Origin of the sequence: Neolewinella maritima, assembly GCF_923081025.1 — a bacterium.
GTDB lineage: Bacteria > Bacteroidota > Bacteroidia > Chitinophagales > Saprospiraceae > Neolewinella > Neolewinella maritima.
The window spans coordinates 461374-519044 of the sequence record NZ_CAKLPZ010000001.1 but is presented as its reverse complement, the minus strand read 5'-3'; the positions used below and the strand labels follow the sequence as shown (position 1 = coordinate 519044).

Annotated in this window: 41 protein-coding genes, 1 pseudogene and 1 riboswitch (1 of these 43 running past the window's edge); of the genes and pseudogenes, 25 read left to right on the top strand and 17 right to left on the bottom strand. The window is 61.2% G+C overall.

What is annotated here, in order from left to right; translation table 11 throughout:
* Positions 1–98 precede the first annotated feature (98 nt).
* The 11 genes from MJQ68_RS02130 to MJQ68_RS02080 all read left to right on the top strand — a co-directional run bounded on the left by MJQ68_RS02130 (position 99) and on the right by MJQ68_RS02080 (position 13817).
* Entirely contained in the window at positions 99–419 is a 321-nt protein-coding gene (locus MJQ68_RS02130; RefSeq protein ID WP_238749330.1) for a hypothetical protein, read from the top strand.
* Between the two features lie 39 nt (positions 420–458).
* A complete protein-coding gene (gene mutL, locus MJQ68_RS02125; protein WP_238749329.1) occupies positions 459–2330 on the top strand; it encodes a DNA mismatch repair endonuclease MutL in 1872 nt (623 codons plus the stop codon).
* Positions 2331–2375: 45 nt separating this feature from the next.
* Positions 2376–3242, top strand: coding sequence for a rhomboid family intramembrane serine protease (locus MJQ68_RS02120; RefSeq protein WP_238749328.1), 867 nt, complete (start codon positions 2376–2378; stop codon positions 3240–3242).
* Between the two features lie 83 nt (positions 3243–3325).
* Positions 3326–4336, top strand: coding sequence for a rhomboid family protein (locus MJQ68_RS02115; RefSeq protein ID WP_238749327.1), 1011 nt, complete (start codon positions 3326–3328; stop codon positions 4334–4336).
* Positions 4337–4345: 9 nt separating this feature from the next.
* The gene (locus MJQ68_RS02110) at positions 4346–5386 is read left to right on the top strand and encodes an endonuclease/exonuclease/phosphatase family protein (protein WP_238749326.1); all 1041 of its coding nucleotides are present in this window, start codon (positions 4346–4348) and stop codon (positions 5384–5386) included.
* Between the two features lie 48 nt (positions 5387–5434).
* Positions 5435–6631, top strand: coding sequence for a CHASE2 domain-containing protein (locus tag MJQ68_RS02105; protein ID WP_238749325.1), 1197 nt, complete (start codon positions 5435–5437; stop codon positions 6629–6631).
* Positions 6624–7616, top strand: coding sequence for a hypothetical protein (locus MJQ68_RS02100; protein WP_238749324.1), 993 nt, complete (start codon positions 6624–6626; stop codon positions 7614–7616). Before MJQ68_RS02105 ends, MJQ68_RS02100 begins: the two co-directional genes overlap by 8 nt.
* 100 nt (positions 7617–7716) lie before the next feature.
* Complete coding sequence (locus MJQ68_RS02095; RefSeq protein ID WP_238749323.1) at positions 7717–10128, top strand: tetratricopeptide repeat protein; 2412 nt, start codon at positions 7717–7719, stop codon at positions 10126–10128.
* Positions 10129–10177: 49 nt separating this feature from the next.
* Complete coding sequence (locus MJQ68_RS02090; protein ID WP_238749322.1) at positions 10178–11389, top strand: caspase family protein; 1212 nt, start codon at positions 10178–10180, stop codon at positions 11387–11389.
* 33 nt (positions 11390–11422) lie between these two features.
* The gene (locus MJQ68_RS02085) at positions 11423–12238 is read left to right on the top strand and encodes a TPR end-of-group domain-containing protein (protein ID WP_238749321.1); all 816 of its coding nucleotides are present in this window, start codon (positions 11423–11425) and stop codon (positions 12236–12238) included.
* A gap of 13 nt (positions 12239–12251) precedes the next feature.
* Positions 12252–13817, top strand: a complete 1566-nt coding sequence (locus MJQ68_RS02080) for a M48 family metalloprotease (RefSeq protein ID WP_238749320.1) — start codon at positions 12252–12254, stop codon at positions 13815–13817.
* Positions 13818–13929: 112 nt separating this feature from the next.
* Here MJQ68_RS02080 and lpdA read toward each other — a convergent pair whose 3' ends face one another.
* The 3 genes from lpdA to MJQ68_RS02065 all read right to left on the bottom strand — a co-directional run bounded on the left by lpdA (position 13930) and on the right by MJQ68_RS02065 (position 17860).
* Positions 13930–15333, bottom strand: a complete 1404-nt coding sequence (gene lpdA, locus MJQ68_RS02075; RefSeq protein ID WP_238749319.1) for a dihydrolipoyl dehydrogenase — start codon at positions 15331–15333, stop codon at positions 13930–13932.
* Positions 15334–15419: 86 nt separating this feature from the next.
* Positions 15420–16598, bottom strand: coding sequence for a PSP1 domain-containing protein (locus MJQ68_RS02070; RefSeq protein WP_238749318.1), 1179 nt, complete (start codon positions 16596–16598; stop codon positions 15420–15422).
* Positions 16599–16693: 95 nt separating this feature from the next.
* Positions 16694–17860, bottom strand: a complete 1167-nt coding sequence (locus MJQ68_RS02065; RefSeq protein WP_238749317.1) for a DNA polymerase III subunit — start codon at positions 17858–17860, stop codon at positions 16694–16696.
* Between the two features lie 87 nt (positions 17861–17947).
* Between MJQ68_RS02065 and MJQ68_RS02060 the strand changes: the two genes are divergently transcribed.
* Together MJQ68_RS02060 and MJQ68_RS02055 are read left to right on the top strand one after the other, a co-directional pair.
* Positions 17948–18760, top strand: a complete 813-nt coding sequence (locus MJQ68_RS02060) for a universal stress protein (RefSeq protein WP_238749316.1) — start codon at positions 17948–17950, stop codon at positions 18758–18760.
* 206 nt (positions 18761–18966) lie between these two features.
* Positions 18967–20058, top strand: coding sequence for a quinone-dependent dihydroorotate dehydrogenase (locus MJQ68_RS02055; RefSeq protein ID WP_238749315.1), 1092 nt, complete (start codon positions 18967–18969; stop codon positions 20056–20058).
* Positions 20059–20129: 71 nt separating this feature from the next.
* Here MJQ68_RS02055 and MJQ68_RS02050 read toward each other — a convergent pair whose 3' ends face one another.
* From MJQ68_RS02050 to MJQ68_RS02040, 3 genes are all read right to left on the bottom strand, one after another.
* Positions 20130–20507, bottom strand: coding sequence for a GxxExxY protein (locus tag MJQ68_RS02050; RefSeq protein ID WP_238749314.1), 378 nt, complete (start codon positions 20505–20507; stop codon positions 20130–20132).
* Positions 20508–20632: 125 nt separating this feature from the next.
* Positions 20633–21550: a type IX secretion system protein PorG gene (porG, locus tag MJQ68_RS02045; RefSeq protein ID WP_238749313.1), complete on the bottom strand. Its 918-nt coding sequence runs from the start codon at positions 21548–21550 to the stop codon at positions 20633–20635.
* A gap of 90 nt (positions 21551–21640) precedes the next feature.
* The gene (locus MJQ68_RS02040) at positions 21641–23872 is read right to left on the bottom strand and encodes a DUF5916 domain-containing protein (protein WP_238749312.1); all 2232 of its coding nucleotides are present in this window, start codon (positions 23870–23872) and stop codon (positions 21641–21643) included.
* Positions 23873–24012: 140 nt separating this feature from the next.
* Between MJQ68_RS02040 and MJQ68_RS02035 the strand changes: the two genes are divergently transcribed.
* From MJQ68_RS02035 to MJQ68_RS02025, 3 genes are all read left to right on the top strand, one after another.
* On the top strand, positions 24013–25047 hold the full coding sequence (locus tag MJQ68_RS02035) for a Fic family protein (protein WP_238749311.1): 1035 nt from the start codon (positions 24013–24015) through the stop codon (positions 25045–25047).
* A gap of 334 nt (positions 25048–25381) precedes the next feature.
* Positions 25382–26041 (top strand): DUF2064 domain-containing protein, encoded by a 660-nt coding sequence (locus MJQ68_RS02030; RefSeq protein WP_238749310.1) that lies wholly within the window; start codon positions 25382–25384, stop codon positions 26039–26041.
* Between the two features lie 67 nt (positions 26042–26108).
* On the top strand, positions 26109–29099 hold the full coding sequence (locus MJQ68_RS02025; protein WP_238749309.1) for a TonB-dependent receptor: 2991 nt from the start codon (positions 26109–26111) through the stop codon (positions 29097–29099).
* A gap of 46 nt (positions 29100–29145) precedes the next feature.
* Here MJQ68_RS02025 and MJQ68_RS02020 read toward each other — a convergent pair whose 3' ends face one another.
* Entirely contained in the window at positions 29146–29751 is a 606-nt protein-coding gene (locus MJQ68_RS02020; protein ID WP_238749308.1) for an HdeD family acid-resistance protein, read from the bottom strand.
* Between the two features lie 94 nt (positions 29752–29845).
* Between MJQ68_RS02020 and MJQ68_RS02015 the strand changes: the two genes are divergently transcribed.
* Positions 29846–30829, top strand: coding sequence for a helix-turn-helix transcriptional regulator (locus MJQ68_RS02015; protein ID WP_238749307.1), 984 nt, complete (start codon positions 29846–29848; stop codon positions 30827–30829).
* A 69-nt stretch (positions 30830–30898) separates the two neighbouring features.
* Positions 30899–31660, top strand: a complete 762-nt coding sequence (locus tag MJQ68_RS02010) for a hypothetical protein (protein WP_238749306.1) — start codon at positions 30899–30901, stop codon at positions 31658–31660.
* A gap of 5 nt (positions 31661–31665) precedes the next feature.
* Here MJQ68_RS02010 and MJQ68_RS02005 read toward each other — a convergent pair whose 3' ends face one another.
* The 6 genes from MJQ68_RS02005 to MJQ68_RS01980 all read right to left on the bottom strand — a co-directional run bounded on the left by MJQ68_RS02005 (position 31666) and on the right by MJQ68_RS01980 (position 41015).
* Positions 31666–32226 carry a 3-keto-disaccharide hydrolase gene (locus MJQ68_RS02005; RefSeq protein ID WP_238749305.1) on the bottom strand — a complete coding sequence of 187 codons (561 nt, stop codon included), beginning with the start codon at positions 32224–32226 and terminating at the stop codon, positions 31666–31668.
* A 10-nt stretch (positions 32227–32236) separates the two neighbouring features.
* Positions 32237–33259, bottom strand: a complete 1023-nt coding sequence (locus MJQ68_RS02000; protein ID WP_238749304.1) for a LamG-like jellyroll fold domain-containing protein — start codon at positions 33257–33259, stop codon at positions 32237–32239.
* 105 nt (positions 33260–33364) lie between these two features.
* Positions 33365–34855 carry a sulfatase family protein gene (locus MJQ68_RS01995; protein ID WP_238749303.1) on the bottom strand — a complete coding sequence of 497 codons (1491 nt, stop codon included), beginning with the start codon at positions 34853–34855 and terminating at the stop codon, positions 33365–33367.
* Between the two features lie 10 nt (positions 34856–34865).
* On the bottom strand, positions 34866–36413 hold the full coding sequence (locus MJQ68_RS01990; protein WP_238749302.1) for a glycerophosphodiester phosphodiesterase family protein: 1548 nt from the start codon (positions 36411–36413) through the stop codon (positions 34866–34868).
* A complete protein-coding gene (locus MJQ68_RS01985; protein WP_238749301.1) occupies positions 36413–37999 on the bottom strand; it encodes a RagB/SusD family nutrient uptake outer membrane protein in 1587 nt (528 codons plus the stop codon). Before MJQ68_RS01985 ends, MJQ68_RS01990 begins: the two co-directional genes overlap by 1 nt.
* A gap of 28 nt (positions 38000–38027) precedes the next feature.
* Positions 38028–41015, bottom strand: a complete 2988-nt coding sequence (locus MJQ68_RS01980) for a SusC/RagA family TonB-linked outer membrane protein (protein WP_238749300.1) — start codon at positions 41013–41015, stop codon at positions 38028–38030.
* 122 nt (positions 41016–41137) lie between these two features.
* Positions 41138–41343: riboswitch (cobalamin riboswitch) on the top strand.
* Positions 41344–41463: 120 nt separating this feature from the next.
* Between MJQ68_RS01980 and MJQ68_RS01975 the strand changes: the two genes are divergently transcribed.
* Positions 41464–43371 carry a TonB-dependent receptor plug domain-containing protein gene (locus tag MJQ68_RS01975; protein WP_238749299.1) on the top strand — a complete coding sequence of 636 codons (1908 nt, stop codon included), beginning with the start codon at positions 41464–41466 and terminating at the stop codon, positions 43369–43371.
* A gap of 16 nt (positions 43372–43387) precedes the next feature.
* Here MJQ68_RS01975 and MJQ68_RS01970 read toward each other — a convergent pair whose 3' ends face one another.
* Positions 43388–44038 (bottom strand): metal-dependent transcriptional regulator, encoded by a 651-nt coding sequence (locus MJQ68_RS01970; RefSeq protein WP_238749298.1) that lies wholly within the window; start codon positions 44036–44038, stop codon positions 43388–43390.
* A gap of 139 nt (positions 44039–44177) precedes the next feature.
* On the opposite strand from MJQ68_RS01970, the gene MJQ68_RS01965 reads away from it, so the two are divergent.
* Positions 44178–46424: a TonB-dependent receptor gene (locus MJQ68_RS01965; protein ID WP_238749297.1), complete on the top strand. Its 2247-nt coding sequence runs from the start codon at positions 44178–44180 to the stop codon at positions 46422–46424.
* Here the strand turns inward: MJQ68_RS01965 and MJQ68_RS01960 are convergent, their stop codons facing one another.
* Entirely contained in the window at positions 46425–47180 is a 756-nt protein-coding gene (locus MJQ68_RS01960) for an SDR family oxidoreductase (RefSeq protein ID WP_238749296.1), read from the bottom strand.
* Positions 47181–47361: 181 nt separating this feature from the next.
* Positions 47362–49656 carry a DUF5682 family protein gene (locus MJQ68_RS01955; protein WP_238749295.1) on the bottom strand — a complete coding sequence of 765 codons (2295 nt, stop codon included), beginning with the start codon at positions 49654–49656 and terminating at the stop codon, positions 47362–47364.
* Positions 49657–49686: 30 nt separating this feature from the next.
* On the opposite strand from MJQ68_RS01955, the gene MJQ68_RS01950 reads away from it, so the two are divergent.
* The 5 genes and pseudogenes from MJQ68_RS01950 to MJQ68_RS17980 form a co-directional block, all read left to right on the top strand.
* Positions 49687–51213 carry a serine hydrolase domain-containing protein gene (locus tag MJQ68_RS01950; protein WP_238749294.1) on the top strand — a complete coding sequence of 509 codons (1527 nt, stop codon included), beginning with the start codon at positions 49687–49689 and terminating at the stop codon, positions 51211–51213.
* On the top strand, positions 51213–52313 hold the full coding sequence (locus tag MJQ68_RS01945) for a VWA domain-containing protein (protein ID WP_238749293.1): 1101 nt from the start codon (positions 51213–51215) through the stop codon (positions 52311–52313). Before MJQ68_RS01950 ends, MJQ68_RS01945 begins: the two co-directional genes overlap by 1 nt.
* A gap of 1364 nt (positions 52314–53677) precedes the next feature.
* Positions 53678–54076 (top strand): hypothetical protein, encoded by a 399-nt coding sequence (locus MJQ68_RS01940; RefSeq protein ID WP_238749292.1) that lies wholly within the window; start codon positions 53678–53680, stop codon positions 54074–54076.
* 334 nt (positions 54077–54410) lie between these two features.
* Positions 54411–54875 carry a hypothetical protein gene (locus MJQ68_RS01935; protein WP_238749291.1) on the top strand — a complete coding sequence of 155 codons (465 nt, stop codon included), beginning with the start codon at positions 54411–54413 and terminating at the stop codon, positions 54873–54875.
* Between the two features lie 1179 nt (positions 54876–56054).
* Positions 56055–56156, top strand: a pseudogene (locus MJQ68_RS17980) (VOC family protein); the annotation flags it as partial.
* 265 nt (positions 56157–56421) lie between these two features.
* Here MJQ68_RS17980 and MJQ68_RS01930 read toward each other — a convergent pair.
* Positions 56422–57671, bottom strand: partial view of an FAD-binding oxidoreductase gene (locus tag MJQ68_RS01930; protein ID WP_238749290.1) — the 3' portion only. 130 nt of this gene lie beyond the right edge of the window; the window shows 1250 of its 1380 coding nt (coding positions 131–1380); its start codon lies beyond the right edge, outside the window — the gene reads right to left on this strand; the stop codon is at positions 56422–56424.

Genomic DNA, 57671 nt, shown 5'->3' with positions numbered 1-57671 from the left:
CTCCGCACCCGCGCAGTCCCCGCCAGAATGCGCCGGGCATGCATCTATTTGATGCTAAACGTGTTATCTACACTCCAACTTCCAAAACGTACCGCGCCATGGCCTTCATCCGCCTCTTCAAAACGCCTAAGAATCAGCAGTTTTCGTACAAGCCCCGCTACTGGGACCCCAAGAAGGAGGAAGCCGAGGAGCGGCGCCTGCGCATCGAGACGCTGCAGAACGGCGGCGTAGACGGCATGAAGCAGCGCCTGCGGGGAGGATTCCGCAAGGGCGCGGGTGGAGAGGCCGCCGGCCGCTACCGCAACGAGCGGGTCGCCAAATCCAACTACTCGCTGGTGATCATCATGGTGGTCCTGATCGTGCTCAGCTACCTGCTCATCCAGGTGTATTTCCCCGATCTGGAGCAGCTTCTCGGCTAGATAGTCCGTAGCTTGGGCCGTGAACCCCTAGCCGTACCTATGACGGACAACCTCGTCCACCTCCTACCCGATGCCATTGCTAACCAAATCGCCGCCGGAGAGGTCATCCAGCGGCCCGCCAGTGTAGTCAAGGAACTGGTCGAGAACGCCGTAGATGCCGGCGCCGACGAGATCACCCTCATCATCAAGGATGCCGGTAAGACCCTCATTCAGGTCATCGACAACGGCTGCGGCATGTCCGAGACCGACGCCCGCATGTCGCTCGAACGCCACGCCACCAGCAAGCTCCGCACGGCCGAAGACCTGTTTACCCTGCACACGATGGGCTTCCGCGGGGAAGCCCTGGCCAGCATCGTCGCCATCGCCCAACTGGAACTCAAAACCCGCCGCGCCCCCGACGAGCTCGGCACCCGCCTGGTCGTAGAGGGTACGGAGGTGATCACCCAGGAGCCCGTCGCCGCCCCGCCCGGCAGCAGCATGGCGGTGCGCAACCTGTTCTACAACGTACCGGCGCGGCGCAACTTCCTTAAGTCCGACTCCGTAGAGCTCCGCCACGTACGCGAGGAGTACATCCGTATCGCCCTGGCCCACCCCTCGGTACGCTTCGAATTGTACGTAGACGACCGGCTCGACCTCAGTCTGCCCGCCGGCAAGCTGCGCCAGCGCATCATCGCCGTATTCGGCAAGAAGTACCGCGACCTGCTGGTGCCCATCGAGGAGGCCACCGACGTGCTGCGTATCGGCGGCTACGTCGGCAAGCCCGAAGCGGCCCGCAAGACCAAGGTGGGGCAGTTCTTTTTCATCAACGACCGCTACATCCGGTCCAGCTACCTGCACCACGCCGTCATGATGGCCTACGACGAGCTGCTGGGCAAGGACGCCTACCCCTTCTACGTCATCTTCCTACAGATCGACCCGGCGCGTATCGACGTCAACGTACACCCCACCAAGCAGGAGATCAAGTTTGAAGACGAACGCCTGATCTACAACTACCTCAAGGCCACCATCCGCCACGGCCTCGGGCGGGCGAGCATCATGCCCACCATCGACTTCGAGTCCGACAACCCCTTCTCGCCGAGCCGCACCAGCATCCGCTCCAACCCCGGTCAGCCGGACGACGATGAGGCCCTGCCTAGCAAGATGAATAGCGATACGCCCCGTAGCGGCGGCGGCGGTAGTAGTGGCGGTATCCACCTACCCCCCTCCGAGGCACAGCGCCACGCCAATAACCTGCGGCACTGGGAAACCATGTACCAGGACCTGGGCGGCGAGCAGGTAGACACCGATACCGGCGAGATCCTTCAGAGCCGGATGGGGCAGGAGGAAGACGACAATGCCCCGCCCACCCAGGGACGCGCTCCCTACCAGCTACACCACCGCTACATCGTCAGTGCCATCAAGAACGGCTGGATCTTGGTGGACCAGCAGGCCGCCCACGAGCGCATCCTCTACGAGGGCTTCCTGGCCAATCTGCGCGAAAAGCCGGCGGCCACCCAGCAGTCGCTTTTCCCCCAGACCATCAACCTGGCCCACGCCGATGCCGAGCTCATGCAGTCGCTACTGCCCGAGCTTAACCAGCTCGGCTTCGACCTGGAGGCCTTCGGGGGGGGCAGCTTCATCGTGCGCGGCATCCCGGCCGAGCTGGCCGGTCGCAACAGCGAGCTGGACCTCCTGGAGCGGCTCCTGGAGCAGTACAAGACCAACGTAGACCTGCAGAGCGAGGGCCACGAGCGGCTGGCCCGCATCCTGGGCCGGGCCGCGGCCATCAAACGGGGCACCAAGCTGGACGAGGCCGAGATGCGCAGCCTCATCGACCGGCTCTTCGCCTGCACCCAGCCCCGGGTAGCACCCAACGGACACAAGTGCTACGTGCGCTACGAGCTGTCGGAGGTCGAGCGGCTCTTTCAGTAAAACCGTCGCCTTGTTGAGGGGTTACTACCTAAATCCTCCCGCTGCATGCCGCCGCTGACTCCCATCGTAAAGAACCTGCTCATCATCAATGTAGCCGTCTTTGCGATCCTCTTCTTTCTGCCCAATCTGGGTGTTTCTACCGGGGAGTGGTCCGATTTCCTGGCCCTGCACTACCCCAGCAGCGAGCGCTTCCACCCCATCCAGCTGGTGACGCACTTTTTCATGCACGGCGGGCTCACGCACATCTTTTTCAATATGTTCGGCCTGTTCATGTTCGGCCCCCTGCTGGAGATGCGCTACGGCCCCAAGCGCTTCCTGATCCTGTACCTGGCCGCCGCCGCCGGTGCCGTAGCCCTGCACTTCGGCTTCACCTGGTTCCAGTTGGAGCAGCTGCAGGATCAGCTGGCGGCCTTCCAGCAGTCCCCCACCCTGGCCCACTTCAACGACTTCTTCGGTCACCTCAATACCAGGGACCTAAGCATGGACAACGGGCAGCGCGTCAGCACCGTAGTGGCCAACATCCAGAACGAGCTGGTGCTACAGACCAGCGATCCCGAGCAGACCTACCGCAACGCCCTGGGCATGATGCAGGAGTACATCGACTGGCAGCAGAGCGTGCCCATGGTGGGTGCCTCGGGGGCCATCTACGGCATTGTCGGGGCCTTTGCTATTCTTTATCCCGACTTCAAACTGGCGCTCATCTTCCTGCCCATCCCCATCAAGGCGCGCTACTTCGTGCCCGTCATCCTGGCCGTGGAGGTGTTCCTGGGCGTGATGCAGTATAGCTGGGACCCCATCGCCCACTGGGCCCACATCGGCGGGGCCCTCACGGGTGGTCTGCTGGCCTACTTCTGGTACCGCTCCGAGCCGCCGGCGGGTGCACAGCGGTGGGACCGCGGCGTACCGCGCTAAATTCGTAGTTTGTAGGGCTTTATCCGGTAGCTGGTAAATCTTTTTAGCCGCCAAACGTTTTTAAGGGCGAACCCGCCACTGTCATGCTACAATCCATCTGGGACGATATTCGCCGCGAGTTTGACTATGGGAACATGGTCAACCGTATCATCATCGTGAACGTGGCCGTGTACCTGGTCATCAACCTGACCTGGGCGGGCCTGAGCCTGTTCAACGGGCAGTCTACCCCGGATCTGTACTACGACATCGTCCACTTCCTGTCGATCTCGAATTCGGGCTGGCACATGCTCACCCACCCCTGGTCGATCCTCACCCACATGTTCCTCCACGAGGGCTTCTGGCATATTCTGTTCAATATGCTCTGGCTGTTCTGGTTCGGCCGCATCTTCGGTGACCTGCTGGGCGACCGCCGCGTACTGCCGCTCTATATTCTGGGCGGGCTCGCAGGTGCGGTGTTCTTCTTCCTGGGCGCTACCCTGACCGGCTTTGCGGGCGACGGCGGCATCAACCATTACGCCCTGGGCGCCAGTGCCGCGGTCATGTGCATTGTGGTCGCTACCGGCGTATTCGCCCCCGATTACAGTATCCGCCTGCTCTTTCTCGGCAACGTGCGCATCAAGTACATCGTCGCCTTCGTGGTGCTGATGAATATCATCAGCCTGGGTAGTAACGTCAACACCGGGGGCACCTTCGGTCACCTGGGCGGTATCGCCATGGGCTTCCTGTTCACCTGGTACCTCAAGCGGGGTACGGACCTGACCACGCCGGTACAGTCCGTCCTCACCGGTGTACAAAACCTGTACGCCAGCGTCCTGAGCCCGAGCAAGGACCACTCCAAGCGCGGCCCCCACGCCGCCTTCCGCGGTGGTCGCTCCGTCAAGGAGACGGCCGCGACCAAGGAGCGTCCCGGCTTCATGCGCCGGGCGGGCGGTGCGGCCAAGTCCGCGGGCGGCAAGAAATCGGATATTCTGGACGGGCAGGCCAGTCACCAGGAGCAGCTCGACGCCATCCTCGACAAGATCAAGGAGCGGGGGTACAAGAGCCTGAGCAAGGAGGAAAAGGACTTTCTCTTCCAGGCCAGCAACCGCGGCTAGCGTCTGGGGATGGGCCGCTTAATCACCTTCTCGGGTCATGCGATCGCGCTCGTCACGGCCTTCGGGCTACTGGCGCGCTACGTGTCACCGCATACCTTCTGGCCACCGTCCGTGGTCGCCCTGCTGCTGCCGATTCTGCTGTTGCTTACGTTTCTGTTCGTGCTGCTACAGCTGTTCCGCGGCCACTGGCGCACGGCGGTCTTTCCGCTGCTGGTCCTGCTAGGGGCCTACCCCATTCTCGGCAGATTATTTGCCTGGCCGGAGTCCGCCCCGACCCTCACCGACGATTCGCCGGTCGTGACGCTAGTGACGGGCAACCAACGCTTCTTTCGCTCCGCTGACGGAGCGGATGTAGACACCACCCGCGTGGCGCGCACCTTCCGCTCGTACGGCGCCCATATCGCGCTGCTGCAGGAAATCCGCACCGTCACCTACCGCATCAACTACATCCCCCAGGTACAGTCTGCCGAACACCTCAGGGAGCGGGACCAGAAGAAGGGCACGCTGGTAGCTACCTACGGTACGTCGCCCGAGCACATCACGTCCAGCTTTTCCGAGCCCAACGAGTACAACGGCTTTGTGGTGACGGACATGATGACCAGTCTGGGCAAGCTGCGTATCATCAACGCCCACCTGGAAACCAATCGCATCAGCAACCTGGCCCAGAATATGGGGGGCAAGGACTCCTTCGGCGACCGGCTGGAAACCTTCGGGCGCATGCTTACCGGCTACGGCCGCGCAACCCGCGTCCGCGCCCAACAGGCCGACACGATCCGTGCCCTGGTGGAGGCGAGCCCCTACCCCGTCATCGTAGGCGGTGACTTCAACGACGTGCCGTCTTCCTATACCTACAACCAGCTGCTCACCCCCCGGCTACGCGATGCCTGGGCGGCCCGGGGCTCTGGCCTGGGCACCACCTTCACTGGGCCGCTGCCGGGCCTGCGCATCGACTACTTCCTGGTGGATACCAGCCTGACCATTGTAGACATCGAGCGACTGTCCCCCCAGTGGTCGGACCACCGGCCGCTGCGCCTGACGGTTACGAAGTAAGTTGTAACTTTCAGTCCCCGCGGCCTCCCAGGCCGGCGGACTTACACTATGGCTCGCCCCTCCGCTTACCTACACGCCGCGATCATCACGGGGCTCGTCTTTGCGCTCATCGGTGCACTGCGTCTGGTGACGTTCAACGTCCACTACTTCGACCCCTTCAATAAGGGGATCAAGGACTACGAGGTGACCGATATCTTGTTCTCCCAGCTCCGCGACGCCGAGCGGGTGCGGCGGGAAGACCGGGTGGTGCTGGTCCACGTGGCGCGGGCCGACCGGGCGGAGGTCGCCCGACTCATCGACCGGATCGCCGCGGCCAGCCCCGCGGTTATCGGCGTAGATATCCTCTTCCCGGGCCGGAAGGAGCCAGCTAAGGACTCCCTGCTGGCCGCCAGCCTGCGCGCGCACCCCGGGGTCGTACTGGCCGCCAACCTGGGCGCGTACGACGAGGAGCGGCGGGGCATCCGCTCGATGGTCGTGTCCGATACCCTGTTCTCCGCCCACGCCGTGAATGCCTACACCAACTTCCTGGCCGGTACCGACCGCACGGTGCGGCTCTTCAATCCCTTCCTCACCACCCTGGACAGCGTGGAGCGCACCGCCTTTTCGATCGCGCTGGTGGAGCGGTACGCCCCCGACCGGGTGGGCAGCCTGCGGTGGCACAAGGGGGACGCGGCGGTACGCATCAACTACTCGGGGGACTACCGCAGCTTTTTGCGCATCGACGGGCAGGTTGTACTGCAGGCGGATGACGAGGAGCTCAGCGTATTCCGCGACCGGATCGTGATCGTCGGCTTTATCGATAGTCAGGCCCGCGACGCGCCCATCGAAGACCGCTACTTCACGCCGCTTAACCCGGTGTATACCGGGCGGAGTCTGCCGGATATGTACGGGGCGGTCATCCACGCCAACATCATCACGATGCTACTCGACGGCAACTACATCTTCGAGCTGCCCGGCTGGCTGGAGGGGCTGCTGGTATTAGCCTTCGTGTACGTCAACGTACTGATCATCTACCACCTCTACCACCGGCTGCCGGATTCATACCACGGGGTCACTCGCGTGATGCAATTGGTCGAACTCTTTTGCTTCTTCTTTCTGGTAGCCCTACTTTTTTACCATTTCCGACTCAAGATCGACTTTACGGTCGGCTTCCTGGGCCTCATTCTGGCGTACGATATCGTGATGATCTACGAGAGCTTCGTCCGCAAGCGCATTCCTTACCTCAACCGCACCGAGCATGTATAAACTGACCCTCCTCTCCCTGCTACTGCCCCTACTGCTGTGCGGTCAGCAGGCGGACGTCCCCCTGGTCATGTACGCCAATGGATCGATCGCCTACGACAGTCCCGCCAGTAGCCGACCCGTCCGCGTGCATACCGGTACCTACCTGACCGGCGCGGGCACGCTTTCGCTGCAGGAGGCGGCCGTACTCGAAGTAGCCCGCGGCAACCAGTTCGTACGGTTGGACAGTGCCGGTAGCTACGTGCTCGACGAGCTCTTCATCGCCGAGCCGGAGTCCGATGGTTTCATCAGTCGCTTTCTCCAGTTCGTGCGGCGTGGACTCCAGCAGTCGGCCAGTAGCGGCAACCTCGAAAAGGCCTACCTTGAAAATCAGGGCAACGCACAGGGCAACATCCAGGGCTTCGGCGATGGCGGTCTGGCGGGTCTGCTCCCCTTCGGCGGCACGCTGGGGCCGGAACTGACCCACTTCAACTGGCCGGGCGACGGAAGCACCGGTGGCACCTACCGGCTGCGCATCGTGGATAGCCTCACGGAGGCGGTACTGCTCGGCGCTACGGCGCGGGATACCAGCCTGCGGATCGACCTGGCGGGCCTGAGTCTGCAGGACGGGCAGACCTACTACTGGGAAGTGTTCCCCAACCAACCGGCCGGCACGGGAGGGCCTAAGCGCCTGGGGGTACGGCCACCTACCGTCGTGGGGTCGCGCATCTACTTTACCTACCGCGATCGCTCGGTGGATGAGCTGGTTACCCACCTACGGGTCAACGGAGTGTACCAAGCTACCCAAAGCGAGGCCCAGCGGATGCTGATGGAGGCCATGACCTACGAAGCGGACGGCTACCTCTACGCCGCCGACCGGGCCTACCGCAGGGGACTGGCCGAAGACGCTGGCAACGAGCTGTTGATCCGTAGCTACGCCGCCTTTCTCAGCCGCTGGAACCAGCGCGGACTCGCCAAGCAAGTGCTCCATATGCAGCGACTGGAGTAGAGTTTATTCCGCACAGATCTTGTAGGAAAGCCATACCGGCCGCTTGGAAAGTTCTTTTTCCTGCGCCAGTGTATATGTCGTAACTTGATAGCTCACCGTGATGACCGCACTTGCCCCCATACGCCTGCTCTGCTGGGTCTTCGCACTCGCCTGCCTGACGCTACCGCTCCGGTCGCAACCCAGCGCCGTAGTGATCGGCATCGCCGACTTTCAAGACCCCCACATCACGGACCTGGCCTACGCGGACGACGATGCGCGGGCCTTCGCCGACTACCTGCAAGACCCGACCGAAGGCCAGGTGCCCGCCGACCGGGTACGTCTGCTCACCGATAGCAGTGCCACGCTGGCGGCGATCCAGTCGGCCCTGGCCTGGCAGCTCACCGTCGCGGCAGCCGACGAGCCCACCTACCTCTACGTTGCTACCCACGGAGACGTGGAGGCTAGCCAGGCCAGTCAGAGCGGCTACCTGCTGGCCCACGATACGCCCCGCAACAACTACGATCTGCTGGCGCTGAGCGTCGACTACCTGAACGCCCACCTGGCGGCCCTCTCGGCCCGGGGCGCGCTGCCCGTGCTGGTGACTGACGCCTGCCACGCCGGCACCCTGGCCGGCAATGCCGTAGCCGGTAAGGAACTCACGACCACCCTGCTCATGCAGCGGCAGCAGGACGAGGTCCGCATCCTCTCCTGCCAGCCCTACGAGCTTTCCCGGGAGGGGCCGCAGTGGGGCGGCGGGCGCGGGGCCTTTTCCTACTACCTCGTCAGCGGCATGCAGGGCGCGGCCGATGAGGACCGCGACCGACAGATCGACCTGTACGAACTGGAACGCTTCGTGCAGGAGCGCGTCAGCGCCGATACCGACCGCGAGCAGCACCCCGAGCTGTCCGGTGGCCGCAAGGACCTGGTCCTGCTCCACCTCCCAGCCGGTGACCAGCAGCAGTACATCGAAGCGCGTACCGTAGCCCTGGAGCAGCGTCTGGAGGAGGCCGTGCTGGCCCTCGCTCCTCCCGAAGCCCAGCGCGATTACGTCCGGTTCCGGCGGGCGGTAGACGCCGGTGCGCTGCTGGAGCCCGGAGAGCGATCCGCCCTGACGTACTACCGCCGGCTCCGTAGCGAACCCGCCCTGCTAGCCCTGCGCGGTCTGCTCGACGACCGGATGACCGTACCCCTGCTCGACTCCGTACAGCAAGCTCTGGTGGCCTACCTCGACTCCGACCCCCAGGAGCTCGCCGCCCGCGAACGCATCGACGACAAGTACCGCATATTCCCCCGCTACCTGGCCGCGGCTGCCGGTATTCTGGGTCCGGACGATCCCCGCATCCCGGGCATTCGGGCCAAGGAGGCCTACTTTCAGGGGCTCATCCTGCGACTGGAGACCGACCGGCTGGGCGGCGTAGATACCAGCTACCGGCGGGCACTCACCTACCTCACCGAGGCCACGGACCTGGAGCCCGAGGCGGCCTACCACCATAATGAGCTCGGCCTACTACACCTTCGGCTGGGCGGAATGAGGGACGCTTACGGAAGTTTCTACCGGGCCACCCAACTGGCGCCCACCTGGGCCCTCCCCTACAGCAACCTCGGCATCCTGCTCAAGCAGCTCAATCCGAAGACCAACTTCCAGCAGGCGGCGCAGTACTTCGATCGGGCCACCACCCTGAAGCCCGACCTGGCGAGCGCGTACATGAACTTCGGCAATCTGCTGCTGGTGAGCGGACGTCGCGACAGTGCGGAACTGCTCCTGCGGCAGGCGCTTGCCCTGCATCCGGATGACACCTACATCCGCTACAACCTGGCTTACCTGCTCGGTCAGGATAGCAGCCGGCTCGACACCGCCCTAGCGCTATTCGCCGCCGTGATCCAGGACGATCGCGACGCACCCACTCAGCTAGCTAAGAACCACTACGAAAGCGGCCGGATCCACGCGCTGCGGGGAGATATCGAAGCCGCAGAGGATCAACTACGCCAGGCCATAGCGCTCGACCCCGCCGACCCACGCGCCTACGCCCGCCTGCGCGAAGCCCTTGTGGCAGCTGATGAAGCGCAGCGGGCCACTATATACTATACGGAGCTTATCACCACTCGCCCCGATCAACCGCACGGCTACCTGCACTTGGCCTTGCTGGATACTACTGCTACAGAGTGGCTACGTCGGCTACGTACAGCTAGTCTGCCCGACTCCGTAGCTACCGACCTGGCCACCCGGCTGGGCTTTTCCTTCTACTGGTCCGGCCACTACTCCCAGGCCGAAGCCGCCCTGCGGCTGGCCATCAGCGACAAAGATTCCTACACCGCCCGCTTTAACCTCAGTGCGTTCCTGGCTGCTACCGGACAACAAAAAAAGGCCCTGGCGGCGGTCAGGGATACCCTACGGGTCAGTTCGGATGGGCCGATGCTAACAACTTACTGTGAGCGGTACGCCAGCGACGTGGACTTTGCGCAACTACGCGCTACCGAAGGCTTCCGCAAACTCACGGAAAAGTACTGCGGTCAGGTACCGGCCCCGGATTAACCCAGCACCCGCGACGCCCGCCCGAATTTTCTCACCCTATGCCTACCCGATGATGAACTCACTACTCCTCCTGTTTTGCGGCCTACTGATCGGTCCGCTCGCTGCCCAGTCGACGCTGCACGTCATCTCCACCATCCACCCCCACGAGGGGGAGATCGCCGAGGGGTGCCGCAAGGATCGGGAGAACGTGGACAAGCTCTTTGCCTTCGTGCAACAATCGTTTCAGGAGCAGGGGGTGGCCATGGCGGTGCGTACCTACACGCCTGATTTCAGTGCGGGAGCCGTATACGAGCTGCTGGAGCAACTGCCCATCGAAGCGGATGACGCCGTCGTGTTCCTGTACTCCGGTCACGGCCTGGAGGACCCCGAGGCCCGGCGGTGGCCCCTGCTGTACTACTGCCCGGAAACCGACGGGGAGGCGGACCACCTCAACTGCGGCTACTCCCTGGACGATATTCACCAGCAGCTGCGGACCTCCGGAGCTCGGATGTCACTGGCCATCGGCAGCAGCTGCAACGCCGAGCAGGAAACCGAACCCAGCGCCCAGATCGAGCGGCACGCGGACGACTTCCTGGACGAGCTGAACCGGGAGAACGAACAGCAGCAGTACAGCCTCGGCCTCTTTACCGACTACAGGGGGCACATCATGGCCTCCTCGGCCAAACCCGGACAGCTGGCCTACCTCAACGACCGGATCGGCTCGTACTACGTGGATGCGCTGGTCAATACCGTAGTGCGGGGGCTGCGGGCCGAGCGGCCGGTCTCCTGGGCCAGCATCCTGCGGCATACCGACAAGACCGTGCAGACTAAGTGGAAGAAGCCGCAGGAAGCACAATTCCTGATCTGCGTCGACGACGTGCCCCGCTACTCCGATACCGAGCAGACCTACGCCGGCGACGACCAGCGGCTGCTCACCATCGAGGAGGACGATTACAGCGAAGAATGGGAAGAAGCCCTGGAACAGGAAGAGGCCCTGGAGCTACTCCCCTATCTGCTCATCAGTGAGCTCTGGGAGAATAGCTCGGACGAGGATACCTTCCTGGACCAGCTCCCTTACGTCCAGGCTTTTTACGGCGACCTGCTCGCCGCCCACTACCCCTACGAACCCGATGAAGACTACCTGAACTACGCCCTGGTCGACCTGATCGACGACGAGGAGTGGTTCGAGGAGGAACTGCTGAACCTCGAAGACCTCTATCCCTCCCTATCAGACGAGATCCAGCAATCCATCGAAGACTTTTTGAGCACTATGGGCCAGTAGGGCCTTCATTTGTACATACACACATATACTACCATGAAATACATCTTACTCCTTCTCCTTTTCTCTACGGGTATCCTATTCGCCCAGGGCGGCATGCCGGACTTCGGTGACGGCGACTCAGACGCGGGCACCTTCACCGGATCGGGCTCCTCGAGTGACGGCACAAGCGATAAATCCATGGGCTTTGGCAAAAAGGCCAAGCAGAACGCCGAGGCTAACGAGCGCCTACAGGAAGCTAAGGAAAAAGCCGCCGAGAAAATGGAGTCCTCCACCCCCACCGAGCCCGACGAGCTCAACTTCGAAGATGCCGAGGGACTGGGATACTACTACCTCGAACAGGGCGATACCGACGCGGCCGCTATGTACCTGGATCTGGCCGGTGAGCGGATCGATGCGGCTGACTACGAAGCCGTCCTGGGCCTGTTCACACTCTACGAGCTACTCGCCCAGCAAGCCAAGGACGCGGGCAATACTGAACTGGCCGACCAGGCCTGGAACACGGCTGAAGCCCTGACCGAGCACTTCTTCACTACCGACCCCGTCGATGAAGACTCCTACGCCATGCACGAGGAGCTGGCCTACGCCTACTACGAGCTGGGCTACCATAAAACGGCCGCTGAGCACTTCCACCACGCGCTGGAATACATGCCCGAAGAGGCCTACACCGCCTACATGGTCGCCAGCTGCCTGGCACTCACCGACGATACGGAGACGGCCCTGGACTACCTGGAGTACGCCCTGGCCATGGACCTGCTGGAGTACGACGTAGATCTGGCCGACGATAGCGACCTGGACGCGGTACGCGACACCGACCGCTACCAGGAGCTAGCCGAAGATTTCGGCTTTTAACCGCCCCTCCACCATGTACCACCTACTCTACCCGATCCTGCTGCTGTGCTTGGCCGCCCCCCTGCGGGCGACCGACACAAGCAAGCAGGCGGTCGCCCAGGCCGTATTCGACCGCCTCGTCGCCGCACGGGGGGATGGCCGGATGGCTCCTCCTACCCTGGAGTTCGTACAGCGTAAGCGGAGTGCGGCACGCTGTGAGGGCTCGACCGTGCTGCTCGAGGAGGCCGCCTACGACATCTGTACCTCCCTGGGTCAGGATGCGGAGGCCGCGCTGGCCGGCATACTCGCCCACGAACTGGTCCACTACTATCAGGGACATACCCGCCGGGGGGTAGCCGCGGCGCTGGTGCGTAGTCCGGACGGTGAAGCAGAACAGTACAGTAGCAGCCTACTGCTGTACAATGAGGCCGAGGCTGACTACCTGGGCGGCTTCCTGGCGCACCTGGCGGGCTTTCCGACCGTCAACGTTATGCCCCGGGTGCTGGACAGCATCTACCGCATCTACGATCTTCCGACCGAGCTAAGTGGTTACCCCACCCTGAGCGAACGCAAGCGCGTGGCCGAGCAGACCTTCCTGCGGCTGAACGAGTTGGTATCGGTCTTTGATATGGGCAATGCCCTGACCGCTCTCGAGCGCTACGCCGAGGCCGCTGCCTACTATGACTTCCTGCTGACAGACTTCCAGAGCCGGGAGGTATATAACAACACGGGAGTGCTGTACCTGATGGCCGCCCTGCCGCTGTTTCAGCCGGGTACGCTCCGGTACGACTACCCCATCCTACTCGATCTGCGCTCGCGGCTCCGTACCCAGTCGCGGAGCACTACGGTAGATACCGAGACGCGCGACTTCTACCTCCGGGAAGCCATCGGTCACTTTCAGCGGGCTATGCTGCTCGATGCCGATTACGCCCCGGCTCTGGTCAATCTAGCTAGTGCGCAGGCGCTGCTCGGTCAGTCGCTGCTCGAGAACGATCCGAACGAGGAGGTGCGGGCCGTAGCCGACGATAAACTCCTCGAAGCAGGCATCCACGCCCGGGAAGCCGCCCGCCTGGCCCGCCGACTGGGCGAGCAGCGTACGGTAGCCGACGCGCTAACGGTACTCGGCATCCTCACCGTACTGAACGGAGATACTACGGCAGTCGTGCCAGCCGGTCAGGCCACGGTGGACCGATCACCAACCGAGGAGAGTTTCACCATGACCGAACAGCTTGCCGGCCTATCGATCGTTGATATTGCCGGTGAGCTTCCCCCAGACCTGCCGGAGACGGTCGTCGCCAGTGGGGGTCAGCGCATGACGGTCACCAACTTCGGCGACTTTGCCCCCTACGTCACCATCCTGCGGCATACGGATGCGACGGGACAGGGACAACTGCTCATCTGCCGGGCCGAGCCAGGCTATACCGGTCGTACCGCCATGGAGATTGGTCGCGACGATACCCGCGTCGACGTACTCCGGGAGTACGGACCACCGGGCTACACCCTCGCTACGGTAGGCGGTGAGCTGCTGGTCTACCCCAAGAGTCAACTGGTCTTCAGCCTTCGGGACGGACGGGTCACAAGCTGGTGGCTCTACCAATAGTATAAACGGTCGAGTGGCCTCCGGTCCGAGACTCCGACGTCCTCAAGAAGTGGCTTTGCCACTTAGAAAGGGGTAGCAAACACTCGGACCAGAGGCCACTCGACCTTTGTCTTTACACGTGCAGCGCACGATCCCCCGTAGCCGCCAGGGCCGCCTCGCGGAAGGCCTCGGTGTAAGTAGGGTGTGCGTGGCTCATGCGCGCGGCATCCTCCGCACTGGCGCGGAACTCCATCAGCGCTACGGCTTCGGAGATCATATCGGCGGCGCGGGCACCGACCATGTGGACGCCCAGGATCTCGTCGGTGGCCGCATCGGTGAGCACCTTGACCATCCCTTCGGTATCGGTGCTGGCCCGAGCGCGGCCCAGGGCCTTGAAGGGAAACTTACCGGACTTGTAGTTCACGCCGGCGGCTTTGAGTTCCTCTTCGGTCTGCCCGACGGCGGCTACCTCGGGCCAGGTGTAGACGACCCCGGGGATGAGGTTGTAGTCGATGTGGGGCTCCTGTCCGGCGATCTTCTCGACCACGTAGATGCCTTCTTCCTCGGCCTTGTGGGCCAGCATGGCGCCGCGCACCACGTCGCCAATGGCAAAGATGTGGGGTACGTTGGTGCTTAGGTGGTTATCGACCTCTACGCGGCCCTTGTCATCGGCCTTTACGCCGGCCTTATCTAGGCCGAGCTGGTCGGTGTAGGCCCGGCGGCCGATAGCAATCAGGCAGTAGTCGTATTCCTTGGTGGTGACTTCGCCGTCGCTCTGCTTTTCGAAGGTGACCGTTGCACCGGTGTCCGCGCCCTGTACGTCCGTGACCTTGTGCTTGAAGTAGAAGTTGAGGCCGGTCTTCTTTAGGGCGCGCATGAGCTCCTTGCTACAGTCCTTGTCCATGGTGGGCAGGATGCGGTCCTGAAATTCGATCACGTCGACCTCCGTGCCCAGGCGACCGAAGACGCTGCCTAATTCAAGCCCGATGACGCCGCCGCCGATGATGGCCATGGACTTGGGCACCTCCGTGATATTGAGGGCCTCGGTGCTGGTGATGACCCGCTTTTTGTCGTAGTTGAACATGGCCGGCGCGATGGGCTTGGAGCCGGTGGCGATGATGAAGTGCTTGCTCGTGATGTCCTTGTCCTCCCCCTCGTTCATGGCGATGTGCAGGGTGTGGTCGTCGGTGAAGCTACCGTGGCCGTAGAAGACCTCGATCTTGTTCTTTTTCATCAGGAACTCGACCCCCTTGACGGTCTGCTCGACGACCTCGTCCTTGCGCTTGATCATCTGCGGCATATTGACCTTCAGATCCTTCAGGTCGATACCAAAGTCCTTGAATTTCTCGTGGGCATTGTGGTAGTGCTCCGACGCATCCAGTAGCGCCTTGGAGGGGATACAGCCTACATTGAGGCAGGTGCCCCCGAGGCTATTATACTTCTCTACGATGGCGGTCTTCAGGCCCAACTGGGCGGCGCGGATGGCAGCTACGTAGCCGCCGGGGCCGCTACCGATAATCGTTACGTCAAAATCCATGGAATGGGTCGTTTGGGGTATTCAGCAAAGGGAACCGGTGGGGGGATAAAAAGATGAGGGAGCGGGGAAGAGGAAAACACTCTCCCCTACTCCTGCTTCGGCTTAGGCCCGCGCCGGCGGTTGCGGTTGCTGCTGCGGCGCTTATTGCTCTTTGCCTTAGGCTTATCGGTAGGGGTGCTACCGGCGGAGGAACTACCGCTGGATTTCGGCTTGCGGCCGCTGTTGCTACCGCTGCCGCGGCTACCGGATTTACGCTTCTTCTTGCGCCGCTTCTCGGCCGGTAGCTCTACCGCGCCGGTGACGTCTTCGTACTCGAATACCTCTTCCTGTACCACCACCACTTGCTGGAAGCCCTGTAGATCGGCGGGCTGCTTACCGGCCTTATTCAGCGCAATGATCTCGTGGACCTTTTCGACGGGGATGGGCAGTAGCACCCCACGATTTTCGCGGTAGGTATAGTACATCAGGCCCTTGAAGATATCGGTCTTGATGAGGATACCGGTGCCGGCGTCGGTGCGCAGTTTGTCGGCCTTTTTGGGGAAGGCTTCGAGGGCCTCCATGTAGGTATTCAGCTCGTAGTTGAGGCAGCACTTGAGGCGACCGCACTGTCCGCTTAGCTTACCCTGGTTGATGGCGATATTCTGGTAGCGGGCCGCGGCGGTGTTGACGCTCTGGAAGTCGCTGAGCCAGGTCGAGCAGCACAGTTCGCGCCCGCAGCTGCCGATGCCGCCGATGCGGGCGGATTCCTGGCGGGGACCGATCTGCCGCATCTCGATCTTCACCCGTAGCTGATGGCTGAACTGCCGCACCAGCTCCCGGAAGTCGACCCGCGTATCGGCCGTATAGTAGATCGTGGCCTTGCGGCAGTCCCCCTGAAACTCTACGTCGGTGACCTTCATCGGCGAGTGGTTCGTACGGGCGATGGCGCGGGCCTTGACCAGGGCGGGAAACTCCAGCTTACGTGCCTCGTACATCTTCTCCAGGTCGCGGTCGTTGGCCTTGCGCAGTACGCTTTCGGTGACCTTGGCCTCCTTCACGTGCTTCTTCTTGAGCTGCAACTTGACCAGTTCGCCGCTCAGCGAGATGCAGCCTACGTTGTAGCCGTTCTTGGTCTCTACCGCTACGTAGTCGCCGGTGAAGACCTGCAGCTCGGGCGGGGCGTGGTAAAACTCCTTGGAGGCGCCGTCCTTGAACGATACCTCTACGATGTCGGTGGTGTATGCATCGTCGACGCCCAGGTGGCTGAGCCAGTCGAAGGTGCTCATTTTATTACAGCTCCCGGTGCCGCAGTTGCCTTTGCTGCCGCAGCCCTGGGGAGTTCCGCAGGATGTACATCCCATGATAAGTCGGTGTTTTATGGTTACGCACGGGCGGCTGTCGGTTGTGCCCGGGTGGGGGCGGGGGCGCGTTCGCGGGTGCGGAGGATCTGGTGGATGCGCAGACCGGCATCCAGAAAAAGAATCCGGGGATTGGCGTTGCGTTCGATGTGCTCGGCGCAGTCGCTCAGGATCCCGGTGATATCCGCCAGTTGGTCGTGGTTGACCAGTGGCAGAAGTTTGGTGGCACTGGCCAGCTCAGCGGCCGGCAGGCGCACACCCTGGTGTTTATTTCCGGTCACGCTGAGGAGCAGGAATTCCCGCCAGAAGTGCAGGCAGTACCGGATGAAGTGTTTCTGGGGTTCACGGCCCAGCTTGGCGAAGGCGTCCGTCCACTCCACGAGCTGGGAGGGGCTGCCCTGGTAGCAGGCGCGCGTCCACTGCAGGAGGCGGGGGCCGTGGGAGTCGGTATCGCTATCGGCCAGGGACTGCGCCAGATTGAAGTTGCCGGCGGCCAGGCGGGCGGCGGCGGTAGCGGCCGGCGCGGGGATGCCGCGGGCCTGGAGGGCGGTGGCCAGCTCGGCGTCCGTGGGGGCGGTCAGCTGCGTGAGCTGGCAGCGGCTCAGGATGGTGGTCAGGATAAGGTCGACGCGCTCGGTGACCAGGAAGAAGACGGTCTGCTCGGGGGGCTCCTCGATCAGCTTCAGCAGTCGGTTGCCCTCATTGCCCAGGTATTCGGGCAGCCAGATGAGCATGACCTTATACTTACCCTCGAAGATCTTGAGGCTGAGCTTGCGCAGGATGGCCGCGCAGGCCTCGCGAGTGATGTTACCCTGTTTGTTCTCGGCACCGATGCGCAGTAGCCAGTCGTTGGCCTCCTGGTAGGGGCTCTCCCTGAGCGCTTCGCGCCACTGCGGCAGGAAGGGGTCGCTGGTCATCTTGGACCCTACGGTAGGAAAGACGAAGTGCAGATCGGGGTGTACCGCGCCGCCGGTCTTGCGGCAGGCGCGGCAGCGGCCACAGCTGGTATCGCCGGTCGCACCCTGCCGGTCTTCGCACAGCAGCAGGTTGGCCAGGGCCAGGGCGGCGGGGAGTCCACCGGTGCCGGGCGGACTCACGATCAGGTTGGCGTGCGGCAGCCGGTCGGTGGCCGCCAGCTGCCGCAGTTGGTCGAGGCCGGGGGAGTGGTGAATGAGCTGGTGGAACTGCATAATCTGGGGGCAAAGGTACGGCGCGTTCCCTGCGCACCCGCGAACCCGCCCTGGCCCTGGTGGTTGTATCTCAAACTCCCCTACGCTATGAAAAAGATACTGGTCGCCACCGATTATTCCGAAAGTGCCGGCAACGCCGTACAGTACGGCGTGTCGCTGGCCAATCACTTCGGCAGCCTGTTGTCGCTGGTCTCGGCCGTCGAGGAGCCCTACTCCGCCGCCGCCGGTGCCCTGGTCGACATCAAGGACCACATCCGCGAAGAAGCCATGACCACCATGGGCAAGGTCAAGGAGGAGGTGACGCCCCAGCTCCGCAACGGCGCGACCATCGATACCCATACGGTAGACGGCGACCCCGGCCCCACCATCACCCGCGTAGCCAAGGCCAAGGGCTACGACCTGATCGTGATGGGCACCAAGGGCTCCACCGCCGCCCGCGAGCTCTTCACCGGCAGCGTAGCCAACTCCGTCATCAAAAATAGCAAGCTGCCCGTGCTGGCCGTACCCCAGCAGGTAGCCTTCCACGACTTCAAGCGCATTGTGCTCTCCGTAGACGAGCGGCCACTGGCTAGTGCGGACGTCCTGCGGCCCCTCCTCGATCTGGTCCGGGCCTACAAGGCCGAACTGATCGTCTACCACGGCGACGTCGACGGCGATAAAAAGGGCTACGACCCCCAGCTACCTACCTACCTCTCCGGTGTGAATCACCGCTTCGAAGTCCGTAGCGGTGACACGGACAAGATCAGCACTGGCATCCAGAAAGCGGTTAAGCTCCACTCGGCCGACCTGCTCTGCATGATCTACCACGACCACGGTTTCTTCGGCCGGCTGTTCAACGAGAGCACGGTAAGCAAGGTGGTCTTCGATAGCTCGGTGCCTCTGCTGGTGTTGCAGGATTAGGAGGGAGCCTGCAGCGGGTTGGAAGCTACGCTGTTAGACGCTGCGCTGGTTGGATGCTGCGCTGGTTAGACGCTTCGCTGTTAGATGGTTTAACCAGCGAAGCGTCTAACGAGCCGAAGGCGATCTAACTAGCGTAGCGTCTAACCAGCCGAAGGCGATCTAACCAGCGAAGCGTCTACCCGGCGAAGCCGGTCTACCTTTACCCCATGTACAAGCTCCTAAAACCCCTACTCTTCCGACTGGCGCCCGAGCGCGCGCATGCGCTTACCGTGCAGGGACTGGCGGCTACCCTGGCGCTGCCCGGCGCGAGTGAAGTATTCCGTCGGCAGTATCGGTATGAGGATCCCAGTTTGGCGACTTCGCTGTTTGGCATTCCGTTTGCGAATCCGGTGGGGCTGGCGGCGGGCTTCGATAAAGACGGGAAGTACTATAGCGATATGTCGAGCCTGGGTTTCGGCTTCCTGGAGCTGGGTACGGTGACGCCCCTGGCCCAGCACGGCAACCCGCGGCCGCGGCTCTTTCGGCTACCGGCAGACCGGGCACTGATCAACCGGATGGGCTTCAATAACGAGGGCGTGGAGGCCCTGGCCCGCCGGCTCAAGCAGCGCGGCCGGCCCGGACAGGTAGTGCTGGGCGGCAACATCGGCAAGAATAAGGTGACGCCCAACGAGCAGGCGACCTCCGACTACGTGACCTGCTTCAAGCGGCTGTTTGCGCTGGTGGACTACTTCGTGGTCAACGTCAGCTCCCCCAATACGCCTAATCTGCGTGAGCTGCAGGACCGGGAGCCGCTGACCGCGCTACTGTCCACCCTACAGGAACTGAACCTGGATCTAGCCCGGACCACCGAGCGCACTACCGAAGCCCTCGGCACCCCCGGCGAGCTATGGCACCAGAAACCGATCCTGCTCAAGATCGCCCCGGACCTGACGGACGGACAGCTCGACGATATTCTAGCCATCGTGGCCGATACCGGTATCGCCGGCCTCATCGCGACCAATACGACCGTTGCGCGCGAGCCGCTGGTGACCGATATATCCTCCGTGGAGGGGATCGGTAACGGCGGACTGAGCGGCGCGCCCCTGCGTCAGCGGGCTACCGAAGTGATCCGTTACCTGCACGACCGGAGCGGGGGGACGGTAGACATCGTGGGCGTCGGCGGCATCGACGACGTAGCCTCCGCGCACGAGAAGCTGGACGCCGGAGCGAAGTTGATCCAGTTGTACAGTGGGATGGTGTATGCGGGTCCTGGGCTGGTGCGGGATATTAAGCGGAGCCTGGTGAGCGTACCGCAGTGAGGGGTTAGAGGATTACCGCGGAGTACGCAGAGTGGCGCGGAGTTGTGGTAGTAGTGATTGAAGGGGAAGAGTCAGAGGTTGTGTACGAGGCGCTTGATACCATCGCGCATACGGTGGACATTGAAGTTCATAAGCAGACCCACGCTTAGTCCTGATAGCCGTAGATAAGCTAGTAGCTGGGCGTGGTGAATGGGTAGTACTTCGGCCACGGCTTTCAGTTCCAGCAGTACACGATTTTCGACTATGATATCCACCCGATAGCCGTTTCCAACTTCCAGGTTCTTGTACTTGAGGGGAAGTTTGACTTGACTGGCCACTACAAATCCCCGCAACCGCAATTCGTATACCATACAATCCTCGTAAGCAGATTCGAGTAGTCCGGGTCCAAGTTCGGTGTGTACAGCAAAGGCTGCGGCCCGAATGGCATACGTGAGATCATTAACATTCATACCCCGCAAGGTCCGCCTCCGCACTCCACGCTACGTAGAGTCATGTTAAATCTGACTTGTCCCACCGACTACCCTACCTCTGCGCCCCTCCGCGCCCTCCGCGGTAACCACTCATACCGCAGAAGTTACCCCCGCTCGCGCTTACGGCGACTCGCCTCCTGACTCCGCTTCTTGGCCGCGCGCTTCTGGCGGCGGCGTACCTTCTTGTCCTTATTCACGGTAGGACAAATGACGTCGCCGAAGTAGTAATTCAGGCCGATGCCGAGGAAGAAGTACTTGTCGTTCACCGTATCGTCGCCGCGTTGGGTGCCGGCGCGGGCGAGACGGGGTCCGCCATCTTCGGGCGCCAGGCTGCGATCACTTAGGAAAAAGGCCGCTTCTCCGTTGGTGGCCCGGAGCTGGTCGGGGTCGGGGTAAACGGTACTGACGTCATCGAGGTAGTCCGTGGTTGTATTGCGGAGGTCCAGGTGGACATCCATACTCCAGGCGTAGGAGAGGTCCCAGCGGATACCTATGCCGTAGGACAGGGCCAGGCCGAAGGGGCTGTAGCGGTTGCCCTGCGTTTGTCCCTCGGTACCGAGTTGGCGCAGCTTGATCGATGTGCCGCCGTCGGTGACCGTTCGGGGTACGTAGTGGAAGCCGGCGAAGCCCACAAAGGCGTAGGGGGTGAAGAAGTACTGGCGGCTGCCGTGGTAGTAGGGCAGGAAGTTGAACTCCAGTTGTCCGCTGAGCTCGGTGAGCCGGGTCTGGAAGCTAAGGTTGCGGATCCGTTCGAAGCTATTCTCGCTGTCGCTGTCGTAGGCTTCGATGCGGCCGTGGCTGAGCCCGCCGCGCACGGCAATGCGGTGGTTGAAGTTGTAACGGGCCATGAGGCCTCCGGCGATGTTGGGATGATTGAGCCGAAACTGCGTGTTGAGGTCGCCGAGGTAGAACGAACTACCCAACCAGCCGCCCAGCTCCCATCCCCGCATTTGCAGTTGCGCCTGGGAGGTAAGGGGAAGGAAGAAAAAACACAGTGTCAGAACGGTGGTAGCTAGCCGCATGTAGAATGTGGAATGGCCTGCTTAACGCCGTAGCAGTGGGCTACGGTATGCGGGCGGAGGCATTAGGGATAGGGGCCGACAAAGATAGGCCTACAAGTTCAGCCAGTAGGTGACCTTGGCCACCAGGGCGCGGTTCTTGACGCCGAAGTCCAGGCTGTCGTAGTTATCGGTGTACACCAGGAAGAAGTCGCTCACCGGCGCGAAGCGCCACTGCAGGCGAGCGTTGACGTTGATGTTGCTGATCTGGTCGTTGTACTGCAGGAAGGTGGTCAGGAACACCGACTTGGAGAAGGTGAAATCGATGCGCGGTCCGATCAGGAACAGGCCCGTACTGGCAAAGGGGGCCGGCAGATCGAGGTACTGGTAGCTGGCCCGCAGGTCGATACTTCCGAAGGGCTGGTAGCGGTACTGCAGGTTGCCCACCAGGCTGTAGCGCTGTCCGTTGAAGAACTGTCCGGCCTCCACGACAAACTCCGTGCTGAGCTTGCGCCGGCGGTCGCTGCGGAAGTTGGCAAAGCCGCTCCAGGCGCCGTAACCGCGGTTGCCCGGTAGCGGAGTAGCACCGGTGCGGGAGGGGTCGAAATCTCCGAAGAGAAAGATGTAGGTGTAGTTCGCTCCGAGACTCAGCTCGCTGGTGTTGGCGTAGTTCCAGCCGTAACCCAGCGTGCCGGTGCGGTCGGTAAGGCCTTCCCCCGGTTGAAAGAAGGTGCGTAGCTCCAGTACGGGCCCCTTGGTCACTACGTCCGGGTTGTCAGGGTAGTCGATGCGCGCCGCCTCTACCCCACTCGAGAAGTAGCCGCGCCGGGGCACGAAGCCCACTTCGGCATTGAAGTTTTCTCCGACGTAGATGTGGTCGTACTGTACGTTCCAGTTGCGGTGGCGGTACTCCAGGTTCACCCCGTGGGTGTAGTCGTCGCCCTGCCCGTCGGCCGAGAAGCTGCGGTGCAAAAAGGTCTTGCCGTTCCAGGTATTGTCCTTCGTGGCCAGGTTATAGTCCAGGCCCACCACGCGGTTGAAGTCGGCATTGGTCTCGGTGCTATCGCTGAAGTTGGTGAAGTTCTGCTTGTTGACGAAGATCCCACCCACGTTGCTGCGCGCGCCCACCCGGTGCTGCAGGGCAGCTACGGTGTAGTTGAAGCTGGGCAGACCCTGATCGCGGTTCTGCGCAGCCTGCATGTTGAGTAGCCCCACCCGCAGGTCGTCGGTGAGCTTGCCGCTCAGGCGGGCGCCGAAGTAGATGGGATTCTGCAGTCCCTCGCCGGTAGTGGTGTCGCGCGTCACGCCGATGCGCCGGCTGAAGAAGGGGTTGGCCCGCTCGAAGCCGAAGCTGCCGAACAGGTCGGCATTCTCCAGGAAGAACTGCCGCCGCTCCGGAAAGAAGACCTCGAAGCGGGTCGTATTGATGACCTGCTGGTCTACTTCGACCTGACTGAAGTCGGGGTTCACGGTCAGGTCCAGGTTGAGGCCGCTGCCGATACCGATCTTGGCATCGCCGCCTACGTTGCCGTTGAAGTCGGTGGGGGTTTCGGCCTGGTAGTCACGCCGCATCCCGCCGCCGGCGTAGGGGATCAGGGTAATGTTACTGCCCTGTGCCTGCGGTGCGCCGCCTTCGAACTGTAGCGAGCCCATGTAGGCCAGACTCATGATGATCTGGTTCTGCGGGATCCGGTGCCAGGTCGTGCGTGTGTTGCTCTGGGTATCGAAGCGGTAAGAGTTGAAGAACCACTCCGTAGCTCCGGCCGGGAAGCGCAGGCTCGAAAAGGGGATGACCAGCTCGCAGCTCCAGTAGCCATCGCCGATGTAGCTCTCGCCGCGCCACTTATTGTCCCACTCTTCGCGGAAGTCCCCGCCGCTCTCCCCGCCGTTGTAGATCAGCGCCTCGCGGTTCACCCCCAGGGGGTTCATGCCGAAGACGATGGCATTGGTCTTGTCGCGAAAGGGGTTGAAGACAAAGGTGATGTTGTCGTTGCCCCCCGCCCGGTAGTCGCGCCGCAGACTAGGGATGACGAATTTGTTGCCCGGCGTACGGCACAGTGCGGCCACGTACAGGTTCTCCTCGTCGTAGCCGAAGTAGATCTCCGTGGGGTAGCTGGCGCGCACGCGGTCGGTCGGGAAGGTTTCCCAGAAGTCGCGGGCGGGCTGTCCGTTCTGCCACTCCAGCTCGTCGAGCTTACCGTCCAGCGTGATGCCCTCTACGAAGCGCGCGGCCGTAGCGCTGGGCGCTTCGTTGGCAGTCACTTCATCGAAGGGGGTGCCCAGCTGGGCGAACAGATCGGTGGCTCCCAGCAGGAGTAGGAGCAGGTACGCTAAGGGGTGGTTCACGGGGGCTAAAGATAGGGCGGGGCCGCGGGTGCGCAGCGGTAGCGGGGGTATAGTTATCGGACATCCGCCCGGCCCGTTACTGGACAGTTTGGGTGATTTTTGTCCAATAAATACGGTTTCTTTGTCCAATAAAAGTTACCATGGATCTACAAGCTGCGATACTGGAGGCACTAGGCTTGCGCTCCGGGCTTACTTCTACGGAAATTCATGCGGCCATCGGGTCTGAGCAAAGCGTCCGAACCACTAAGCGGATACTGGACCGACTCGTGGCCAAAAAGCTGGTAGATAAGGAAGGTACTTACCGTAGTACGCGGTACGCCCTGGGTAAGTCCTACGACATCCTGCACTCCATCGACGTAGATGACTACTTCGCCGCCGATATCGATGAGCGAGTGATCCAAGGGTCGTTCAACCATATGCTACTGCAAACGGATCTCTACGATCTGGATCTATTCACGGAGGAAGAGCTGGTCACGCTAGCCGGATTACAGGCTACCTACCGCAAAAACGTCGACGAACTGAGTCCGGCGGAATACCAGCGGGAGATCGAGCGACTGGCCATCGACCTCAGTTGGAAGTCTTCCCAGATAGAGGGAAATACGTATTCGCTTCTGGAGACAGAGCGACTACTGAAAGACCGGGAAACAGCCGCCGGAAAAACCAAGGACGATGCCGTGATGCTACTCAATCACAAGGAAGCTATCGACTTTGTCGTAGACCATCCGGGGTACCTGCAGGAGCTTTCCGTTCGCCGGATCGAGGATATACACAGCCTACTGACCAAGGACTTAGGTATCAGCAGAAACCTCCGCAAAAGGCGCGTCGGTATTACGGGGACTAACTATCGCCCATTAGACAATGAATTTCAAATCAGGGAGGCCTTCGAGCTCATGTGCAGATTGATCAATCAGACAAAAGATGTGTTTGCCAAATCGCTGCTGGCACTAGTGCTCATTTCCTACATCCAGGGGTTCGCCGATGGCAATAAACGCACCGCACGCATCACCAGTAATGCCCTCCTGATTGCCCATGGCTACTGCCCGCTCTCCTTTCGGACGGTAGATTCTATCGAGTACAAAAAAGCGATGCTGATATTCTACGAAAAGAACAATATCACCCCCTTCAAGCGGATATTCATCGAGCAATTCGCCTTCGCGGTGCACACTTATTTCTAGCCTACTGCTACACCATTGGGGGGGCAACATACTATACGCGGTCGCCGGTGCCAGCAACAGCCTGAGGCCCGTTGCATAATACACCATCGACGGCCTAAGATCACAGAAAGACCGCTTAAAGCTGATCTTGAGGATAGCCGATACCACCCGCATTGCACCTGCGTTCCCCGCCCCATAGGTGCGCCTGCTCGACGGTAGCCCCGGTAGCTGCTCGGCGCGGTGAGGATGAGGGGACGGCGGAATCCGGATAGTCCGTTCACCCCTTAGCATGGAGCGATTAAAGCTGTAGACACGTCAGAGAACCCCCACCCCACTTCCTACGTACCTATATGACGTGACCGCGACGACCGCCATACTTTTTTTCTCCCGCACGGCTACTGCCGAGGCTGATGCCAAGGCCTTCGGGCGGCGGGGTACTCGCGTAGCCCGTGCCCTCATCCAGCGCACGACGCGCACCCTGGCGGCGACCGGACTACCCGTATACCGCAGCGACGAACGGCAGCAGACGGGAAGCAGCACGTTCGGGGACAAGCTCAGCGAGGCCGTGCGGGCCGTACTGGCTCGGGGACACGCCCACATACTTGTGGTGAGCAATGATTGTCCGCGGCTGAGTGGCCGGTCTATCCGCGCCGCCGCTGCCGCCCTGGAGGCGGGCCGTAACGTGATCGGACCGGACGCCCGCGGCGGTGCCTGGCTCATCGGTGTACGGGCCGAGTGCTTCGATCCCATCGCCTTTGCGGCCGTGAGCTGGCAGACGGACCGCGTTGCCGCACAGCTTTTGGAGCAACTGCTCGACTGCATCCAGCTACGGACCCTATCCGACTACAACAGCCTGCGGGAGTTGCGTGCGGACTGGCAGCAGATTGCTGGTCTCCTCCCCGCCCTGGCCGCCCTGTTTTCCATTCCGACCCTCCCTCGGTGGAGGAACTTGCTGCACTGCAGCCATGCGTCATTCCCCTCCCGGGACCTGCGGGGGCCACCCGTAGCGCGCTAGCCAACCACTTCCCCTCAATTTTTCTTCCCCTTTACCTCCCTCCATCCCCGGGGAGCACTACTATCATATGAAACTGCTGTTCTTCCTCGCCGCCCTGGCGACCACCTCCCTCGTGTATGCCCAACAGGACATCACCGTCGAACTTATCGATTACCAGACCAACGCTGCGGCCCCGGCCGAACTGGCCGTCACGCTGACGAACACCGGTCAGGGCATCGTGCGCAACGGTACCACGGACGCCCAGGGGCGCATCATCTTTCGCGCGCTGCCCGCCCTAGCCGGCTACCGGATCACCGTACCGGAATCCGATGACTACCTCGACGGCGAGAGCGAGCCGATCGACCTGCGCGCCAACCAGAGCCGGCGGGTACAGCTGCTGCTGTTCTCGCGGCAGACGGTAGACCTGGACGTGATCAGCGTGGCCGCCACCAGCTCGGCCCGCATCAACCGGCAAGACGCCGAGGTCGCCTTCGAGCTATCGCAGGAGGAGCTCGAAGCCCTGCCCGTAGAGGGACGCGACATCACCCGTGCGCTGTACCGGCTGCCGAACGTGAGTCAGGCCACCGGCTTCTACCCCGAGGCCCCGAACGTATCCATTAACGGCGCCAACCCCGGCTCGACCAGCTACCTGATCGACGGACTGGACAACAACGAGCGCTTCCTGGGCGGACAGAAGTTTGCCATCCCCAGTGGCTTCGTGCGTAACCTCACCGTGCTGACCAACAACTACTCGGCCGAGTACGGACTGACCAACAACGGCGTAGTCAACGTCACCACCCGCTCCGGCTCCAATACACTGAGCGGTGAGGTCTTTACGCTCTTCCGGCCTAGCAACGGCGATCTGGGCGATGATGACTATACCCAGCGCGACCTGAGCGGCAACCCCGTGCGCGATGGCTTCCAACGCTATCAGGGTGGCTTTGCCCTGGGTGGGGCGCTGAAGAAGGACAAGACCTTTTTCTACGTCGACGCCGAGCACACTACCGACCTGAAGGACAACACCCTGAGCAGTCCGCAGCTGGGCGTCAACGAGACCGTACAGGGCACCAACAACTTCACCTTCCTCAGCGGTAAGGTGGACCAGGTGTGGAATGACCGCTTTCGCTCCAGTCTGCGCGCCAACGTCGGCGTAGTCGGCATCGAGCGGCAGGGCGGCGGGCTGGAAGGCGGCTCCACCTTCCCCTCGGCCGGCAACAAGCAGGACCGCAACTCGGTCCTCATCGCCAATACCAATACCTACCTGGGCGACAACTGGAGCGCGCAGACCAACGTGCAGTACGCCCGCTTCCGCTGGAACTACGCTAATCCGGCCTCCGATGCGGGTACCCCGCAGGTGACCATACTGGATCCCAGCGAGCAGACCATCGCCGTGATCGGCTACCCGGGCTTCGTCTTCGACCAGATCGAGAACACCCTGCAGCTGCAGCAGAAGTTCAGCTTCTACCTGGACCGCCACACCCTCAAGACCGGCTTCAACGTCATCAGCGGCGATCACCAGCTCTTTGGGGGGGGTGTACCCAACGGGGCCTACCGGGTCAAGCTGACCGAAGGGCAACTCTCCAGCCTACGGGAGCGTGGACTCGGCAGCAGCCTCTCCCCCACCGACCTGCCCGCCGACGTAGAGGTACTGGGCTATAACGTTGAGCTACGGCCCAGCAGCTTCGGCGCACGGCAAAATATCTACAGCCTGTACGTCGAGGATCAGTTCGCAGCTAGCGAGAAGCTCAACCTCACCCTGGGTCTGCGCTACGACTACGACAACCTCAGCAAGGGCGGCGCGGCGAAGGGCGACTACAATAACATCTCCCCCCGCTTCAACTTCAACTACAAGCTCGGTAACCTGTCCGCCCTGCGCGGCGGCTACGGCGTGTTCTACGACAAGGTCCTTTACGCGATCTACAGCGATGCCCTGCAGCAGAACACCACCAATCCCGGCTACCAGACCCAGCTGCGCGAGCTGATCCGCCAGGGTATCCTACCCGCCGATACCGATATCGACCGCATCACCTTCGATGGCAACCTGCGGGCTACCGACAATTCGGCGACCTACCTGAACGGACCCACCGCCGCCAGCCTGCAGGGGCAGCGGACGAACCTCTTCAGTGGCGAGCGCCGCATCCTCAATCCCGACGGCTACGATAACCCCTACACCCACCAGTTCACCCTAGGCTACCAGTACCAGATCGATACCCGTACGCTCTTCTACCTCGACCTAGTGCACAACCGGGCCGAGAAGCTGTACCGACTGCGCAACCTCAACGCCGCGGCCGAGTACCCCATCAGCGGACCGGACAACGTGATCGTCCGCACCCCCGCCGAAGCGGATGCGACCCGCCCCATTCCCATCGACGGGGCCAGTGGCACGGCCCTCATCCAGGGCGAGCAGGTGGCCGGCGTAGCCCGCAACATCCTCATCTCCGAAACGGCCGGCAAATCGCGCTACTACGCGGCCAGCTTTGTACTCCAGCAGGCGGCGGGCGACAACAACATCAGCTGGCGGCTCAACTACACCCTGAGCTCCAATAAGAACGACACCGAGGGCATCAACTTCCGCGCCATGGATGCCAACAACTTCGCCAATGAGTACGGCCCCAGCATCAACGACCGGTTGCACATCATCAACGCCATCGGCACCTACCGCGCTCCCTTCGGACTCAACGTGACCCTGGCCAGCCTGGTCCAGAGCGGACAACCCGTCAACCGTATCCCCGACGCCACCCTCTACGGTACGGCAGACCTCAACGGCGACGGCACCGGCTTTGCCGAGAACTACACCGGCAACTCCGACCGCTTCCCCGGCGAAGGCCGCAACAACGATCGCCTGCCCTGGTCCTACAACTTCGATCTGGCCCTGGAGTACCGCCTGCCCGTAGCCGCCAACCATATCGGACTCACCCTCGACGTATTCAACCTCCTCGACACCCGCAACCTCAGTGGCTACAGCAACAACGCGACGCAGAGCAACCAGATCCAGGTCGGTGCGGCCGGCTCGGGCATCGTGCAGCGGAATGCGGATGCGCCACGGCAGGTGCAGCTGGGACTGCGGTACCTGTTTTAAGGGATTCACAAAGCACCCGCCCCGGTAGCGCGCTACTGGGGTGGGCCTACTCCCCCGACGTACGGATTACCTCTACCTCCTCCACCGTCACTGCCGGGGCATCGAGCTTGCGCATGCGCAGTGCTAGGACGATCAGTAAGATGCCCGAGATAAGTGCGAAGCCCCCGATCAGGTACAACCAGACCAGCAGTCCGGCAGCGGGCAGCGCCATGAGGATGATCCCGAGAGCTACGGAGGCTAGTCCGGAAAGGATAAGCAGCCACTCCCCCCGGATCTCCTTGCGCAACTGAATGGCCGCGATAATCTCGGTGGCGCCCGTGAAGATGGCCCAGGCGGCCACCAGGTAGAGGAAGAAGAGCGCCACCAGTTGTGGATTGGTGAGGGCCACGATACCCGCCCCGATACTGAGCAGGCCCTGTACGATCTGTACCCACCAGCGGGGGCGCTCCCGGCGGCCGCGAAAGCCGATGACGAGCAGGAACACGCCGTCGAGCAGCGCGTAAACCGCGAAGAGGACTACCAGCGCGATCAGGGTAGCCTCGGGCACGATGAAGGTGACTGCGGCAATCAATAGAGCTACGATGCCGCGCAGTAGGATCGCCCACCAGTTGTGGGCCAGTTGCCGGGTGTTGTGTTGGATGATCAGCGCCATGGTGTGAGCATTTGGTGCTAAGTGATAGGCTTACTAATTTACGTACTGCCTGGCGAAGTTTAGTTCATATGCTAGCATCCTTACCTTAGCCCGCGTGCGGCTACTCTTACTTCTTATTTTTGTGGTGATAAGCGGAGTCCTTCCCGCCCAGACGCTCATCGAGGGCTACGCGCCCCTGACTTACCGCGGTCAGTTAGTACACCTCGATGTACTCGATACGCCGCAGGATATTCTCACCATCGCCGATTATATGATCTTACCGCCGGTACTAGTGGATAGTACGGGCTACTTCCGCATTGAACCCGCTACCCTACCCACCCATAGGAGCTTCTACCGGCTGCGGTACCGGATGCGCCAGGCCCCGCCCGTCAGCATGAATTTCGCGCAACGTCATTACCTGACCGTACTGTTGGGGGCGGGCGATACGCTACGCGTGGATGGCCTGAAGGTGACCGGAGGTACGGCAGCCACCCGTAGTATCAACAATACGGAGCAATACACAGACCGCTACACTGATGTAAGCGCCTACTCTACCGACCTGAACCGGAAAGATGAACTCGACCTCCACCACCGGCAGACTTATCTGCGCGATCTTTTAGCCTCCGATACGGTGGATGCCTACGTGAAGCTGTATGCGTTTGGTCGGCTGGAGGCACCCGCCATCCGGTTGCAGGAAGCTACCGCAGCAAGAGAAGCGGTCAAAACGACCGAACTAAGTTCTAGCTACCACGATGCGGTGGCCGCGCAGTACGGTACACTGGCCTACGATCGCCTGCAGGTACGAACCCACTGGCTAGCAACGGCACTCACCGTCAGTGTATTCCTCTGCGGCTACCTGATGTGGCGGTTGTGGCGACGCCCCATCTCACCGACTAGGAGACCGGAAGCTCTGGAGCAAGCGGCAGAGCTTTCCCAAAAAGAACGGGAAGTGTACGAGCTCATCCGCAGCGGGGCTTCGAATAAGGAGATTGCCGCCCAGCTCTTCATCAGCGTATCGACGGTCAAGACGCACGTCAATAGTATCTACCGTAAACTGGGGGTGAGCCGGCGGGTGGAGCTGATTTCCACCCCGGTCTAGTCCTGTTTTCCACCCCCCAGGGCGAGGCGGTCTCCTAGGTTAGTCGGCTTCTTTGTGGAAAAGCACCCCATGAAGTACGTATCCCTTTTACTCGCCCTATTTCTCTGCACCTGCGTTCCCGCCCAAACGGTGTCAGATAGTCTTTGGACCCCACAAGATGCCGCCCGGTACGCCCGCAACCGTGCCGACTCCAGCCTGTGGGACCGGGAACTTTTAAGCCTGGAGCCTAGTGCCTATCGCTACGACTCTACGGAAGTGCAGCCGGCGCTCAGCTTCTGGCCGATCCCCGTGCCGGCCTACGACTATGGCTACGGGAGTGTACGTACTACCGTACTGCGAGTAGCTGGTCGCAGCATCTTTGGTTCCACCATGGCCTATGCCCACGGTCCCTACCGGCCGCACCCCATGGAGGATTCGCTGGCCTATTACCAGACCTCTTGCACGATCTACATCCTGACCGACCGCCCGGACGACGACAGCGGCACCTTCCACCTTGTTTCCCGTAACTATCCGCATTACCTCACTACCGGTAAGCGGCTGACGTCCGTAGGGGAGGTAGACTTTGTACAGATGTCTCTTGCTGACGGGGCCAACTTTGCCATCGTCAACCAGCGGTACTTCGACCTAGCTTACGGGCGGACTATTCTGGCTGTACCCCTACAGAACGGTTCTATGCGACTCCTACAACTCGAGGACTCGCCGGAAAGCCTACGGGCGGGGGCGGAGCATCAGGAATGGAATCAGGCGCACATCGAAGCCTTCGAGCGGCGACTGGAAACTGACCCACAGGTAATAGCCTTTTTTACTCAGGTGGGCGTACTGAGCCAATGATTTACCTACAACGCCCGAATCTGCAGCCTACGAAAGGCTACCACCCCCGTCCCGCTAGCCTGCAGGGCGATATAGCCACCGGCTAGCTCATCGTTCATCAGGTCGGCGGTGGGGGTACCGTTGATCCAGGCGCGGATGCGGTTGCTCTGCACCCTGATCCGGTAGGTGTTCCAGCGGCCGATCGTCTCAACGTACGCCAGTGGGCGTGAGCGGGTGACGATCGCGCCGGTCCGGTACTCGGGCTGGGGGTGCCGATCCCAAATATTGAGTTCGTAGCAGTCCGTAGCGGTTGGGGCCGCGCCCCGGCAGCGGATGAATATCCCGGAGTTGACCGTACTGTCTGGCCTGAACTCCAGTTCCAGCTCGAAATCGGTGTAGGAGGCTTCGGTGATTACGTAGCCAACGGTGTCGGTGACCCGGCCGGTGAACGCATCAGCGTTCACTGTCCAGTCGGCATCGCCGTGGAGTGTCCAGTTCGCTGCCGCCTCCTGGAGCAGGGGCTGCGGACGGTGGCAGGAGCATACCGTCAGCAGCCCGAGCAGCAGGAGTGCAGCGTGAACATTCATGTAGGCACTACTACCGGACGACGAGTCGCTCGGCGGCCATCCGCTGTCCGTCGGTCAGGGTCACCACGTACACGCCGGCCTGTAGAGCGTGGTCGATGCTGAGCCGCTGGGCAGCCCGATCGTACATGCGGGTGAGTACAGTGCGTCCGCTGAGGTCGGTAATATTGACCTGCAGGGAAGTGCCGGGAGCGAATACCGAGCGGTCGATAGTCAGGTTGATCGCCTCACCGGTGGTGACCGGGTTAGGGGCCAGAGCAAAGGAGTTGGCTACGATGGCTGGACGGGTGGAGGTATTGCCCCCCTGGTTAGCTAGCAGGTCGATCTCCTCCTGGGTGAGCACACGGTTGTAGAAGCGCAGATCATCCATGAGACCGTCGAAGGTCTGGGTCTCGTTTTCAAAGGTGAGGTGGTGACCGATGACGAACTCACCACAGGAGTTTTCCGCCTGGGTGGTGCCGGTGAAGGTGTCACGGGCCGTCTCCTGGCCGTCCACGTAAAAGGCCCACTCGCGCATCTCCGGGTCAACGGTTAGGGCCAGGTGGATCCAGGTCTCCGCCGAGTCGAGCTTGTAGTTGGTCCGCAGGGGCCGGCCGGAGATGAAGGAGATCAGGCTGTCCGGATCGGATTCATTGTTAGGGTTCTGGCGGTACAGCACTACGCGACCGCGGTTATTGTCCTCAGGACCGCAACCATTCTTCTGAGCGATGTAGTTCTGCCGGTCGGTCTCCAGGGGAGCGGCCCGGTGGTTGACGAACAGCGCGAAGGTACCGGCGGTGCCTCCGTCGGCCTCCGGCCCCACCTGCAGTTTACCCGCTGGTGTGACGAAGTAGGCATCCTGGTTGAAGTAGCGCACGGCCTGCCCCAGCAGTCCGGCCTCGAAGGTTAGGTTACCGTTGTTTTCGGCGGTTTCGCCGGAGATCGTATCGGTCAGGTTACCATCGAGGGGGTAATGCATGACGAGGCCTTCCTCGAGGTCCTGGGCGGCAAGACCACCGAGGAGCAAAAAGGCAAAAAGGGTAAAGATTGATTTCATAGTAAGATCGATTAACGTGATGGTTTATATGTTGAGGGGTTTGCAACGGTAATGTAGTACCGTTAAACTAAGCTACAAAAAAATGGTGACGAATCTACTTACCTGCTAATAATGCTCCAAGTGCTCGGTGCACCAGCGCTGGTAGGCAGCTTCCAGTTCGCGCACTTTATCGGGCAGCTCGGCAGAAAGATCCCTGCGCTCCCCCGGGTCGTCGGCCAGATTAAATAGCTTGAGGGTAAGGCTGTCCGATATGGGCGCGATGTACTGCGCCGAGGGCCGGCTTTTCCAGTGGTTCTCGTCGGTATTGGTCAGCTTGTAGTCGCCCCGGCGTACCGCCCAGGTCTTTTGCCACTTCCAGACCAGTAAGCGATCCGAGTCGGGCTCTTCCAGCAGGCGGCCGTCAAGGGTAGAATCAGTGAGTGCCACTCCCGCCGCCCGGGCTACGGTAGGCAGAATATCCAGGGCCGAAACTACCCGGTCTTCCCGCACCCCCGCCGCTACGTGGCCCGGCCAACTCACGGCCAGCGGCACGCGGATGCCGCCCTCCCAGAGAGAGTACTTACCTCCGGCCAGCGGCGCGTTGTCGGCCCCCGTCAGCGGCGAGCCCCCGTTGTCGGACAGAAATACGATCATGGTGTTGCGGTCCAGCCCCCCGGCCTCCAGGGCGTCGAGGAGCCGACCGATATTATCGTCCAGGCAGTGCAGATTGGCCAGGTAGTACCGCCGCAGGGGATCTTCCTCGATGGCACCGAGCCGCGAGTACTTGTCGTAGTAGGCCGAGTACGAGCCCACCGGATGCTGCCCGTAGGCCAGGCTATCGGCCGGGTCGTAGTTGTCGATGGGCGCCACATCGTACAGGTCGAGGTAGCGCTGCGGTACTTCGTGGATCAGGTGGTGTACCGCGTTATAGGCCAGGGTAAGGAAGAAGGGACTTTCCCCACGCTCCTCGTCGGTCAGGTACGCGATGGCCTCGTCGGTCAGGATGTCGGTCAGGTAGCCCTCCCCGTAGCTCTTTTCCCCCTCGTTGTGCAGCAGCGGACCGAGCACGGCACTGGTTCCGTAGGGGTCCGGCGTCCGGGCGCGGATCGTGCTATCGAGCAGCCAGAAGTCGTGGGCGTGGGCGTTGAAGCCCAGAAACTCGTCGTAGCCGTGCCGCAGGGGATATTCCCGCTCGGCGTACTTGGCGTGGAAGTTGCGCCCTAGGTCGTTCTTCCCGATGCGGGCGGTCGCGTAGCCGGCCCCGCGCAGGTATTCAGCAATGGTCTTCACCTCCTGCGGTAGTCCGGGGCCCCAGCTGGCCGGCCCGTCCCAGCGAAACTGGTTCTTCCCCGTCAGCATACCCACCCGGCTCGGACTACACACCGGTGCACTCACGTAGGCCTGAGAGTATACCGTGCCCGTCGCCGCCAGCCGCGCCATACTCGTCGTATGCGCCGCGCCGCCGTAGTTGTCGAAGGGACTGAAGTCGGCGTAGCCCTGATCATCGACTACAATGAGTAGCACATTGGGGGGCGTATCGTCCGCCACCGCCTCCCCCTGCCGGGTAGGCGTACAGGCGGCAAGCAACAAGCAGGTAATTAGCGTAAGGAATCGCATTCCGTCGTATTTATTCCGCCGCCAACCGCTGCACCCGGTCGGGGTAGTTCGTGATAAAACCGTCGATCCCGAGGTCCAGCAGCCGGCGGATCTCGGCGTGGTCATTGACCGTCCAGGCGAACACCTTCAGGCCCGCATCGTGGATCGCGGCTACGGTTTCCTCCGTCAGACTCCCCTGATAGGCATTGATGGAGTACGCTCCCACCTCCTGGCCCACCTCCAGGGCAGCCACCGGCGAGCCGTGTGGCAGGATACCGATCTCGATACGCTCGTCCAGCTCCCGCATCTTGCGCAGCTCGTCGTGCCGGAAGCTGGAAATATGGAAGTCTTCGATCTTCCACCCCTCCTCCCGGATCGCTTCCTGCAGGATCCGGTAGGTCGGCTCGGCCGTACCGGGGCCCTTCAGCTCCACGTTCAGCCGCAGCTGCTTGTCCATCACCCGTATAGCATCCCGTAGGAGCGGAATACGCGAGCCATCGCTCAGCGTCAGCTGGTTGAGTTCCGGCAGGGTGTAATCCGTAATCTTCCCCTCCACGCCGGTCAGCCGCTGCAGCCCCCCGTCGTGAAAGCACACCACCTCCCCGTCCTTCAGCGTAAATACGTCCAGCTCGATCATATCGGACCGCAGTTCCACCGCCTTGCGAAAGGCGTCCAGGGAGTTTTCCAGCGCATAGCCACTGGCCCCCCGGTGCGCAATGATCAGTGGGCGCGGCCGCAGGTGCAGGGTAGCCAGCAGGGGAAAGTGATCGGAGGGATAGCGCCCGTCGATGGCATCGGTCAGGGTGGCGAAGTTCACTACTTCTACCCCCGGACCGGCAAAGATGTAGTCGATGCGACGCGTCGCAGGCGCACCGTAGTCGAAGCCCGTAAAGGTGCCCGCCGGCCCCAGCCGGACCGGAGCCGCCACGAAGGCATCGGTGAGCGTATCGGAGAGTAATTGTAGCGGCGCACTGTCGGGTGTCAAGTTGAGGTCGCCAGTGAGTACGAAGGGTAGCCCGTCCGGATTGAGCGAGTCGATCATGGTCAGGATCAGTTCCGCACTGCGCAGCCGCGCCTCCTCCCCCCGGTGGTCGAAGTGGGTATTGAAGGCGTAGAAATCACGCCAGGTATCGCGATCCCTAAAGCGCCCCCAGGTCACGATGCGCGGCAGGGCGGCATCCCAGCCCACCGAGACGGTATCGGGTGTTTCCGATAGCCAGAAGGTTCCCGACTGCTGCACGGCCAGGCGGTGGCGGTCATAGTATATCGCCGAGTACTCCCCCCGGTGCCCGCCCTCGCGGCCCTCACCGATGCGGGCGTAGCCGGTCAGGCGTTCGTCGAGCCAGTCGATCTGTCCGGGCGTACCCTCCTGGGTGCCCAGTACGTCCGGCGCGTGGAATTCGATCTGATCGGCCAGGAAGTCCCGACGGTGCGGCCAGGCATTCAGGCTGTCGCTGGCGACATCCAGGCGGACGTTGTACGTCATCACCTTCAGCGACTGCGCCCTGCCCTCCGGTGCACCGAACAGCAACAGGCAGGCACACAGCAGGACGTAGACATTGGGGAATGGTAGCGACATTAGTAGCCTTCGTTCTGTGGGTAATTAGCACCCAGCAGGTCCAGCTCCGTTTCCGGGATCACCCAGTTGACGTGCTTGGGCTCGATACGCTCCCGGGCAAAGTTGACCAGGTTGTCGTTCGCGGCGTGGTCGCGGATGTAGTCCACCAGCACACCCATGCGCTTGAGGGTATACCAGCGCTGTCCCTCGAAGAACAGTTCGCGGGCCCGCTCCTCTAGCAGCAGTTCCTGATCGATCTCGGTATAGGGTGCCGCGCCGGCCCGCTCGCGGATGGCGTTGATCCGGTCCAGCGCCAGACTCGTATTCCCCTGCCGCATGTGGGCCTCGGCGGCGATCAGGTAGGTCTCGGCCAGGCGATACACCATGATGTTCTTGAAGGTACTGGCCTCGTCCGGGTCGGCATCCCGCTGCTGAAACTTGAGCACCCCGGGGTTCATCGTCTTGTAGTACTGGGTGTAATTGTTAGCGTCCTCGCTGTCGCGATCGTATAGGTCTACCGTATCTCCGATCTCGACCCCGTCCGGCAGGGTGGCCGGATCGTTGTAGGTGTAGGCGGTGATCATGTAGGTGCCGTCATCGCGGGTGTCGCCCTCATCTTCAGCGAGCAGGTCGACCAGGTAGTTGTTGGGGATAAGCAGGGCGGCACCCCGACCGCCATTGTCGTTGCTGCGCACGATACCCGGGATCTCGAAGTAGTTGGCCATCACGCTAAAGTGAATCTGGTTGCGGGTGCCGCCACCGATCACCCCGTCCTCGATCTGAATGGCGAACAGGGTTTCCGAATGGTTCAGGTCTCCGGCGAACACGTCCCGCGTGTCGGACAGCAGGGAATAATTCTCGTTTCCGATCACGGCCTCGGCCTGGGCGGCTCCCTCGGCCCAGTCGCCCTGCCACATGGCGGTCTTGGCCCGCAGGTGGCGGGCGGAAGCCTGCGTCCAGCGCCCGAAGTCCGGCGTGGTCCACGCCAGGTTGTCGATGGCAAAGTCGAGGTCGCTGTTGATCAGGGCAAAGATCTCCTCGGAGGAGCTCTTGTCCTGCGGCAGGTCAAAGACGTTCTCCGGCGTAGTGGCCTCCGAAGTGATGAAGATGTTATTGAACAGGCGGTACAGGATGAAGTACGCATTGGCCCGCATGGCCCGTGCTTCGGCCAGGAGCTGCGTTTTGCGTGCTTCCTCCCCGTCCGGAAACGTTACGTTATCGGCAGCGGCGATCACGGCGTTACTGCGGTCGATCACCCGGTAGAAGTTGCGCCAGTAGTGGCTGTAGCCGCCCAGTCCGCCGGTGCTCAAGTCACGCCCCCAGCCCAGGCGGGCGTAGAGCGCCACCTCGCCGGCCCGACCGGTGGTCAGGTCAGACTTCGCCTGAATGATGAGCGCGCGGTGGTCGTTGTTGCCCGCCCCCCGCTCGATGTAGGAGCGGTTGAGGTTGTAGAGGCCCACGACGGCGCCCTCCAGTCCCTCGGGGGTACTGTAGAGGAAGTCGGCCGAGGTTTCGGAGAGCAGTTCGTCTTCCAGAAAGTCCTGGCAGGAGAAGGCCGTCAGCAGCAGAAGCAGCAGTGCCGGTCCGAATTTAAGTAGATGGTTCATGCGTAGGTTTTTTCCGCCGTGGGGGGGCTTATAGTCCGATCTTGAGTCCGAAGGTGTAGCCCTTGGCATCGGGGAAGGCGCCGGGGTTGTTCTCCGGACTGTAGGAGAGGTAGTCGGTGACGGTAATCAGGTTGGTACCCGTGAAGTATACTTTGGTGTTGCGCAGCCGGATCTTATCCAGCAGGGTGCGCGGCAGGGTGTAGCCCAGGGTCAGCGTGCGCAGGCGCATGTAGCTGGCGTCCTGCACCGCCAGGGCAAATAGGTTACTGGGCGTACCCGGACGCGGCCGCGGCGCTACCGAGCTGGGGCTTTCGGGCGTATAGTATTCCCGCCGGATGCCATTGCGCGATCCCTGTAGCGTGCCCCCAAGGGCAAAGTCGGCCAGGTAGGGATTGAGCTGCAGGGCGCCGCTGACGAAGTAGACGTCGGCAAACAGGTCGAAGTTATTCCAGGTCACCGAGGTGTTGAGCGAGCCGTACCAGTCGGGATTCTCCCGGTAGATCCGCAGGTCGTCGGTGGTGATCTCTCCGTCACCGTTGAGGTCCAGTACGCGGATGTCACCCACGATGGCGTCGGGCTGGGCCGAGGCCGCGATCTCCTCTTCGTTCTGGAAGATGCCGTCGAATACCCGCTGACGGATGTTATCGATGGGCTCACCGATGAACAGGCCCTGGGAAACGAAGTCGATGGGCCGGCCGTCGTCGTCCACGCTGCCGTCCAGGCTGATGATCTCGTTGCGGTTGCGCGACCACACCGCGCCGAGGTTCCAGCGCACCTTATCGCTCCGTACCAGGTCGAAACTGGTCGTCAGCTCCACGCCGCGGTTTTCCACCTCACCGATGTTGAAGCGGGTGACCTCGAAGCCGGTGGTGCCCGCCAGTACGCGGTCGAGCAGGAAGTCCGTAGTGCTGGACTGGTAGAACTCCACCGTGCCCCGCAGGCGGTTGTTCCAGAAGCCGAAGTCGACTCCCGTATTCAGGGTGGTGGTGGTTTCCCACTTCAGGTTCGGATTCGGCAGGCGGCTCAGGGGCGAGAATCCGGCCGCCGTGGTACCGCCGAAGGTGTAGGGCAGGTAGTCGGCCAGACCCAGCGACTCGGAAGGGTTGATCCCCTCATTGCCCGTGGCGCCGTAGCTGACCCGCACCTTGAGCTGGGTCAGTGCGCGTGACTCCCGCAGGAAGCTTTCCTCGTGCACCTTCCAGGCTACGGCCGCGGCGGGGAAGTAGCCCCACTTGTTGTTCTCGGCGAATACACTGGAGCCGTCGGCCCGCATGGTCAGCGTGAGCAGGTAGCGGCGGTTAAAGTTGTAACGTGCACGGCCCAGGAAGGACACCAGTCGGCGGCGGCTCACGTCGCGGGTGTTGCCCCGGATCTCGCTGGCGTTGCCGTTGAAGCTCAGCGCATCGTTCGGGAAGCCGGACTTGGTGACGGTCGACTCCTCATTATTACGCTGGTTGGTAGCCTGCACGAAGGTGAAGTCCAGCTCGTTATTCTCGTTGATGGAGGGGACGTAGTTGACGATGTTCTCCACCAGGTATTCCCGGTAGAATTCATTGCCCAGGGTAGCCAGGCCCTGGATATCGGCGTCGCCCTCGGAGTGTTGGGTAGACCGGTAAATCCCCTGATTGGTCGCCCGGTTGCGGAAAAAAGTATTAAGCTTATAGCTCAGACCGGGCAGCAGCTCGTAGTTGCCTACGAAGTTGAGGTCGATCAGGGTGGTCTCGATCTGGTTGTCCGACTCGCGGATGTTCCACAACGGACTCACCGTAGTCGATCCCTCCCCGAGCGGAAACTTGACGATGTTGCCGTTCTCGTCGAAGGGGCGGGCCAGCGGCGAGATGGTGATGTAGTTGATCGAGCCCGACTCGCGGTCCTGGTCGCTCTTCTGAAAGTTGATGTTGGCCTGCAGATCGATCTTATCGGTGATCTGCTGGTCGATGTTGAGCCGCACCGCACCCCGCCGGAAGCCGGAGGTGGGGATGATACCATCCTGGTCGAAGTAGTTGAAGCTGGAGTAGTACTTGGTCCGCTCACCACCCCCCGCCAGGGTTAGCGAGTGGCTCTGGATCACGGCGTTCTGGATCAGCAGGTCCTCCCAGTTGACGAAGCTGCCCTCCTCCAGCGACTGCAGCTCCTGGGGCTCGAAGATGATCCGATCGTCGAAGTACTCGTCGTTGTTCTCCGTCCGCTGTGCCTCCCGACGCAGCTGGGCAAACTCAGGCCCCGAGAACAAGTCGAAGTTCTTGGTCAATTCCTGGGTGGTGGTGTAGCCGTGGTAGTCGACCTGCACCCGCCCCTCGCGGCCCCGCCGGGTAGTGATGAGGATGACCCCATTGGCCGCCCGGGCCCCGTAGATAGCCTGGCTCGATGCATCCTTGAGCACCTCGATGGAGGTGATGTCTTCGGGGGCTACGTTATTGATGTCGTCGTAGGGTACCCCGTCTACGATGATCAGGGGGTCGTTGCCCACTAGCGAGACCTTGCCCCGGATCACGATATTCGAGTTGCCGCCGGGCCGGGCATCCGCCAGATTGACCTGCACGCCGGCGGCACGGCCGCGCAGCATCTCCCCTACGTTGGTCGTGGGGATGGACGTAGCGTCGTCAACTTCTACGCTGGCTACCGAGCCCACTACGTCGCTCTTGCGGACCGAGCCGTAGCCGACCACGACGATCTCGTCCAGTTGCGCGAAGTCTTCCCCCAGCACGATGTCGATCACGCTGCGTCCGTTGACGACCACCCGCTGCGGCTCGAAGCCGATGTAGGTGATCAGCAGCGTATCCTGCGCACCAGGTACCTCCAGCTGGTAGTTGCCCTCATAGTCGGTCACGGTGCCCGAGGTGGTACCGACGACCTTTACGGTAGCTCCGATCAGCGGCTCGTCCCCACTATCCGTGATGCGCCCGCTTACGGTGAGCGACTGCGGTGCGGTGTCCGTCTGCGCCCATCCGGTGGTGGGGTAAAGGAGCCCCCCGCCCAGCAGCACGCACAAAATAATAAGTCGGTATATAGTCATCACGAGAGGTTTAGTCCGGCTGCCCATCCCGGGCGGGTACCGTGGAGGCCAGTATACTAGGGGTGGCCTTATCCTTAGCACACTCAAGGTAAGTAGAGCCCGGCGGTAAAATATGGAATGGCCGATAAACGGACTACTGTGCTACCTTCGCCGGTGCAACGCGGTAAGGGAATCCGGTGGAAATCCGGAGCTGTCCCCGCAGCTGTAAGCCCCCAAGCGGGTACCACTCACGATGCCACTGGACGCCCTCAGCGTCTGGGAAGGCGGGCGGTACCCCGATACCCATCGGGGGGTGAGCCAGAAGACCTGCCCCGTCGCGCCATATCCTGTAGCCTTTCGGTGCGAAAGGGCGGGGAGCGTAGCCCTTAGGTTCGGACCGTCAGCCAGACGGGTCCCGATCACCCCGTGCTACGCCCCGTGCCCGCCGCGCCGATCACCTTGCCCCCCCATGATCCAGCGCCTCCTAGCCCTCGCCCTAACCTTAACCCCTTTAGTCCTTCTCCCCCTAACCCCTTGCCTGACCCAGGATGCCCCGGCCCTTTCCACCACCTCGGAGGAAGTCGTCGTCACCGGTGCCCGCTACGCCCGCCCGCTGGCCGCTTCGCCCGATAAGGTGACCGTGATCGACTCGGCCACCATTGCCCGCTCGGCCAATCTGGCGCAGCTACTCAACGAGCAGGCCGGTATCGTGGTCAACGGCGCCTACGCCAACCCGGGCAAGGACCGCAGCATCTTCCTGCGCAACGGCGGCAACCAGTACACCCTGATCCTGGTCGACGGCCAGCCCCTCATCGACCCCTCCTCCCTGGGCGGAGCGGTAGACCTACGGCTGCTCTCGCTGGACGGCATCGAACGCATCGAGATCCTGCGCGGTGCCCGCTCGCTGCTCTATGGCTCGGATGCGGTGGCCGGCGTGATCAATCTCATCACCAACAAGCAGACCGCCCCTGATCCATTTAAACTGCACCTGCGCGCCGCCGCCCAGCGCTACGGGACCTACGAGGGGCAGGTGGCCGTCTCCGGACGTACCGAGAAACTCGACTACCGCGTGGGCTACGATGTTTTTACTACCCAGGGACTGAGTGAGGCCGTCGAACCGGACTTCTCTACAAATGACTTCGATCGCGACGGGGCCACGCGGCAGACCTACACCGCCAGCCTTACTTACCGCCCCACCCCGGCGCTCACGCTACGGCCCGCCCTGCGCCGCGCCAGCTTCGACGGCGACTACGATGCCGGCTCCTTCCAGGATGCGGACAACAGTTACACCAACGAACTGTGGCTGCCGAGCCTGTCCGTCGACTACGTGCAGGACAAGTACCGCCTCGGCGCGCGCTACACCTACGCCGCTACCGACCGGGTATTCGACGACGCAGCCTTCGGGGAGAGCCCCTTTCGCGGACGCGCACAGCAGGGCGACGCCTTCGGCACTACCCTACTGGCCAAGCAGCTCACCCTTACGGCGGGGACGCAGGTGCGCTATGAATCCCTCCGCGGCGAGGCGGGCGCGGCCGACACCCTCGATGCGACCAACCTGGCCCCCTACCTCCAGCTCAGCTGGCAGGCGACCGAGCGGCTGCTGCTGGAGGGGGGCTACCGCTACAACCACCACAGCGCCTTCGGGGGGCAGAGCAACTACTCGCTATCCACCCGCCTGCAGCTGACCGAGCCGTGGAGCCTGCGGGGGTCGGTGGCTAGCGCATTTCAGAGTCCTACGCTGGACCAGCTGGGGGGTCCCTTCGGCGCCAATCCCGACCTGCAACCCCAGGTATCTACCTCGGTGGAACTGGGCACGGGACTGGCCGACGCCCGCGGCCGCTACCGCATCGACCTGAGCGTATTCCAGCGGCAGATCGAGCAGCTGATCGTATACGACTTCACCCTCGGCTACCGGAACCGCGACGAGCAGCGCGACCGCGGCGTAGAACTGGAAGCACAGGCTCTGCTGAGCAAGCGCGTCGCCATCAGTGGCAACCTGAGCTACGTGAAGGGCCGGCTCAAAGCTATCAACGACACTGGCGGAGTGACCGAGACTGAGGACTTCCCCCGCCGGCCCCGGACCACGGGCTTTCTAGGGCTTACCTATACCGCCGACTCCCCCTTTACCGCCCGCCTGTCGGGCACCTACGTCGGGGAGCGGCAGGACCTGATCTTCGACGAGCAATTCATCCCCATTCGCCCCGATCTGGACGCTTATTTGGTCGTGAATGCCTACGCCGAGTACAAGCTCCTGCGCGACCGCAGCCTGACGGTCTTTGGCGAGGTGCGCAACCTAACCGATAGCAAGTTCGTGGAGGTGACGGGCTTCAGTACGCTGGGGGTGACGCCGCGGGTGGGGGTGGGTTGGGTGTGGTAGGTTCCTCTCCCCCCCTTTACCCCACCAAAAGCTTACTAGCCACCACCTGGCTCAGCACCTCCCGCGGATGCCCGACGTAGGATACCGTGAGGGAGCCATCGTAGGCCTCCCGGGCCACTACGGTCAGCTCGGTGTGCAGACTGAGGTCGCGGTCGTTGAGGTAGTGGAGAAAGTCGTTGGAGGAGTGGTTGAGTCCGCTGATGGTGACGGTCTCGCCGACCGCGCACTCGTCCAGGCGGCGGTGATCCAGGTCGTGGATGCTGCCCTCGGTGTCGGGGATGGGTGAGCCGTGGGGATCGAACTTGGGGTGGCCCATGAGCTTATCCATCCGCGCGAAGAAGGAGGGGCTGTCCACGTGCTCGACCTGCTCGGCGATATTGTGCACCTCCTCCCAGCCGAAGCCCATCATATCGACCAGGAACATCTCCGTGAGGCGGTGCTTGCGGACCACCAGCGCGGCGGCCTTACGCCCGGCGGGGGTGAGGCGCAGGGGCTGGTAACGGGCGTACTCGACCAGTCCGCGCTCGTGCAATTTGCGCACCATGCTGGTCACCGAGGGGGTGCTCACGCCCAGGGCCTGCCCCAGTCCGGATACGCTGGCCTTGCCCTCGGCATCGGTCAGGGCGAGCAGCGCCTTGAGGTAGTTTTCTTCTGTAGGGGTGGCCATAGGGCGAAGATAGGGCGGGGACGCAGGTGCAGCGCATCAGGGACCGCAGTACAATAAAGTTAGCCTAATCTAACTTTTATCCGTAGGCGGGTGTATCTTTACCGTACCGTATTTCCTCCGCACCCGCGACCCCGCCCGTATGCACTACGTATTCATACTTCTCGCTTTGCTGTGCTCCGCGCAGGGATATGCGCAGACCGGATGGGTCGTGGGCAGCGTAGTGAGCGACGGGGAGCCCGTGTCGTTCGCTACGGTCGGACTGGCGGACGGCACACTCGGCACGGTCGCCGAACTGGACGGCACCTTCGTGCTGGAACTACCCGCAGGTGAGCAGACGGTACGGATCTCCGCCCTCGGGCAGCAGACCGCTACGGAGACCCTGCTGGTGATGGAGGGGGATACGACGGTGCTCGACCTAGTACTGGAAGCCGGTGCCGCGGTCCTCGATGATATAGTAGTGACCGGCACGATGAAGGCCGTGAGCAGAAGCAATAGTCCGGTGCCGGTGGAGGTATTTACGGCCAATTACTTCCGGGCCAACCCCACGCCGAGTGTGTTCGAGAGCCTGCAGACGGTCAACGGCGTGCGGCCGCAGCTCAACTGCGCGGTCTGCAATACGGGCGATATTCACATCAACGGACTGGAGGGACCGTACACGATGGTGCTCATCGACGGTATGCCGATCGTGAGCGGACTATCGACGGTATATGGACTCACGGGCATCCCCCAGAGCCTCATCGAACGGGTGGAGGTGGTGAAGGGACCGGCCTCCACGCTGTACGGCTCCGAAGCGGTGGGCGGACTGATCAACGTGATCACCAAAGCACCGGAAGACGCGCCGCTGGTGGCCGCCGACGTAATGGTCTCCGGCTGGGGGGAGGTGAATACCGATCTCGGCTTGAAACTCAAAGTGGGCAAAGCGCAGTCGCTGCTGGGCCTCAACTACTTCAACTACCAGCAACCGCAGGACAACAACGGGGACGGCTTCACGGACGTGACGCTGCAGGACCGGCTGTCGGTATTCAACAAATGGTCCTTCCGCCGGGCCGCCGACCGCATATTCACCCTGGCCGGTCGCTACGTGTACGAAGACCGCTTCGGGGGACAGCTGGACTGGGACCGCGGCGATCGCGGCGGCGACCAGGTCTACGGCGAGAGCATCTACACCAACCGTTGGGAAACCTTCGGCACCTACCAGTTGCCGGTGCCCGGACGGGTGATGTTCCAGTTCAGCACCAATGGACACTACCAGAACTCGGTGTACGGGCAGACGGTGTACGACGCGACCCAGTACGTCGGCTTCGGTCAGCTCACCTGGAACAAGCAAGTGGGGGCACACGACCTGCTCCTGGGGGCCTCCTACCGCTACACCTGGTACGACGACAATACCCCGGCCACCACGGAGGTATCCCGCATCCGGCTACCCGGTGCCTTCGTACAGGACGAGCTGCGCCTGAACACCAATAATATACTCCTACTAGGCCTGCGCTACGACTACAACAGCCTGCACGGCAGCATCCTGACGCCACGCCTAAACTATAAATGGAACTCGGCCAGCGGGCTGGACATCATTCGCCTCAGTATCGGCAACGGCTACCGGGTGGCCAATGTATTTACCGAAGACCACGCCGCCCTCACCGGGGCGCGGGAGGTGCGCTTCGCCGACGAGCTGCTACCCGAGACCAGCTGGAATACCAATGTCAACTACGTACGCAAGTTCTTCAGCCGCGGCGGTACGGTGGTGGGCCTGGACGGCTCGCTATGGTACACCCGCTTCGGCAACCGCATCCTACCCGACTACACCACCGACCCCACGGCCATCATCTACGCCAACCTGCGGGGCTCGGCCGTATCGCGGGGCGCCAGTCTGAGCGGGGATGTGAGCCTTAAGGGCGGCAGTAGTCTGAACGTAGGCGTGACCCTGCAGGACGTATACACCAACGAAGAAGGCCTCCGCGAGCGGCAGTTGCTCACGGAGACCTTCTCGGGGGTTTGGCAGTTGGGGGTACCGATCAAGTCCGCCCTGCTGCGCATCGACTATACGGGCAATGTGTACGGCCCTATGGACCTGCCGCTGCTCGGCGCGCTGGACGAGCGGCCCGGACAGTCCCCCTGGTTTTCCACCCAGAACCTGCAGCTCACCAAGACCTTCGCCAACGGCATGGAGGTGTACGGCGGGGTCAAGAACCTGCTCGACTACACGCCGCCGGCCAACAGCATCGCGCGGTCCTTCGACCCCTTCGACCGGGGGGTGGAGTTTGGGGCGGACGGCAGCGTACTCGCCACGCCGGATAATCCCCAGGCCCTGACCTTCGACCCTACCTACGTGTACGCCTCCAACCAAGGGCGGCGGTGGTTCGTGGGGTGGCGGTGGTCGCTGCGGTAGTTAGCCCACCAGTGCATTCAGGATCGCGCCGCCGTCTACGGTGTACTCACTGCCCGTGACGTAGGAGGCTTCATCGCTGGCCAGGAAGGCGGCTACGTTAGCTACTTCCTCGGGTTTACCGAAGCGCTTCATGGGCACGGCCTCCTGCATCGCACCGGCAAAGCCGTTGAGCTGCTCCTCGGGCATGCCGGTCTTACCGAAAATGGGCGTGTTGATGGGACCGGGATTGATGGCATTGACGCGAATGCCACGACCCGACAGCTCGGTAGCCGCCGTGCGGGTGTAGCTGTTCATCGCGGCCTTGGAGGCGGCGTAGACGGCCGTATTGGACATGCCGGTATGGGCGTTGATGCTACTGAGGTTAATGACCGAAGCGCCCTGGTTCAGAATGGGAATGAACTTCTCCAGGGTAAACAGTGCCCCCTTGAAGTTGATACCCATCTGCCGGTCGAACATTTCCTCGGAAATACTGCCCACGGGAGCGGGCTCGAATACGCCGGCGTTGATGAATAGAATGTCTACGCCGGCAAACTGCTGCCGGATCTGATCGGCCAGCGCACCGATGGCGGCTACGGAGGTGACGTCGGCTACCAGTCCGGTCACACCGAGCTTGCCGGCGGCTTCCTGCACGCGGTCCTGCGAGCGGCCGGTAATGATGACGGTAGCTCCGTCCTTTTTAAAACGCTCGGCGGTGGCGTAGCCGATCCCCGAGTTGCCGCCGGTGACGACGGCTACTTTTCCTGATAAATTAGGCATGTATGCGATTTTTTGCGCGTAGCCCCGCTCACTGATTGCAGTGGATGAGAAACTACGGCGGGTGGTTAATGCAATCTGTAACGATCGTTACAGATTATAGTTTCATCGCTCTGCCCGCTCTCTGCGTTTCTCCGCGCTCTCAGCGGTTCAAAACATAGCCACTATGTAAGCAAAGACAAGCTCAGGCAATCCACTGCAGGAGCTGCGCCAGTAGGGGGTCGGCGGGCTGCTGTACTGCTACCGGCTCTTCCCTTTCGGCGGGGGCCTCCCCTTCCCCCACCCGAATGCGTCCCATAAGTTGCTGCCGGTCGTAGCGGGAAAAGCCGGAGAATGTGCGCCGTAGTTGCGCGACTACCTCTTCGAAGTCCTCCCACTCCAGTGCGGCGATCCAGCCGTCGACCAGGTCGAACAGCGGGGGGTAGTGCAGCAGCAACTGACCACTACCGTGCAGAAATCCCCCGATCCAGGCCGCTACGGCCCGCGCGCCGCGCGCCCGGCTCAGGGCCCGGCTGAAGCGGGTGGCGGCGGCGGGACCGTCGATGCGGTCGCGGTCGTACAGCAGGCGCAGGCAGTGGCCCTCCACACCGGGGTAGACGCCACCGGCGTCGGCAGTGCGCAGCAGTCCGTCGAGCCAGAGATCGTCTAGCTCAGGATTGCCGAGCTGGGCCAGGTTGTAGTTGGCGGCGGCGAGCAGCTCGACCATGGCTTCGCCCTGCTCCTCGTCCAGGTTAGTGGCGGCGGCGGGCAGACCGGCCGTCAACCGCGGCAGCAGTTCGTCGATCACCAGCAGCAGGGCGGTGGTGTCGGTCTTGCGGCTGTCTCCGTAGCGGCTGGTCTGTACCAGGGCGGGCAGGGCGGCCAGCAGGGCGGCTACGTCGGTGGTCTCGGCGGCCCGTTCGCGCAGCAGCTGCATCATGCGGGGCACCACACCGGGCAGGGCGGCGCGCAGACAGTGTAGGGTGAGCTCGGCCAGGTCCTTGACCAGCCGCAGCCCGGCGGCCTGCTCGCGGGCGTAGGCGCCGGCGGCCGTGGCCACGGTGTTGCCGTAGCTGCCCCGCTCGATGGTGAGCAAACTGAACTCCGGCTGCCACTCCAGTAGCCACACCTCGCGGAAGCTGCTGAGGCTGTCCGGTCCGCCGGGCTGTAGCCTACCCCACTTGATGTCCAGCAGGTTAAGGCGGTGCAGGAGGTGACTCTTGCGCAGGTCGTTGGGCTGTCGCAGGTCGATGCCGCCGCGGGGGTCGGACTTCGTGGCCTTCAGGTAGTGCTGGCCGGCCGTCTCCCAGAGCTTGCTCATGCGGGTGGACTTGACCTCGGCACGCAGGTCTTCCAGGAGCGGCACCGTAGTCACGTCGGGCGGTACGAAGCCGACCGTGCCCCCTACCGTCAGCCGGTCGTGGATCAGCGCGAGGCGCTCGCGTACGCCGGCGGCCAGGGTGCTCAGTACGGCCTGCTCCAGCTCTTCGATGCCGGGCCGCTCGTGGCCGCGCAGGGTAGCCAGGGTGGTGGCCAGCCCTACCCCCTCGGTGGCCATGGCCGGACTGGCGTCAAAACCCTCTTCCCGCAGCAGGATACCGGCGGCGGACATCCAGCGCTCCACGGCGTTGCCCGGGTGGTCGAACAGCGTAGCGTACCAGGCCGGCGAGGTCACACCCGCCCCGTAGCCCGCCCCCCGCGCCAGCCGCGGAAAGGACCAGGGCACCCAGGCCTGACTGATCTTCACCCGCGGCAGTCCGCGCAGCACGGCCTTGTCGGTACTCGCCTTGCGCAGCAGGGTATCGTGCACGGCCGGTCCGTGCCAGGCCCCCACCACGATGGCGACCCGCTCGACGGGTTCTTTGAGGGCCTTGCGGATCTCCTGGCGCATGTAGGCTTCGCGCTGTTCGTTCTCGGTATCGGAGGCTTCGGGGAAGGTTTCGCGCAGGTCGGTGACGATCTGTAGGATGGCGGCGAAGGTTTCCTCCGCACCTGCGGCCCCGCCCCGTTCCAGGGTAGCATCCCACCAGCTTTCGCTATCGGGGTAGCCGGCCAGTTGGGCGACGACGGAGAGGGGATCGCGGCGCAGCTGCAGCGTCAGCTCCTTCTTGCTCTTGCCCGGGATGACGGAGGGTACGTCGAGCTCCTCCCTGGGGAAGAGGATAAACTGCTCCTCCTCGCGGTAGGCCAGGTAGTGGCGGGCGGGCAGGTCGATGGGGCGCACCTCCACGCTGTGCTGGCGGGCCCAGTCCATGGCCTGATACTCCGGACTGAAGCGCGCGAAGGGGTAGAAACTGGCGCGCTCGATGTCCTTGCTGTCGTACAGCACCAGGGCCAGCGGCGGGTGCATACCGGGCAGGGTAAGTTGGCGCAGGGCGGGCTGACTGTCGGCCGGCGCTTCGAGCAGGATCAGGTCGGGTTGCCAGCGTTCCAGTACGGCGCGCAGCCGGCGGGCGGAGCCGGGGCCGTGGTGGCGGATGCCGAGGGTGCGCACTTCCATGCGGCTAAGGTAGAAGCTTATCTTTGGCCCATGCCCACCTCCCCCACCACGCGCTGGCTCGCAGGCCTTAGTCTGCTCGCCATCCTGCTGTTTTCGGCCTTCCTCTGGCTGCGGCCCATACTAAGTATCGGCGGGGGCTACGCAGCCAAACACGCCTGCAGCTGCCACTTCCTGCAGGGCCGGGCGCTGGACGAGATCAGCAGCAATGACCTGAATTTTAGCGTGCTGGGCTGGTACGGACTAACGGTGGATAGCAACCTTATACCTGAGGAACTGCTCGAAGAACTTCCACAGATATCCCCACAGGCATTTGGGTTATTCCTACCCAAGCAGGTGACGAGTTCGCTATTCGGCATAATCGAGCGACGAGCGGTTTACCGACGGGGCATCGGTTGTACCCTGATCACTGACGAGGACTATCCTACTCCCTGGCTGGATGCAAGCTGGACGGCCTATCCGCCGCTAGTTATGCCGCTGCCTACAGGCTCATACCGTGCGCCTCTGGACACGGCACTCTTGTGGGGCGGGTCCGCAGGTGCAAGCTATTTTGCCGCCGAACCGGAAGCTTTTTTTCTTACCGGCAGGGACAGTACGGTCGACGTCGCAGATCAACGGTACTCTTCCGAACTCGAAGCTGCCCTTGACTACGGCATGCAGCCCGTCCCCGGCGGCAGCGCCCGCGGCATAGTCATTCTGCAGGATGGCAAGCTGGTAGCCGAGCGCTACGCGGAGGGATATACGGCGAACACTCCCCTGCTCGGCTGGTCGATGACGAAGACCCTGACCGGCCTCCTCGTCGGCACCCTAACCCCCACCCCGTCGGCCGACAAAGGAAGCTTCGCAACCGTCGGCGGACGACGGGGGCTGTTCCCGGAGCTGTGGACGGATAAGCGGCGGGAGATCAGTCTGGCCGACCTGCTGCACATGAACTCCGGCCTGGCCTGGAACGAGGGCTACGGCACCCTCACTGATGCCACCGTCATGCTGCACGAGCGGCCCGACTTTGCCGACTTCGCCCTACGCAGTCAGCTCACCGAACTACCCGGCACCTACTGGGCCTACTCCAGTGGCACCTCCAACATCCTGATGGAGTACCTGCGCCGGGAGGTGGGCGGCAACGACGCGCTCTATGGCCTGATCGACTCCGTTTTCGGCAAGGTGGCCCCCTCCCTGCTCATCGAACCCGACCAGAGCGGTCGGCCCGTAGGCAGCAGCTACGGTTGGGCCACGGCCCGCGACTGGGCGCGGCTCGGTCAGCTGATGCTGCAGGACGGCGTATGGGACGGCGACACCCTCCTGCCGGCCGGCTGGGTCGACTTCATGCGCGAGCCCGCCGCGGGCAGCGAGGGCGTGTACGGCGGCCACCTCTGGCTCCCCGGACCGGATATACCCGCCCTACCCGCAGACGCCTACATGATGCGGGGCTTTCAGGACCAGCGGGTGTTCATCGTCCCTAGTCGGAATATGGTGATCGCCCGCCTGGGGCACGGGGAGGACAAGGTCACGGACTTCGACGGGCTCGTCTCCCGCATCCTCACTGCCGCAGCCGGATCCTGATGAGCGACTACGACGAATACCAGCGCAAGTGGCGGCTCATCCTCGGGCAGGACGCACAGGGTGCGGACGGTGGTCCCGAGCTCCCCGCCCGCGCCGCCGGCATGGACGCTACCCTGGAAGCGCTCTACGGCTCTGACGAGCGCAAGGGCGGGCTGGGGGCCTCCAGTCCGAACGTCAACCGCTGGCTCGGCGATATCCGCAAGTACTTCCCTACCGACACCGTACAGCTCCTGCAGCGCGACGCCCTCGAACGACTGGGCCTGCAGCAGATGCTCCTGGAACCGGAACTCCTCGAGACCATCACCCCCGACGTCAACCTGATCGGCACCCTGCTGACGCTGAAGAACGTACTGCCCGAGCGCAGTCGGGAAACCGCCCGGACGGTCGTGCGCCGCGTAGTAGAGGAGATCGAGCGGCAGCTGCGGCACCCCCTGCAGCAGGCCTTTGCGGGGCGGCGGCGGAGTCAGTCGCGCACCCGGCGTCCGCGCCCCAGCGACATCGACTGGGACCAGACCATCCGCGTCAACATGAAGCACTACCAGCCGCAGTACCGGACGGTGTTGCCGGTGAGCCTACGCGGACAAAAGCGCAGCAAGGCCAGCCTCAAACACATCATTCTGCTCATCGACCAGAGCGGCTCCATGGCCACTTCGGTGGTGTATGCCGGGGTACTATCCTGCGTGCTGGCTAGTCTACCCAGCGTGAAGACCCACATCGTCGCCTTCGACACCAGCGTCGTCGACCTCACCGCCCAGTTGCCCGACCCCATCGAGCTACTATTCGCCCTCCAACTCGGCGGCGGCACCGATATCGGTCGCGCCCTCAAGTACGCCGAGCAGCTCAACGTAGCTCCCCGCGATACCGTCCTGGTGCTGCTGAGTGATCTGTTCGAAGGCGGCTCGGTACCCAATATGCTGCACAGCGTACGCCGTCTGGTGAATACCGGCCTCACTTTCCTCCCCGTGCTGGCCTTGAATGACCAGGGGGCTCCGGCCTACGACCACGATGTAGCTGCGCTACTGACGGAGTTGGGGTTGAAGCCGTTTGCGAGTACGCCGGGGGCGTTTCCGGAGGTGTTGGCGCGGGCGTTGTATGGGTGAGGTGGGTTGGGTGTTTTATTTTTAGCGGTGCTACGTGGAGACAACTGGGGTATGGTACAGGGCTGGTGTTTCGACGCATGGGGGGCGGAGCCGTGACGCATCGATTGAGGCGGTTCTATTGCGTGAATACAACATACGGGTGGTGTATTCACGTCAAGTGGGGAACAACGTCAAGTGGTGTATTCACGTCAAGATGTTGACGTAGATTGGGGGGCTACACGCAATGCGTTAGTCCGCTTGTTCGGCGAAACGACCGGCATTCAAGCCGATAATACTAAAAAAGGCACAATTCAAAATGGCGCTCAAGCTGCTATAGATTTACTTCTTGAATTGAATTGTTGATTGCTGCATTCAATTCCTACAGGAGCAGGCACTAAACCGTCTTTTGATATGGTTCTATCATTCAAGCTATTCTACAGAATCATTTCGATACTAGAGTTATGAAAACCTATGTGACGTTTTTAGTAATAGTAACTATTCTAATATTGTATAAGCTGTTTATCGAACAAGATGTATTAAATAATTGGTACAGCCTTTCTGATTTACAGTTTAATTCTACCAATGACTACCTTACAGTTCGAGAGGCACATAAGATTAAAACCATATCTGTTATTCTGATCCTTGTTAGTTGTTTAGGCTTGCTGATGATATCTCTCTACAAATATTTGACCACGAGGCAAAGAAGATTCATTATAGGTATTATCTTGCCTATTGTAATTTTTGCTTTAAGCCTATTTCAAAGCGTCATAAGCAAATTTTCTCGGATATTTTAGCTCGAATTGGAATCGCACTTATAATAGTAACAATATGATGAAAGGAAAATCAAGAATACAATGTTTACACGCAGTAACATATACATTATAATTTGGTATGGGGTGGACACTATTAAATATTTTAATTGTACTCTTTGGCGCTATTATATGCTTGCTAAGTAAGTATTATAAACACGTGTCCTTTGGTTGGGGCCTGGGTGACTTGATTTGGCACCTAATTATGTATGCAACTATCATAACGTATATTACTGTAATCACAATAGTATTTCATCGAAGCATAGAATTTAAGCAAATTTCAGCTATAGGATTTGGGGTAATTTGGTTGTTTATCATTAAAAGGTACTTTATTAAGAGGCGCAGAATACAGATGGAATGGAAAAATTTTCTATGAGCAAACGAAAGAGGCTGTTCTGAATAAAACAGATCAAAACGCAATACGTAAGAAGGCTACAGGAATGAAAGACATCGATAAAAAGAGTAAGTAATGATTTCGCAAATAAAAGATTGTATTTGGTAGATATAAAAATTTCGCCGAACACCGCGCCCAACGTCAACCGGGGCGGGGGCATTTGAAGCTGGTGATTGCTGTCAATGCCCGGGTTCGTCGACTTTTACAACCACCGGCGGCCGCACTACAGCCTGGACCGACGCTACCCCTCGGAAGTCTACTCTGCCTCAGCGGTTGCGTACTGCGAGCGAGTGAAGCCGCCGGAGTACGATGAGACCGTGTCGGTCCGTAGGGTACTGAAGGGGGGAGCAGTGCGCTGGGGCCACGATGAGTGGATCATGGTGAGCCGGGGGCTGCGGGATAAATGGGTCGGCATCAAGCAGATCAGCGAGTTGGTTTACGAAGTCTACTACCGCCAGGTATGCTTGGGCTTCCTTGAACTAGGCGAGCAGATCGAAAGTGGTCGCTACTACCGTTTGATGTCGGATCGTGACTTTCCGCAGCGGAGTCGGGACCGGGTGGCACGTAGCCGCAAGGACTAAAAACGCGGCGCCCGGGGCCTGGCTTCCTTCCGGCCTACAGCCCTCAGGAAGCTAGGCCCCGGGCACAGGAAAGGAAAACAAGGATAATAATCGTAATTTTAGAAAGTGTTACCCACGTAGGTTGACTTCTGTAACCTAGGTATTTGGTACACAACAGACCGCCATTAGAGGCGGTCCCCAATAGAATTCCCTTCTGCAAGAAACAATGACTATCCAAGTGTTACTCACTGTCAAAATTGTGTGTGAAGGTTCTTCCAGACCAAGAAAATATTATATCCGAAATGATGTTCTATTAACAGGTTTACTCATCCTTAATGAATTCTGTTTTTGAGGCATGGAATATTTAGAAAACATAATTGATGAAATAATTAAATATGGACTGGACGGTCAAATTGAGATTGATGGTAAGGATAAAGACTTAGAATTAAACCTTGTAAAGCTCTATTCAAAATTCTTTGAAATCAATTATCAATTTGATCAATTTGAATACGATGGTTTCAAGAGGAATGACCATTATCCTAGAATTACTGAGAATGTTCGTTCAAACTTTCAAGACTATAGTTTTTATCATACTGTATCAAGCAATGTACCGGTCAATGAAAAACCAATTATTCTAACTGGTGATGCGATAGAGGACATCTCAGAAATTATTAATGATTTATTGGAGGTGAAATGGAGGAATCAAAACAATAGTGCAGATGATGCATTATGGTATTTCGAACTAATTTTCAATACTCACACTCGATATCATCTTGTAAGTTTATTAAATTATATAAACTTCAGAGAATTTGACAATTGATAAACTGGTAAAATTCTATCGGCCATTGGTATCAGTCATAATCTAGGCAATACCATCAATCAATCTTTGATATGTTCCTAAAAAACAGGTTCTTAACAAGTTGTGTGTTAATAGCGTCCACAGCATTCTCATCGTGTTCTAGGCCCGATTCCACATCTTACATTCAGTATGATTATGCCAAGTTCAAAAATAGCCATGGTGATAGTCTTTTAATCGGAATTAAAACTTGGGGACTCACAGGTAATCACAGTACGTTCTGCGTAGCACGGAATGTCCCTCAAAATATTGAATGCTTCAACGTCGGGCAAAAATTCCGTGGAATCGATCATATATTTTACAGAGTCTATTGCGACACGATTGAACTGAGATTGGAGCACAAAATTACCTTCCAAGGTGATGAGATCAAAGGTTGGACTGTAGTTCAGAATGTTTATAATGGAACAGAGTTTCGCCAGCTCTATGTTAATCCCTCCGCGTACGGATATCGCATGCTTGACTAGGGAAGTATACTTGAATTGATACATAAATATTTATCAACTATCCTCAGGTATATCTACAAAACATTATGACTGCGTAGGAATATTGAATGACTTTTTGCTTAAAGCCAACGGTTTTGCATAAAGTTTTATCGTACTTACTAAATCATCTTTAGAAGGATTCGCCCAACACTGCGCCCAACTCCATTAAGCTAAGGGAATTTGGGGTATGTGAGCTGCCGGCTCCGCCTCGGATTAGCGCTGTTTTCCGGTCGCGTCGTCCATTCCGTATCTTTAAAGCATAGTGTCCCCGTCCGGCCGTGAGGCGGCTCGTGCCGTGACCTACTGCCTTGCTAATCCATCAGCGTGCTGAGCGATTATTGGATTGCCGATAGGCATCGGGACCTCGGCAGATGTTGATTTTTTCATGCTGCTCCGGTGTAGTTAAAAGCAGCTAGATTGGCCAGATTTTCTAGTTATCAGTGGTCACGCTTTAAAGGGTGGGGTCACTGGGACGAGGACGAACTACCCACACTGTACCCGAAGCTGAGCCAACGATTTGGGTGATGTATATACACCAACAGTATAGGCTCTTAGCCAAAAGCTAGACATTTTCAACAGCACAATCCTCGACATTAGAATTGCATATTCAGCCCACACCCAATAACTTCATAGCCCTCCCAACCACACAAAGATCCCATGCATGAAACTCAACGCAGGAATTATCACCGAGAAGCTAGCGGAAAGCAAGGCCTTTCACACGGAGTATCTAGGCTTTGGCGTCGCCTTTGAGAATGACTTCTATAATACAGCACGGTGGAAGATGTCACGTGCTGTTCGCGCGCGACCTCGTCCACCGTGTGACCTCCCTGAGGGCCTTAACAATCTGGCTTTCCGAAAACGTTGATTTCTTCATAACAACTCGAATTTAGTGGATTATGAGTTGTCCAGTTTTTGGGGAAGGCTACAATACGCTGGCCCATTAAAAATCTATTGTACCAGTCATGCTTCATCGCGGGAGGTTCATCCGGTGCGCTCGCTGGCGCTTCCCACCGCTCCCCCCCACCCCCTTAGGGCCGGATGTTCTGATTCACCCGGAACAGGTTCTCCGGGTCGTACTTCCGCTTGACGGTTACCAGGCGGTCATAGTTGTGGCGGTAGCTGGCGCGGATGCGCTCCTGCCCCTCGTCCATCATGAAGTTGGAGTAGGCACCGCCGCTGGAGTGGGGGTGCAGCGCATTCCAGTAGTCCTTGCACCAGTCGGTGATGGTGCCGGCATTGCCGGGGTCGGGATCGATGCCCACCACCACGCCAGCGTAGCGGGCGTCCCGGTAGGCCCAGGCCGTGGCATCGGGGGATACCCGCCCGGCCGCGCCGCTGATGGGGTACAAGTGCATCTGCGACAGGGCCGTGGGGATTTTGCAGCCGAAGGTCCGGTGCTCCCGGCGTGCCCCCTCGGTGATTTCGTTGAAGAAGTCGCCGCGCCAGTACCACTGCAGTCCGTGGGGCAGCATGGGATCGAAGAGGCACTGTACCGCGGGATACGGCATCTCACCGACGTGCTCGAAGATGGGTTCCAGGCCCCGCACCGGCGCAAACAGTTCTTCAAAGTCGGCTTCCGCACCGGTGTAGCACCAGACGATGCCGCACACCGGCTTCCCATGTAGCTCGGCGGGGAAGGGCGGTCCCGGTACCACCATGGTGGCCACGAAGCCGTTCAGGTCGTCCGGCGCGGCGTGGATGGAATCGTCGTACCAGGCCATGATCTCCTCGGTGCGTTCAATGGGCCAGAAGGTCGGGCCCGCGATCACCGTGGGCTGGTAGTGCGCCTGAAACTTGAAGCTGGTCACGATCCCGAAGTTGCCACCGCCGCCGCGGATCGCCCAGAAGAGGTCCGCGTGCCGCTCGGCGTCCACCGTGACGCAGGATCCGTCGGCCAGCACCATGTCCGCCTCCAGCAGGTTGTCGATCGTCAGGCCGTACTTCCGCGAGAGGTGCCCTACCCCACCGCCCAGGGTCAGTCCGCCAACGCCGGTGGACGAGATGATGCCCGCCGGCACCGCCAGCCCGAAGGGATGGGTAGCGTGGTCGACTTCCCCCCAGAGGTTGCCGCCGCCCACCCGTACGGTGTTGTCGGAGGGGTCGACGCGGACGAACTTGATGCCCGACAGGTCGATCACCATGCCGTCGTCGCAGAGGCCCAGCCCGCCGCCGTTGTGGCCGCCGCCCCTCACGGCTATGGAGATGCCCTGCTCCCGGCCATAGTTGACCGCCGCGATGACGTCGGCTACGTCCGTGCACATGACGAAGAAGGCGGGGC

What these genes read in the sequence shown, in the direction of transcription:
- MJQ68_RS02130 (WP_238749330.1), top strand. Translation starts at nt 99, where the DNA reads ATGGCCTTCATCCGCCTCTTCAAAACGCCTAAGAATCAGCAGTTTTCG.
- mutL (WP_238749329.1), top strand. Translation starts at nt 459, where the DNA reads ATGACGGACAACCTCGTCCACCTCCTACCCGATGCCATTGCTAACCAA.
- MJQ68_RS02120 (WP_238749328.1), top strand. Translation starts at nt 2,376, where the DNA reads ATGCCGCCGCTGACTCCCATCGTAAAGAACCTGCTCATCATCAATGTA.
- MJQ68_RS02115 (WP_238749327.1), top strand. Translation starts at nt 3,326, where the DNA reads ATGCTACAATCCATCTGGGACGATATTCGCCGCGAGTTTGACTATGGG.
- MJQ68_RS02110 (WP_238749326.1), top strand. Translation starts at nt 4,346, where the DNA reads ATGGGCCGCTTAATCACCTTCTCGGGTCATGCGATCGCGCTCGTCACG.
- MJQ68_RS02105 (WP_238749325.1), top strand. Translation starts at nt 5,435, where the DNA reads ATGGCTCGCCCCTCCGCTTACCTACACGCCGCGATCATCACGGGGCTC.
- MJQ68_RS02100 (WP_238749324.1), top strand. Translation starts at nt 6,624, where the DNA reads ATGTATAAACTGACCCTCCTCTCCCTGCTACTGCCCCTACTGCTGTGC.
- MJQ68_RS02095 (WP_238749323.1), top strand. Translation starts at nt 7,717, where the DNA reads ATGACCGCACTTGCCCCCATACGCCTGCTCTGCTGGGTCTTCGCACTC.
- MJQ68_RS02090 (WP_238749322.1), top strand. Translation starts at nt 10,178, where the DNA reads ATGATGAACTCACTACTCCTCCTGTTTTGCGGCCTACTGATCGGTCCG.
- MJQ68_RS02085 (WP_238749321.1), top strand. Translation starts at nt 11,423, where the DNA reads ATGAAATACATCTTACTCCTTCTCCTTTTCTCTACGGGTATCCTATTC.
- MJQ68_RS02080 (WP_238749320.1), top strand. Translation starts at nt 12,252, where the DNA reads ATGTACCACCTACTCTACCCGATCCTGCTGCTGTGCTTGGCCGCCCCC.
- lpdA (WP_238749319.1), bottom strand. Translation starts at nt 15,333, where the DNA reads ATGGATTTTGACGTAACGATTATCGGTAGCGGCCCCGGCGGCTACGTA.
- MJQ68_RS02070 (WP_238749318.1), bottom strand. Translation starts at nt 16,598, where the DNA reads ATGAGCACCTTCGACTGGCTCAGCCACCTGGGCGTCGACGATGCATAC.
- MJQ68_RS02065 (WP_238749317.1), bottom strand. Translation starts at nt 17,860, where the DNA reads ATGCAGTTCCACCAGCTCATTCACCACTCCCCCGGCCTCGACCAACTG.
- MJQ68_RS02060 (WP_238749316.1), top strand. Translation starts at nt 17,948, where the DNA reads ATGAAAAAGATACTGGTCGCCACCGATTATTCCGAAAGTGCCGGCAAC.
- MJQ68_RS02055 (WP_238749315.1), top strand. Translation starts at nt 18,967, where the DNA reads ATGTACAAGCTCCTAAAACCCCTACTCTTCCGACTGGCGCCCGAGCGC.
- MJQ68_RS02050 (WP_238749314.1), bottom strand. Translation starts at nt 20,507, where the DNA reads ATGAATGTTAATGATCTCACGTATGCCATTCGGGCCGCAGCCTTTGCT.
- porG (WP_238749313.1), bottom strand. Translation starts at nt 21,550, where the DNA reads ATGCGGCTAGCTACCACCGTTCTGACACTGTGTTTTTTCTTCCTTCCC.
- MJQ68_RS02035 (WP_238749311.1), top strand. Translation starts at nt 24,013, where the DNA reads ATGGATCTACAAGCTGCGATACTGGAGGCACTAGGCTTGCGCTCCGGG.
- MJQ68_RS02025 (WP_238749309.1), top strand. Translation starts at nt 26,109, where the DNA reads ATGAAACTGCTGTTCTTCCTCGCCGCCCTGGCGACCACCTCCCTCGTG.
- MJQ68_RS02020 (WP_238749308.1), bottom strand. Translation starts at nt 29,751, where the DNA reads ATGGCGCTGATCATCCAACACAACACCCGGCAACTGGCCCACAACTGG.
- MJQ68_RS02010 (WP_238749306.1), top strand. Translation starts at nt 30,899, where the DNA reads ATGAAGTACGTATCCCTTTTACTCGCCCTATTTCTCTGCACCTGCGTT.
- MJQ68_RS02005 (WP_238749305.1), bottom strand. Translation starts at nt 32,226, where the DNA reads ATGAATGTTCACGCTGCACTCCTGCTGCTCGGGCTGCTGACGGTATGC.
- MJQ68_RS02000 (WP_238749304.1), bottom strand. Translation starts at nt 33,259, where the DNA reads ATGAAATCAATCTTTACCCTTTTTGCCTTTTTGCTCCTCGGTGGTCTT.
- MJQ68_RS01995 (WP_238749303.1), bottom strand. Translation starts at nt 34,855, where the DNA reads ATGCGATTCCTTACGCTAATTACCTGCTTGTTGCTTGCCGCCTGTACG.
- MJQ68_RS01990 (WP_238749302.1), bottom strand. Translation starts at nt 36,413, where the DNA reads ATGTCGCTACCATTCCCCAATGTCTACGTCCTGCTGTGTGCCTGCCTG.
- MJQ68_RS01985 (WP_238749301.1), bottom strand. Translation starts at nt 37,999, where the DNA reads ATGAACCATCTACTTAAATTCGGACCGGCACTGCTGCTTCTGCTGCTG.
- MJQ68_RS01980 (WP_238749300.1), bottom strand. Translation starts at nt 41,015, where the DNA reads ATGACTATATACCGACTTATTATTTTGTGCGTGCTGCTGGGCGGGGGG.
- MJQ68_RS01975 (WP_238749299.1), top strand. Translation starts at nt 41,464, where the DNA reads ATGATCCAGCGCCTCCTAGCCCTCGCCCTAACCTTAACCCCTTTAGTC.
- MJQ68_RS01970 (WP_238749298.1), bottom strand. Translation starts at nt 44,038, where the DNA reads ATGGCCACCCCTACAGAAGAAAACTACCTCAAGGCGCTGCTCGCCCTG.
- MJQ68_RS01965 (WP_238749297.1), top strand. Translation starts at nt 44,178, where the DNA reads ATGCACTACGTATTCATACTTCTCGCTTTGCTGTGCTCCGCGCAGGGA.
- MJQ68_RS01960 (WP_238749296.1), bottom strand. Translation starts at nt 47,180, where the DNA reads ATGCCTAATTTATCAGGAAAAGTAGCCGTCGTCACCGGCGGCAACTCG.
- MJQ68_RS01955 (WP_238749295.1), bottom strand. Translation starts at nt 49,656, where the DNA reads ATGGAAGTGCGCACCCTCGGCATCCGCCACCACGGCCCCGGCTCCGCC.
- MJQ68_RS01950 (WP_238749294.1), top strand. Translation starts at nt 49,687, where the DNA reads ATGCCCACCTCCCCCACCACGCGCTGGCTCGCAGGCCTTAGTCTGCTC.
- MJQ68_RS01945 (WP_238749293.1), top strand. Translation starts at nt 51,213, where the DNA reads ATGAGCGACTACGACGAATACCAGCGCAAGTGGCGGCTCATCCTCGGG.
- MJQ68_RS01940 (WP_238749292.1), top strand. Translation starts at nt 53,678, where the DNA reads ATGCCCGGGTTCGTCGACTTTTACAACCACCGGCGGCCGCACTACAGC.
- MJQ68_RS01935 (WP_238749291.1), top strand. Translation starts at nt 54,411, where the DNA reads ATGGAATATTTAGAAAACATAATTGATGAAATAATTAAATATGGACTG.